We start from the raw sequence: 57671 nt of genomic DNA on the forward strand, positions 1-57671 counted from the left end.
CGACGTTGCGCTGTGCCTCGCGCTCAAGCCGTCGACTGGATTGAATTCGGTTCAGGTAGCCGTAGATGTAGATCTTAAGCATCACATCCGGGTGATACGCAGGTCGTCCGGTAAGCGCTGGTTCGACGCCCTCAAATCCAAGCTGATGAAGATCCAGCTCATCGACAAAGACGTCGACTACGCGGACCGGATTGGTATCCGCTACATAGTCGTCGAGCGATTCAGGAAGAAGGATTGTTTGAGTACGATTGTCGCCTTGAACGAACCGCTTCATCTCGCTCGCCTTCGCTATCGGACGAGATATTTTAGCAATTCAAAAAGGTGTTTTGACACACTCTGGGCCACAAACAGCCGTTCGACCCCGTGACCTGGATCGTCAACAATCGCTTCCTGCCGGTCGTGAACGTGCGCATCACGACAGCCGCAGTCGCCTCACGTCTTGCTGCGGAGGCGCGCCGAACAGACGGCTGTACTCGCGACTGAACTGCGAGGCGCTCTCGTAGCCGACCTGGATCGCGGCACTACCCGCGTCGATGCCAAGGTTGAGCATCAACTGCCGCGCTTCCTGCAGGCGCAACTGTTTCTGGTATTGCAGAGGACTTGTTCCGGTGATGTTGCGGAAATGCTGACGGAACGTCGAAGGACTCATGTGCGCGTGCGCGGCCAGGTCATCCACGTGGAGTCCCTTCGAGAAATTCTGCTTGAGCCATGTCACGGCCCTGGCGATTTGTTGGCTCGGCGATCCGTTGGCTGCAAGGTGCTGTAACTGCGGACTGTGGGGGCCAGCGAGAAGCCGCACAATAATTTCCTGCTGATAGAGCGGCGCTAATTGCGGAGCCAATGCCTGTTGGTCCAGCAATTCGATCAGCCGAATCAGCACGCCGATCAGGGCATCGTCAAGAGTTTCGATCGTGATGGGCGTGAAAGCTGGCGTTCGAGGCGGAGCCGGCAGCTGCATCTCCGCAGATGTCCTCACGATGTCACGGCTGTCCAGTGTCAGCATCAGGCCCAGCATCGGTTCCTCAATACTCGCGCGCGTGACGTGCGAGATCACAGGCAGGTCGATGCTTGCCAGCATCGACTGGCCGGGGCCGTAGTTCACCACCTGTTTTCCTACCAACGCCTGCTTATGGCCCTGCGCAACGACGCCCAGCCCGAGGCTAAAGATGCAGTGCAACGGCTCGGTTGGCCCCTTCCGGCGGTGAAGGGAAAGGGCTGGTATGGCTGTGGTGTAGTCGCCGTCAGACTGGGCAAAGCGGGCGATGGCTCGCGCGAGGCCGTGCGTGCGTGCGGTAGTCGTACTCATTGGCTCGGAAACCCGGTATTTCATGCGCAATCTCTAACGCCAAGACGATGGAAACACTTTACTCCGGTAGAAGACCATTCGCGTGGCTTTAAGCGCGCCTCGTCAGTTTAGGCAAGAAGTTCGGCGCTTTCGGCAACCTCCCTGGTGCCAATCGCGCGACACTGAAGCCAGTTAATTCATATCCGATGCTCGAATTTTGGGGCATCAAGAACACAAAGGACCCGCGTATGAATAGCAAGAAAGTGTGGCTGATTACCGGCGCCGGCCGCGGCATGGGCGTGGATATCGCCAAGGCAGCACTGGCGGCCGGCCACGATGTTGTGGCGACTGGGCGCAATCCCGAAAAGGTCAGGAGCGCCATCGGCGATCACGATAATCTTCTAGTCACCCAGCTCGACGTGACCAGCCCCGCCGATGCCGAGGCCGCCGTCGAAACTACCGTCCAGAGGTTTGGTCGCATTGACGTGCTGGTCAACAACGCGGGGAACTTCTATGGGGGCTTCTTCGAGGAGCTTAGCCCCGCCCAGGTGCGTAGCCAGCTCGAAACGCTTCTGTTCGGCCCGATGAATGTTGCCCGGGCCGTATTGCCGGTGATGCGCAAGCAGCACTCTGGCCTGTTAGTCACAATCTCATCGACGGCTGGCATTACTGCTGGCGTCTTTTGCAGTGCATATGCCGCTGCAAAGTTTGGCGTCGAAGGATGGATGGAGTCGCTTGCCCAGGAAATTGCTCCCTTTGGCATTCGCACCATGCTGGTGGAACCAGGTTTTTTTCGAACAGATCTCCTCAGCGCAGACTCAACTACCTACGCCGAACTCTCCATTGATGACTATGCGTCGCGCACTCAGGAGACCGTGACTGCGTGGAAGGGCATGAACGGCAAGCAGGGTGGCGATCCGGCCAAACTTGCCGCCGCGCTAGTGGAGTTGACGGCACAGGAAGAGCCGCCCGCTCGCTTCGCCGCCGGCGCGGATGCAGTTGAAGCTTTTGAATCCAAGGCGAACACCTTGCTCGCTCAGGCGAATGCCCACCGCGAGCTGTCTTCATCCCTTTCACACGACACAGAATAAAGACGGGCCTCGCCGGACAAGGGTTCGGCACCCTAGTCTTTGGTGCATCCGACCAGGGGGCGAGCGGCGGGCGCGACTATCTTCCGCTCAGGCAGGAATCGCACCGATTTGCTGCAAGAGGGCCAACAGGTCAGGTTGCGCGCGCTCTTCGACAATTTTTCCGTTGGAAAAGCGATAGAAGTTCACGGCCTGAACCTGAATCTTCTTTCCGCTCGCAGGCACGCCAAAGAAGGTGGCTTGGTGAGTACCGCGCATGATGAAACGTGCGGCAACCGTGTCGTTTTCCGCGATCATTTCTTCGAGCGTCCATTGAATGTCAGGGAAACCAGAACGCATCATGCCGAGGATTTCCATGTATCCGTGCGGCCCGATGAAAGGATCAGGGCTGACGGGGGCATGGAAGATTGCATTGGCATCAACAAGCTCTTCGGCAAGCACTTCGTTAGCTGTATTGATGAATTCAACAAAGCGGGACATCAACAGTTTGTTCGATTCGGCGGACATGATTTGAACCTTGTGAGTGAGTGTGGTCGCCCGCAACGGCGTCGTCTGCGTGCGCCGCCAAACGAGAGGCGGAGCAGGTTGCGGTAGGTCGCGTACGTGCCGGGTTCAGCCCGCTTACGACAACTGCAACAAGTCTAGACTGCAAATCCATTGAGATAAATGCGTGATATCTTTGGACATTCACAACAGGACGTTTCGAATGGATCGCCTCACGGGTATGAGCGTTTTCACGAAAGCAGTCGAGCTGGGTTCGTTCTCGGCGGCTGGGGATGCTCTTCAGATGTCGCCACAACTGGTCGGAAAACACGTCCAGGTGCTGGAACAGAGTCTCGGCGTGCGTCTGCTGAACAGAACGACCCGTAGGCAAAGCCCGACAGATATCGGCCGGGCTTATTACGAACGCGCCAAGATCATCCTCGCGGAGGTCGAGGCGGCCGAAAACCTCGTAGCCGAGACCCGTTCAATGCCGACTGGCCGTCTGAAGGTAAATGCGCCTGTGAGCTTCGGCATACACACCTTGGCGCCAAAATTGCCGGAGTACCTTAAGGCGTTTCCGCAGGTCGCAGTTGACGTGACTCTGTCGAATCGAGCCGTCGATCTGATTGACGAGGGTTATGACGCCGTGTTCAGGATTGGCGAACTGGGGGATAGCGGCCTGATTGCTCAGCCACTGGCTCCATACCAGTTAGTGCTCTGCGCCGCGCCGTCGTATCTTGCTGCAAACCCGCGCATAACAGTTCCCGCTGATCTCGAGCACCATGAGTGTCTTGGCTTTACGCATACGGAACTACGATCGGAGTGGACGTTTGATGGCCCTGAAGGCCGCGTCGCTGCGCAGGTCTCGGGGCGGTTCATGGGAGACCATGGTGAGGTGCTGCTGGCGGCCGCCGTGGCGGGCGTCGGGGTCATGCTTCAACCCGTGGAACTGGTGAAGGGCGAACTCGATCGGGGCAGTCTGGTTGTGGTGCTTCCGGACTATCAGGCGCCTTCGCGGCCATTACATGTTCTATATGCGCGTGATCGCCGCGTGACGCCCAAGTTGAGGAGCTTTCTGGATTTTGCGCGGGAGCACTTCGGAGCTTAGCGAAGTGATAGTTCCTCAGCGTTGTCCAAATGCCATCGGCGCCACACCCTGTCGAGCGGGCGCTGGTGGCAATGACCGCTTCCGGGAAAACTGAAGGTCTCGGATGGGTCGGCTACGGAAGTTCGGCACCAGGGGAAATCCAACACCATCCCGACGGCGCTGAACTTCCGGGTTCGTGGGCGAGCGAACCCAATGAGCGCCGGGCACTTTGTGACATCAATACATCAAGCGCCGGGGAGCGGTGCACGGAGGACTATTCGTCCCACATGGGATAGCCATATCGCCGCGATTGCCGCCGCCGGTAGTTCGGAGAATCCTAAATCCGATATTGCACGCGGCCTTCGCGAGACGCAACGGGTTGGGGCGCTCAGTTACGATGTGAAGCAGTAGTGGATGATGGAAAGTTACCCTTGGCGGCAAGTACTCGATTTCGCCCCATGCTCTTTGCCTCATACAAAGCCTTGTCGGCAGCCAGTATCAGCTCCGTAGGCTCGCCCGCGCCTCGAATCGGGATCCGGGCGTCAACACCTGCGCTTATCGTGACGAAGCCAGTTGGGTTGCCCGAATGTTCAATTTCCAGACTACGGATAGCGCTACGAATATTGTCCGCGATTGCTACAGCACGAGCTACATCGGTGTTCGGAAGAAGCACTGCAATCTCCTCTCCACCATAGCGGGCGGCAAGGTCTCCCGGACGTCCGGCTGTCAGGTCCCTGATGAGACCGCTAATCGTTCGCAGGCATTCGTCGCCCGCTGCATGCCCGTAAATGTCGTTGTATTGCTTGAAGCAATCGACATCCAGCATGATCAGTGCGAGAGCACTCGCGTGACGCGTGGCACGACTGAATTCGTTATGCAATGCGACATCGAATTGGCGGCGATTTGCGAGCCCCGTCAGGCCGTCCTGCATTGCAAGTCGTTCAAGGGTCTGATTGAGCTTTTCAAGGGAGGCGTGCGTCTTTGTCAGTTCCGCCTCGGCAGTCGTTCGCAATTCGATCTGCCGGATCAGATGCCAGCCGAACAGGCCCACCACAACGACAAGGCAAAGCACGCCAGCGGAATGCCAGATCGTGTCGCGCCACCACTCATGCAAAATCTCATCCTTGGACAACGCAGCTGCTACAAAGACCGGATAGTTCGGGAGGCTACGATAACTGTTCAGCCGCGTGACGCCGTCCTGCGCCGACTTGATGATCGCCGTTCCGGCCGGACCCTGCGTTGTGTAATAGCGGTACAGCTCGGTTCCCCGCATGTTTTTGCCGATCACTTTTTCATCGAACGGTCGACGAATCAGCATCACACCGCTATTCAGGACGAGCGCAACGGCTCCCGCGTTGCCAATCTGAAGGCTATTGTAGAAGGCTTTGAAAAAATCAATATCGACGGTTGCCAACACAACGCCGCCGAAACTGCCGTCCGGTTTATTGATTCTCCTTGAAACGGGAATAACCCACTTTCCACTCGATCGGCTTACTACTGGGACGCCAATGTGCGGACCAGGATCAGCGTTGTCTCGATGGAAGACGAAATATTCGCGATCCGAGTTATTGAATCGATTGAGTGGCGTCGATGTGGAATTGACGATCCAGATTCCGTTTTTGTCAAATACAAATAGACCGTCAAGCTGGGGAAGCCCCTGTCGGCGCATCACCAGGACGTCGTGCAGTCGTTTAAGAGCGGCCGGGCCGAGCCCGTCGTGCTGCACGCGCTCAACGATGCCCAGCAACGCCGTGTCTGCTTCCTTAAACGTGTCATCGGCCTCCTGAGCCATTGCCCGCGAGAGATTCGAGGTGGCGACGTCCATTTCGCCCAGCTCGACTGCCCGTGCATTCCAGCTTCGCCAGCCATCAAGCACAACGAGAGACAGGCAGACGATCACCACGAAGGTTATCGCGCGCCAGATGATGGACGGTCTATTCAAAATCAAACTATTCTCCGTGGACAGCCTGGATGCACTTGGCGGCGAGGCGTTTTCCGCTGGGAAAGTCGCCATAATCGCAAACGCATAGCGAGTATATCGGCATCCAGGCGCACATCTTGACGTTCGCCCGCTTGCGGGAGGTCTTGTGCCCCGCGCCGCGAGTTCGCCACCAGACACAGGTGAGCACGCGGTATACGCACCAGCTGCTTCGAAGATCAGGGGCAGCGTAATGCGCGGACGCTGATGGGCCTTCTGGGCGACGCAGCCGTCGTGCCGGCGCGCTAGCCCGCGCAATCCATTTGCTCGTTGACGGCCAGACCCTCGCACGCAGTCGGCCAAGCGAGCTGCCACCTAACCGGTTGCCCAGCGCAGGGCATCGTCAACTATCTTTCGCCGATCTGACGCAGCCTCAATGCCCCGCCGACATTGTGCAATCAGGACGATAAGGCATCCTTTTTGCTCACCCAGAAGTACTGTCGAGAGAACGATATGCAGGCTGGCGATACGTCCGCCACATAGGGCAACCGCCCGTTCAATCTGTGGGGAGGCGCTATGCAGGGAAGCAATGACACGGTACGTGCTGTAATTCTTGCCACGGTGATGTCGCTATTGACAGCATGCGGCGGGGGCGGGGGTGGAGGCTCGAGCAACGGCAGTAGCGCGGCCACGCCACCGGGCGGCGTTAATCTGCAAGTTGTGTCATTCGGCGACAGCCTGTCGGACGTCGGGACCTATACGCCGCTCGCGAGCGCGGTGGGTGGCGGGCGTTTCACGACCAATCCGGGCCAGGTGTGGACTCAGAACGTCGCGCAATACTACGGCGGCTCGCTAAGCGCCGCGTTCACGATCGACATCACGCACAAGTTGAACGCGCAAAACGGTCTCGGCTATGCCGAGGGCGGCTCCACGGTGGCGACGCCGGCAAACCAGAACGACTTTCTTACCGACGTGATCGGCAATGTCGAAATGCCGGTCAATCAGCAGGTTTCGAGCTATCTGGCCACGCACGGGAGTTTCAATTCCGGTCAACTGGTCCTGATGTGGGCCGGCGCGAACGACGTGCTTCGCGCCGGTTCGCTGCCGGCCGCGGCGCCGACGGTGCAAACGGCGGCAACCACCCTCGCTCAGCTTGTCGGGCAGATCGTTCAGAACGGCGCCACGCATGTGGTGGTGGTCAATGTTCCAAATGTCGGCCTGTCGCCCAAAGGCCTCGCCGCGGCCGACGGCGGGGCCAATCTGACCCAGCTATCGCAACTCTTCAACCAGGACCTGAACGCTGCCCTGCAGGCCGATGGCCTGCAGGGCAAGGTCATCCAGATCGATTCCTATACATGGGTAGACCAGATCATCGCGAACTTTCAGGCTAATGGCTTCGTCGTGGCAAACACGGCCCAAGCCTGCGACCCCAAGAAAACGCCGGATGACACAGCATTGCTGTGCTCGTCGGCAACCTATGTGACGGCCAATGCCGATCAGACGTACATGTTCGCCGACGACCTTCATCCGACAACGCATCTGCACGCGCTGTTCGCCCAGTTCGTCGAGCAGCAGATCGCCAGCAGCGGTCTTGGCCACTGAGCCTTCAGGACGATGACGACTCGCCGACAGAATCGTCAGGTTCGCTGAAACGGGGCGCGAGGGCGACGCCGCACCGATGTCAGGCTTTCTCGCTGAATTCCGGCGACTTGCGCTTCGTCTGGCGTGTGATACGTTAGTGTTAGGGACGTTCGTGTGCGGCACGAACGTCCCCTGGTATGATGCCAATCGCACGCCGGTCGGCGTTCGATTCATCGCCACGTTTCGCCGCAGCGTTTTGTAATTGCATTTCCAGCCGCGTTTTGCGCGGCAGGTCTTCCAGCCACGAGAACCATCATGCCCGCCCAACACGACGAAGTCCCCACTACCAGCACCACGCCGGGCAAGGCTAAGCGCAAGGATCTGTCCATTGTGGCGCGCAATCTTCTGATGGTTGCCGTCGGCGTCATCGTCTTCGCGATCGTTGCGACCGTCGTGCTCTACGGTCCGATCACTTACGGCGACGAGATTCCCAACTTCGGCATCATCCTCATGCTGACCGTGCCGGTCATCGCGGGCGTGGCCTTCCGGGTGGGACTGGATGCGTGGCTGGACCGGGAATGAGCGGCAACACCACCCACACTTCCAGCCCGCCGCCCTCGCGCGCGTGAAACTGCAGGCTGCCGCCGTGCAGCCGCGCGATCCGCTCGACTATCGCCAGCCCCAGCCCGGTGCCGCCGCTATGCGCGCGAGCATTGCGGCCACGCTGAAACGGCGCTTTCAGTTGCTCCAGCTCCTCTGCCGACAGACCTTTGCCGCGATCGCCCACCGCGACATACACGGCTTCACCTGTAGCCCAACTCCGCACAGCGAGTCCGCTGCCGCCATAGACGATCGCGTTCTGCATCAGGTTCATCAGGAGCCGCATCATGCTGATCGGCCGGTAGAGAATCGCGGGCAGAACCGCGAGCGTGAGCTCGAACTCATGGCCCAGCCCGGCGAAATCGCCGGCAAGCCGCTCGACCAACGCATTGAGGTCGCCGGGCTCCGCCGCTTCACGCTCGCCGCTGCCGGCGTAATCCATGAACTGCTGCAAGATCGTCTCGATCTGGTCCAGGTATGACTCGGCGGCGACCACGAAGCTGCTGTCGCTGCCGTCGGGCATCGCCATGGCCATCGAGAGCCGCAGTTTGGTGAGCGGCGTGCGGATGTCGTGCGAGATGCCCGCCAGCATCAGCGCGCGCGTCGCCTCGGCCTGCTGCAACGCATGCGTCATCTGATTGAACGCGCTGCTCACCGTGGCGATCTCGACAGGACCGTCGGTCGACAACGGCGCGGGCGTTTCGCCGGCACTCACGCGGCGTGCCGCCTGCGTCAACGCCTGGAGCGGCTGGTTGAGGTGGCGCTGGATCACGTAGCCGGTCAGCGCCGCCAGTGCACCCAAACCGAGCGACAACAGAATCGCGGCGTCGAGTCCGTTGCCTTGCGCGTCCTCGGGAATCGGCAGCGCGATCCAGTACGGCGTGTGCGGCGCATCGGCCGGCGCATGCATGCGAATCCACAAGCGTTGACCGCCTTCGGACTGCCAGAGCGCGGGCATGTCGGCGGGCAGATGCTCGCGCAAGCTGTCGAGAAACACATTGCGCTGATACGTGCGGTAAGCGCGCATCAGACTGGGCGGCGGTTCAAGGGCAGCATCGGCGGGTAGTTGCGTGCGAGCGTCGAGACGTGCCGTCAATTGGGCGCGCGCGCCCGGCGGCGTGGCTTGAAGCAGGCTATCGAGCGTTGTCACGTAAGTGGCGAACACCGTGGCCGCCCGTTCAACGCGGGGCCGCTGCACATAGTGCAGCAACACCGCAAGCGCGCAGAGCTGGCTCAGCATCACCAGCACGATCAGCAAGAGGATATTGCGCGCCAGCAGCGTTTTCGGCAGCGCTCTCTGCAGCCACGAGCGCGTCATGAGTCGACGTCCGCGACCAGCATGTAGCCGACGCCCCACACGGTCTTGATGAAGCGCGGCTTCGACGGATCGTCCTCGATAATCTGCCTGAGCCGCAGCACCTGCACGTCGATGCTGCGATCGAGCGCATCGTGATCACGCCCACGGGCGCGCGCCAGCAGATTGTCACGGCTCACGGGCCGGTTCGGCGACGAGGCCAACGCGACCAGCAGCAGCATCTGCGCCGAATGAATCTCCAGCAGTTCGCCGGTACGCGACAACTGCTGCTTACCGACATCGAGACTGAAATCGCCGAAATGCACGCTCTGCGAGGTCACGGTGACATCGCCCGAGGCGATCTTCTGGCGGCGCAGCAGCGCATTGATCCGCGCGACCAGTTCACGCGGCAGGAAGGGTTTGGCGAGGTAGTCGTCGGCGCCGGTTTCGAGGCCGAGCACCCTGTCGAGCGGATCGCCCTTCGCGGTCAGCATCAGGATCGGCAGCGTCTGCCCTTGCTCGCGCAAACGGGCGCAGATGGCGAGGCCATCCTCTTCGCCGATCATCAGATCGAGCACCAGCAGATCGAACGGCTCACGTTCCAGATAGCGGTCGAGCCGTTTGCCGTCCTCCGCGATCCGGACGTCGAAGCCATGCCCGCGCAGAAAACGCTGCAGCATATTGCGCAGTTCGGCTTCGTCGTCGAGCACGATGATTTTTGCGGGGCGATCCATACGAAAGCTCCTCGGTTTAAGCGTCGGGCGGTGCATGCCGCGCCGCGTGCCGTTCGGCCTGGCGCTGCAACAGCACGTAGAACGACGGAATGAACAGCACGGCAATGCACGTTGAAGCGAGCATCCCCGAAAATACCGCAATCCCAAGCGAACGGCGCGCGCTCGCACTCGCGCCGGTGGCGATCACGAGCGGCACCACGCCGAGAATAAACGCGAACGAGGTCATCATGATCGGCCGGAACCGCAAGCGCGCCGCTTCCACCGCGGCCTCGGCGATGCTCACGCCCTGCGCGCGCAGATGCCGTGCGAACTCGACGATCAGAATCGCGTTCTTCGCCGACAGCGCGATCAGCAATACGAGGCCGATCTGCGTGTAGAGGTTGTTGGCAGCCCCCAGGATGGCAAGCGTGCCGGCTGTACCGAGCAACGCCAGCGGCACGGCGAGCACCACCGCCACCGGCAGCAACCAGCTTTCGTATTGCGCGGCCAGCACGCAGAACACCAGCAACACACCCACGGCAAACACCCAATAGGCCGAATTGCCGACCAGTTTCTCCTGATACGACATCGCAGTCCATTCGTAACCGATACCCGCGGGCAGTATGCGCGCGGCCTCCTGCTCGAACGCGGCGATCGCCTGGCCGGTGCTATAGCCGTTCGCCGGATTGCCGTTGATGGCCGCTGCAGGCGCGAGGTTATACAGCGTCGCCACGGCCGGGCCGACGCTCGTATGCGCATCGATGAAGGTGCCAAGCTCCACCATATGACCACTGTTGCTGCGAATCTGAAAACGGCGGATGTCGTCGGTTTCGCGGCGAAACGCGCCGTCGGCCTGCACGAACACGGGGAACGTATGGTTGAACGTCGTGAACTGGTTCACATAGCTCGAGCCGACGTAATCCTGCAGCAGGTCGAACACATTGCCGACCGGCACCTGCAGCGACTCGGCCTTGGCGCGATCGAGCGTAAGTTCGACGGTCGGCACCGACGCGCGAAACGGGCTGAACACGCGCTGCAGTTCGGGCCGCTTCGAAACGCTGGCGATCAGCGCGTCGGTGGCATCCTGCAAACGCCGATAGTTCTGCGAACCGTCCGTGAGCATCACCTGCATCTGCACGCCGCCGCTATTGCCGAGGCCCTGGATCGGCGGCGGCACGATCACCACGGAGCGCACGTCGGGCAGTTTCGCAAGTTCGCTATTCATGCGCAAATACAGCGAGCGCAGGTCCTCGCCTTTGCCGCGCTTGCTCCAGTCGTCGAGCGTGACGTAGATCAGCGCGGAATTCGGCAGCGATGCGTTGTTATCGAGCGGCGAGATGCCACCGATCGACACCACATGACTCACGCCAGGAATCGCGCCGATGCGCTTTTCGATCTGCGTGCTCGCCTCGCGGGTGCGGCCGAGCGAAGCGGCATCGGCCAGTTGCGCGGCGATCAGGATATAGCCCTGATCTTCGAGCGGAATGAAGCTGGTGGGCACACGCGTCAGCAAAAACGCAGACGCCGCGCCGAGCACCAGCGCGATGCCGAGCGCGAGGCCACAACGCTGCACGAACCACGAAACAATGCGCACATAGCCCTTTTCGACACGGGCGTACCCCTTGTCGAACACGCGATACACGATGTTCGGCTTGCCGGGCCGCGCATGCCGCAGCCAGCGCACGCTTTGCACCGGTTTGAGCGTTACCGCATTGATCGCGCTGATGATGGTCGTTGCGACGACAACCAGCGCGAACTGCCGGTACATCTGGCCCGTGACGCCGCCGAGAAACGCCGATGGCAGGAACACCGAGATCAGCACCAGCGTGATGCCGACGATCGGCCCGAGCAACTCGTGCATCGCGTCGATGGCAGCCTGCTTCGGCGTCTTGCCCTGCTCGATATGCTGCGTAATCCCTTCCACCACCACGATCGCGTCGTCCACCACGATGCCGATTGCCAGCACGATCGCGAACAGCGTCAGCAGGTTGATCGAAAAGCCGAGCATGTAGATCGCGCCGAACGTGCCGATGATCGTCACCGGAATCGTCGTGGCAGGCACCAGCATCGCGCGCCAGTTCTGCAGGAACAGCAGGATCACTGCGAGCACCAGCAGCGCGGCCTCGAACAGCGTCTTGTACACGTCGATCACCGACTGCCGCACGAAGGTCGTCGTATCGAACGGCAATTGATAGCTGACGCCCTTCGGCATATCTTTGGCCAGCCGCGCCATGGTCGCTTTCACGGCATTGCCGACTTCCAGCGCGTTGGCTTCCGGCAGTTGATAGATGGCAATGCCCGCAGCCGGTTTGCCGTCGAGATTGAAGAACTGTCCATAGCTCGACGAACCGAGTTCAGTGTGACCCACATCGCGAATGCGCACGAAGTGGCCACCGTCGTTGGGATCGGCTTTCACGATGATGTCGTCGAACTCGTGCGGATCGGACAGCGCGCCCTGCATCGCCACCGTGAGCTGGAACGCCTGGCCGCCCGCGTTCGGTTCCGAACCGAGTTGGCCGGCGCTCACGTCCTTGCTTTGGCTCTGGATCGCCTGCATCACATCGGCGGCGGTCAGACCGCGCTCGCTCAGCTTCTGCGGATCGAGCCACACGCGCATGCTGTATTGGCCCGTGCCGAACACGGTGACGTCGCCGACACCCGGCAAACGCGCGAGTGTGTCGCGCAGATAAATTACCGCGTAGTTGCTCAGAAACAGCGAATCGTATTTCGGATCAGGCGACTGCAGCGTGTACAACTGCAGGATCGCCGTGGAGCGTTTACGCACGGTCACGCCCTGCTGCTGCACCGCTTGCGGCAATTGCGCGGTGGCGGCCGACACGCGGTTTTGCACCAGCACCTGCGCTTTATCGACATCCGTGCCGACGGCGAAGGTGACCGTGAGCGTGTAGGTGCCGTCATTGGTGCTGGTCGATTGCATGTACAGCGCGTTTTCCACGCCATTGACCTGCGTTTCGATCGGCAGCGCCACGCGGTCGATCACGGTCGCAGCGCTCGCACCCGGAAAGCGTGCGACAACCTGCACGGTCGGCGGCGTGATCGGCGGATATTGCGCGATAGGCAGGTTGATCAGCGCGACAGCGCCGAGCAGCATCACGATCAACGCGATCACATTGGCGAGGACCGGGCGCTCGACAAAGAAGCGGATCATGACTGGCCCTGCGCCGCCGCGGCAACCACCTGCACCTTGGCGCCGGGCGCGACGGCCAGCGCACCGCCGGTCACGACCTGGTCGTTCGCCGTGAGACCCGAGGTGACCGCCCGCTGCGAACCGTACAAGCCACCAATGACCACCGCGCGTTTTTCGATCACGCCGGCGCCGTTCACGAGCAGCACCGACGCACCCGCCTGATCGCGCAGCAATGCCGTGTCCGGCACCAGCAGCACGTTTTGCGGTGCGCCTGCCGGAATGTGCACTTCAACCGACATGCCGGGAATCAGGTGCGCGTCCCGATTGGCGATATCGGCGCGCAGCTTGACCGCCCCGCTATTCGGATCGACGCGTGTGTCGACAAATTCGAGCGCGGCGTCCTCACCTTGCCCTTGCCCCTGCCCCGCGGCCGCGCCGAGCACATTGACGCGCACCGTGCGGGGTGGCTGCGTGAAAAGCCCGATGCGGTTCGCGTCGCGCTCGTTGAGTGTGAAATTCACGTACACCGGCTGGATGCGGTCCAACGTGGCGAGCTTGGTGGAGTCGGAAGCGCCCACCAGATTGCCGACGTCGAATGCACGTGCACCGATGCGGCCCGCAAACGGTGCGCGTATTTCCGTGTAAGCGAGATTGATGCGCGACATGTCACGTTTGGCGAGCGCCTGGTCGCGTGTGGTCTGGGCTTTTTGCAGCGTCGATTCGGAGGTGGCGTTATCCGACGTGAGTTGCTTTTGCCGGACCAGTTCCTGGTTGGCATTGTCGAGCGCGGACTGGTCGTAGGTCAGTTGCGCGCGATACGTATCCGGCTCGATGCGAAACAGCACCTGCCCTTGCTTGACGTAAGCGCCATCGGCAAAGCCAATTTCCTTCAGCACGCCCTGCACGCGCGCGATTAGCGTGACGGTCGCCGAGGGCGCGACGGTGCCGCTCAGATCAAGTTGTTCGCGCACCTCGCGCGGCACTGGTCGTGTCACGCTGACTTGCGGCAGGGGCACGGCTTGCGCCGATTGTGCCGATTGTGCGGCAGGCGCGCTGCCGTCGTGGCACGCGGCGAGCGCCATTGCCGCTGCCAGCACGATGCAAAGCGTCGCTCCCAAGTGCCGGCCTGGTTCGTTCCGGCCTGGTTCGTTCCGGCTTGGCTCATTCCTGTTGGCCACGTTACCGCATACCCCGCTCGTGCTCGTCTCTGCCATGTTGTTATTTCCCATTCTCGAGCTGGCCTCCACTGGCGCGCGCCAGCGCGGAATTCGCCGGCGGGTTCAGCAAGCGGCCCCAGTCCGTGCGCTGCGCCATCTGTTCGGCGATCTGTTCGCTCACCACCTGCTGCCCCTCTGCCACTTCCCAGCCGCCACCCAACGCGCGATACAAAGACACCGCCGCAAGCGCGGCGATCCCCTGGTTCTGCGCGAGCGAATCGCCATCGCGCAACATCGAACGCGATGCGTCCAGCACCGTGTCGTACGTGACCGATCCCGCGCGATACTGGATATTGGCGAGCTTCAAAGCGCGTTGCGACGCATCGGACGCACGCGACGACGCCGCCAGCGCATCGAGTGAGGTCCGCAGTGCGGCAATCGCGTCCTCCACTTCTTTCTGCGCTTGCAGCACCGTGTTCTGATAGTCGAGCACGGCCTCCTGGAAGGCGGCGTCCTGAATCCGTACGGCGTTCTTCAACTGGCCGCGATCGAGGATCGGCAGCGTGATGCCCGCGGAGAAGAGACCGATCGTCTTGCTACCCCACTGCGACAATCCGATGCCATGCTGTTCGCCCGACGAAAGCCCGAACAGTCCCGTCAACGACAGCGACGGATACAGCTTCGCCTTGGCCGCGCCGATCAGCGCCGATTGCGCCGCCGCGTTGAGCGCGGCCTGGCGCACGTCGGGACGGCGGCGCAGCAGATCGGCGGGAATACCGACATCGATCTGCGTCGGCGGCACCGGAATCGCGCTGCTGCCTTTGAGTTGCGCATCGACTGCGTCGGGGGGATCGGCGAGCAGCACGGCGAGCGTGTCGCGGTCTTGTGCGCGTGCCTTGATGAGCGGCGGAATCTGCGCCTCGGTTTCAGCCACCAGCGTAGCGGCCTGTTCGACGTCGAGCTGGCTCGACGCGCCACGTTTGTAGCGCGCCTGGGTCAGCGTGAGACTCTGCTGCACCGCCTTCAGGTCTTGCTGCGCGACCGCGATACGTTGTTCGAGCGCGCGCAGATCGATGTACGCATTGGCGACATCGGCGAACAGCGACACGAGCGCGTTGTCATACGCGGCTTCGGACACGCGCAATTGCGCGCGATCCGATTCGATCTGCCGGCGATACTTGCCCCAGAAATCGATTTCCCAACCCACGTTCACACGCAGATGCTCGGCCCACAGATGCGTTGGCGGAATCGGACCGACGCCGCTTGTGTTGATATGGTCCGCGCCAACGGACACGCTGCCGGATTGTGGCAGCAGATTCTCGGCGCTGACCGCGAGTTGCGCGCGCGCCTTGAAGATATGCAAACCCGCCACCTGCAGCGACAGATTGCGCTCGTACGCACGCTGTTCCAGCGCGCTCAGCACCGGATCGTTGAATGCGGTCCACCAGGCCGCCTGAGCACCGGGCGCAGTCTGCGCCTCGCCGGCCAGGCTCTCGAGCCACTGGTTCTCGAGCGTCACGTCCGGCTGTTTGAAGTCGGGGCCAACCGTCACGCAACCCGTCAGTGCCACACTCATCGATACGATCAGCGCGCAGGCGATGGACAGGCGGCAGGACGTGGCTGATTTCATCGCGCATTGAGGCGTCAAATATCCTACGATCCCGCCGATGCCCGCGCGGCTCAGTGCGCTGCCCCGCGTTCCTGCATGAATGCCGCGATCTGCGGCAAGGTGATGTAGCCCGCCTTCTGCGTGTCGATTTCATCGAAATGCTTGGCGACCATCGGCATGCCCGCGGCAGCCTGTTCCCGGGTGAGCTTGCCGTCGTGCGTGGTGTTGGCATTCGCAAAGCGCGTTTGCAACTGCTGCGCCATACGCTCCATGCGCTGAGGGTTGCCGCCCTGCGGTGCGGCCGTTTGGGCGAACGTGACGGTGGATGCGCAGCACAGCAGCACGACGGCGAGAAACTTTTTCATGACTGACTCCTTGGATCGAGCCATCGTGCGTCGCCTGCTAACCGCCGCGATCCGTTCGATGACAGGCCGAATTCTTGAGGATGTGCCGCCGGAAGGCAATTTGAGAATCATGTCGCCTTATGTCATGGCTTTTCGCGGCGCCGACGCAGCAGATGTTCTCGCTGTCGTCGCAACACAGCATGCGCTTCATACACCTGCATGCTTATCTCATGGCCCACTTTCGCGCGACATTGAATGAAATAAGTTCGCGCTGCCGTTTTCAGGGCGGTTTGCGTATCTTTCGTCTGCCGGCGCTACCAGTGCCGCAAGTGCCTTAAGTGCATCAAGCGCGGCGCCTCAACGGTTTGGCAGGGTTCTCAAGCAATCCGAATCAGTCGCACGGCTTCTTCACCGGAAGACGCTCCGCACCGCTCAACGTCTCAGGAGTATCAAGTGAGTATTCGTCTCGTCTGCGCCTCTACCTTCACCGCCATCGGTCTCGCCTGTTCGTCGACGGCGTTCGCCCGGGTGGTCGTCTATATGCCGGCTGCCGTGGTCTACGCGCCGCCGCCGCGCCCGGTCTATTACTACGCGCCGGTCAAGCCCGTCTATGTGGTAGCGCCTCCGCCGGCTCCAATTCCCGTTGCTGTAGCGGTCGGCACGCCCGTGCCGTTGCCTCCGAAACCCGTCACCTTGTACACGACGGTCGTGGTTCCCGCGCCGACCAACTATGCAATCGTGCCCGCCCCTGCCGTCACCTACGCGCAACCCGTGATGGTGGTGCCGCGCTGAATGTGCCGGATGCGAGTCCCGACACACCATCCCCGCACTGTCAGCGTGAACGTATCCAACGTATTGATTACATAAATCGCCGTTGAACCAGCATAGGACATGCTGTACGCAAGAATGCCTGGTGAATTCCCGTTGTGCTGAAGAATGGCCGGCGCGCCGCGCGAGAACGGGTTGTTCCGCTTGCGCGGCGCGCTGAGTCGCGCACTGATCGCACATTGAACCAGTACGTCGGCGCGCTGGACTCCCGGCGATCGGTCGCTTGTGCTCTCCGACACAATTCTTACCGGCAAAGACGTGAGATGGACTCGCTTTTTGGCTGTCCCGGGACGTATTGGGTGGATTAAAACAGGTGGAAGACCAGTCTTCTCCAGAGGCCCGCCTGACTGGGCGGCGCCGATACATCATATAAATGTATGGCGTTCGAAAGCTCGATGTTAGCTCGACATCGTGGACGCGTGGTACGGCGCTTGCTGCACTCTTCACCACCGTCAGGCGCGCCCATTAGTCGGACCTATCTGTCCAGCTACCGGCGTCTGGCTCGCACGCGCTTGATCGCCCGTCCACTTCCTCTTCTGGAACTTTAGTTAGATGAGCTATCACGACATAGACAAAGAAATCGCCCATCTCGAACTCGTCTTCGGGAAGATTTCCACCACCGATCGCATTCCACTGTCGTATTGGCGCAATCGGCTGGGCATGTTTCCCAAAACGTTGCTGATGACGACACAGCGCGCCCGCCTCGCGCGGCTCGAAGCCGCCCTGCGCTCACTCGAGCAGTCCGCGCAAACGCCGGCAGCCGAGCGGCCCATGCGAGCGACGGGCACCCGGTCATGACGCGTTGCCCTTTATTTACCCTTAACCGATCAGGATCCGCGCGGCGAGCGCTAGCGCGAGGGCGGGCAGCATCACCACCACGCCCACTTTGAAAAACTTCATGAAGCTCACGTCTTCGCCTTCGCGGCGAATTGCGTTGAGCCAGAGGATCGTTGCGAGCGAACCGGTGATCGACAGGTTCGGACCCAGATCGACGCCGATCAGCAGCGCGTCGATCACGCGCTCAGGACTATGCGCCTGCATCACGGTCGAACTGGCGACCAGACCCGCCGGCAGGTTGTTCATCAGATTGCTGCCGATCGCGATGACGCTGCCCGCCCAGCCAGCCGTCGTGGCTTCACTGTGTTGCGTCGCATCTTGCAGCAGATGGACGAATGTCTTGATGACGCCGGTGTGATCGAGCATCTCGACCAGCACGAACAACGCGGCGACCAACGGCAGCACGCTCCACGATATTTCCCGGATCATCGGCAGCGGCGATTTGCGCTCCTGGATCAGCACGACCGCGGCGGTCAGCGCGCCGAGTATCGCGGTGGGCAGGCCGAGCGGGACATCGAAGGCGGACACTGCCAGCAGCACGACGGCCGTCACCGCGATACCCGCAAGCGCAACGCGCCCACTCGACGACAACTCGAGTGGTTCGAGATCGGCCTCGCAGGTGCCGGCGAGCGCGTCGCGCTGAGTCCAGCGCAACAGCACATAGGTCGCGACGATCGACAGCAGCGAAGGCAGCGTGAAGCGGATCAGCCAGGCGCCGAGCGCGGGCGTGTGATTGCCGTACAGTACGATGTTGGCCGGATTCGAGATCGGCAGCACGAAGCTCGCGGCATTCGCAATGAACGCGCAGACGAAGAGCAAGGGCAGCGGAGGCGTCTTCGCTTTTTTGGCGGCGGCAAAAACGGCAGGCGTGAGCACGACCGCGGTGGCGTCATTGGAAAGGAAAGCGGTGATGACCACGCCGACCAGGTAGACCAGCAGAAAGAGCTTTCGCGGCGATCCTTTGGCGTGGTTGACCGCGAAAACGGCGACCCAATCGAACAGACCTTCGCGGCGCCCGACTTCGGATAGCAGCATCATGCCGACCAGGAAGAGGTAGACGTCCGTGCCTTTGCCGACTGCCTCGACGGCCAGATCGACGGGAAGCAGGCCCAGCGATACGAGTAAAAGCGCGCCGGCGACGGCCCACACGGCCTCGGGCCATTTGAACGGGCGGGTGATGACGCCAGCCGTGGCGGCTATGGCAATACCCCAAGACAGGAAGACGGAATTCACCAAGCAGGTCCTTGATTCTGATTGCGCGCAAGCGCGGATTTTGTAGCGATTAAGCCGGAAAATTAACACAGTGCCACGTCTTTTCAGCAAATCAGACCGCCACTCGGCTTTATTTCATCCCCATTAGCGTCACGGCTAGAACAATCTGTTCTCTTCTCCTGGTCTATTCAATTTTCATTGGCATCCCTACTATCCGCATTTACACGCGACACACCGCACGCGGCACGCGGCTCGCACCACGAATAGTGAGCATGAACCCATGAATCCCCGTCCTTCAGACGTCAAGCACTACAGCGGCCCTGCCGTCGCATTGCACTGGCTAATCGCATTGCTGATCATCTGCGGGTTCTATATCGGCTGGATCATGACCGATATCCCTGGCTTCACGCCTACCAAGCTGAAGTACTTCTCGTGGCACAAGTGGATCGGCGTGACGGTCTTCGTGCTGGCCGTGGCGCGCGTGCTGTGGCGCGCCACTCACCGCGCGCCGGACCTCGATAGCGCTACGCCCGCATGGCAGAAGGCTGCGGCCCATCTCGTGCACGGCGTGCTCTACGTTCTGATGCTGGCAATTCCGCTGTCCGGCTACTTCTATAGTTCGGCCGCAGGCATTCAGGTGGTGTACCTCGGCATCGTGCCGCTACCCACCTTCATCGGCCCGGACCAGGCGCTCAAGGCAAGCCTGCGCACGGTCCACGTGCTGCTCAACTACACGTTGCTGGCACTCGTTGGGATGCACGTACTCGCGGCGCTCAAGCATCAATTTGTCGACCGCGACGGATTACTCGCACGGATGATTCCGTTCCTCAAATAACACACGAGCGACGGCCGATTGGCTACAGCCTGTTGGCAATCTAATTCCCAGCGGTGCGCAATCAGCGCGCGTGGGTTCGATAGGATGCGTACCACTATGAAATCAAACTTTTACCACTCCATTCTGGCCGGCGTCGCCGCCTTCTCATTCTTCGGCGCAGGCCTCGCGCACGCCGATGTCGACACGAGCAAAAGCACTGTCGTCGCCACGACGAAGCAGATGAACGTGCCGGTGGACGGCAAATTCAAAAAATTCTCGGCGCAACTGAATTTCGATCCCGCCAAGCCGACCGCCGGCAGCGCCAATGTGTCGATCGACACCGGCAGCTACGACCTCGGTGCCGACGACTACAACAAGCAGGCCCAGGGCAAGGAATGGTTCGATAGCGCGACCTATCCGGCCGCGACGTTCGTCTCGAGCGCGATCGCGCCGGCCGGCGGCAATCAGTACAAGATCACCGGCAAGCTCACCATCAAGGGCAAATCGCAGACTGTCGTGGTGCCGGTCACCATCGCCAGCCAGGGCAACACGCAGACCTTCGACGGCGCATTGCCGATCAAGCGTTCGCAGTTCGACGTCGGGACGGGCGAATGGAAAGACACGTCGGTGGTCGCCGACGAAGTCGTCATCAAATTTCACATCGTTGCTTCGAAGAAGTAACGGAATACACCTAAGCGTCACAGCACTTTCTGAAACCTGGAGAATAACTTGAAGAAACAACTTTTGCTCGCCGCTGGCGCGCTGACCGCAGCCATGTCGTTCAACGCAATGGCCGCCGATACGTATCAGCTTGACCCGATGCACACCTACCCGAGCTTCGAAACCGACCACTTCGGCGGACTGTCGAACTGGCGCGGCAAGTTCAAGAAGAGCAGCGGCACCGTGGTGCTGGATCGCGCGGCGAAAACCGGCACGGTGGACGTGACGATCGATATGAGCTCGGTGGATATCGGTAACGACAAGCTCGACTCGGAACTGGTCACGGACAAGTTCTTCGACGCCGCCAAGTACCCGACCGCGACCTACAAGGGCACGCAGATCCGCTTCGACGGCGACAAGCCCGTGGAAGTGATCGGCACGCTGACCATGCATGGCGTGACCAAGCCGGCCAACCTGAAGATCGAATCGTTCAAGTGCATCATGAACCCGATGCTCAAGCGCGAAGTGTGCGGCACCGAATCGACCCTGACGTTCAATCGCGACGATTTCGGCGTCGACTTCGGCAAGACCTATGGCTTCAAGATGCTGACCACACTGAATATTCAGGCTGAAGGCATCAAGCAGTAAAAGCTGCTCCCCTGTAGCTTGCGGCAGGCGGCGGAATAACTCCCCGCCTGCCCGTTCGACGTCACGACGTGACCATTTACTGTCGCTCAACAGGCGGATAGGCGAACGTGAGCGAAAGATGCGGGGCTCGCGGCACGTAGAGACGCAACGCCAGATAGAACCCTGCAGACGGCGCCGGTAACCAGTTGCTACGCAGCGCGGGGTCCACAGGCTCCTTTGCAGAAATGGCGATACGCAAACCTCCGTCGCTGTCATAGCGCAGTCCCTGCGTACGGTCGCCAATCGAATAGCGCTGAAGCGGATTTTCGACGAGCATTCGCGTCGTCTTGTCGTACATCGTAATTGACCAGAACGCGTCAGTTTGCGGCAGCGCCTCCGGCAGGAAGTGGAGCAGGTATTGCATGCGTCCGTCGAGCGGCGCGTCCGCGGCATCGCGATCGGCGATGATGTACATGGCTTCTTCGACCCCAAGCGCGCCAATATAGTTGAGCGCAACCTGCGCCCGTTCGCGATACCGGGTACCGAACGAATCGCTCACAGCGACAGGCAGTGCCCACCCGCCCCCCAGCGCGGACGGCAACGCCCCGCTCAATTCATCAAGCGCTTCTGTCAGCGCCCTTTCGATCGCATCGTGTTGCTGATGACTCAACGCGTCCGCATCCAGACCCGGGCCGATGCCGCAGATGGCGAAGCACGCGAGATCGTCCTCGGCTCCAGCAGGTGGAGGGCATTCCGCCAGCGCACGATTGACCACGCGCACGAATAGCGTGGTGTCCCCTGGCCTGTCACCCGGTTGCATACCCGCATCGATCAGGCTGGGCACCCTCGCACCGGAACCAGGCAGTGGCCGTAATTTCAGACGATCCTGTAGTGCAACCACTTGCGCGACATCGTCCGCGCCATCCACCAGAATGCGTCCGATCAACCACGTACTGTCCGTCGGGCAGGCAATCGCCTGTACACCGTCCGGCACCGTGCCGTCCCAGTCGGGACCGTGCAGCAGAAATACCCCACCGTCGTTTCCGGTGGTCCGGGTGCCAACATAGGCAAACGGGTTGGTATAGAAATCCAGCAGGCCCAGCACGAAATAGCGCCCCAGCATGGGTGGCACATCCAGCAGCAACGGGCCATGAGCAAGATCGAGCCAGGTGCTCGAGTAAAGGGTGTCGTTATTCGGCGTGACCACTTCCCGATTCCGGGGACCCAGCGGTTCTCGCGTGTGGACCCATTGATTGGCCCATCGCCAGGTTGATTCCGGCGAGCCGCCGGCAAAGTGACCCGCGCTGTCGCGCCGCGCCGAGGTCGCGGATCGCATGCGCGACATTTCGTAAAGCGGCAGGGTGAAGAGCACGGCTGCACGCGCGGCGGCGACGAGGTCCTGGTTTTCCGCCAGCGTGGCTTGAGCGTGGGTATCGAACGTAGACATAGGTTAGTTTCAGTTAGCAGTTGAGATTGCGGACAGCCGGAATCTCGTAGCGGTTTTCAAGGAACGCCGCGCGAGGCTGATAGAGCCGAAGGATCAGATAGAACCGCGCTGAGGGAGCGGGAAGCCAGTTCGCCTCAACGGCTGGCGCGTCGTGCTGGATGAGAATGCGCAGGCCGCCGTCCGCTTCGTAGCGTAGGCCCTCGGTTCGATCGCCAATCGCGTGACGCGCGAGCGGATTCTCGACGAAGAAACGATCCGCGCCGTAAAGCGAGATCGACCACAACGCGCGCACCGGCGGCAGGCCACCCGGCGGGAAATACAACTCGTAGCGATGGCGCCCGTTCAGGTGCTCGCCCGCGCCATCGAAATCGGCTACGGCGTAGACGGCCTCAGTCGCGCTGAGTGCGCCTAGTCCCTTCATGGCCGTGCAGGCGCGCAGCAGATAGTCGCTGCCATAGCGGCCGAGCTTCAGGTTGTAGCCCCAACTGCGCCGCCCACGGCTTTCGGTGTGAGCGGCGATCAGCCGGTGAGCGTCCTCATAAGCGAGTTGCAAACCGCGTCGCACGAAGGGCGAAAGCATCTCAACATCGATCGGTTTGCCGGGGTACAGGTCGGCGCGTGCGAGGAGGCCGAACAAAGCCGTTTCGTCAGCGCGTGGTGGCACATCTTGAAGCGCATTGAACAAGTTCTGGAAAAAATCAAGCGCCGGCTCGGTGCTCGCGCGCCAGTCTCGCACGCAGGCGAATCCCACTGCGTCACGCCCGCTGAGAGCAAATCCTGACGCTGCCTGCTGAGCCTCAGGCAAGTCATCGTCTCCCTTGACAAGCACGCGCCCCAGCATCCACACGAGGGGCGTCGGGCAAGCGATCGGCTCTGCGTTCAGGCTCGCGGGTGCTGCCTCGCTCGCGCGATGCAGCACGTACCGTTTGCCGGAAGAGCCCGCGTTAAGCGGACTCAAATTGACGAAATTGTTGGTGAACGCATCAAGCAACTCGATGACGTAATACCGGTCCACGTCCACCGCGGGAATGTCCAGCACGACCGGACCGTCAGTGAGATCGATCCACGCGTTCAGATAAAGAAAGTCGTTCGCTGGTGTAACGATGTCGCGATCCTGATGTGTCCAGCGGCGCATGCTTGCGTGGATCGAATTGAACGGCGCACGCAGGGGGCTCGTCGAGACGGGAGATGTATGCATTGCACACGTACGTATCACCTCGACAAGCGGATAACCATATATGGCAACCGGCGCCGCGGCCATCCTGACGAACGCCACCCTGGGGTCGTCGTCCTGCGTCGAAATTGCCTCGCGTGTCTCTATCGCATTGCTATTCATGAGTGTTCCGTACAAAAGTGGTCGGGATCGCGCCGATCTGCGCGCAGGTCGACGCCAGACACGCAAAGCGGCGCCGGTCTCCGGCCGGGTCTACCAGGCACGCCGACGCGACGCCCGCGACCACGGCGAACCCGCCGGCCAGTGCGATGCCCAAGCGATAGCCCGTTAAGGCGTCGCCAGCCACGTCGATGATCTGGCCCATGACAGCCGGCGTAATGAGTCCCGCCAGGGTGGTCACGCAGATATTGATGCCGAGCACGCCCCCGCGCTGACGGGCGGGCACCACCTCGCCCGCCAACGCGACACCCGTCGTGAAGGCAAACGACGCGAGCGAGAAACCGACCGTCACGGCGGCGATCAGCGCCGCACCAGGCGGCAATACCGGCATCAGAAGGAGTGCGCTGCCCGACACCACGACGGCCGCCGCACCCAGCGTGCCCCGCGCATGACGGCTGGCGATGCCGCGCTTCATCAAGCGTTGCGACCACCAGCCGAGCAGCGGCGCCATGACCATCTGGCCGAACGCGGGCAATACAACAATCCATCCCACTTGCATCAGCGAATAGCCCGCTACTCTGACCAGATAACTTGGCAGCCAGATCGTCGAGAGCGCGAGCACGACGTACGCCGCAAATCCGGACAGATTGCAGCCAAGGCATGTGCGCGATAGCAGCAATACGCGTAGCGGTATCTTTTCCTCCAGCGATGCGGCCTGCGCGACCAGGGCGCCGGGCGCACGATCGCCGGCCGATTCGAGCGGTCCTTCACGGCCGATAGCGAGCCAGACGATGCTCCAGACGAGACCCACCACCGCGAGGGTCAGGAAGGCCGCGCGCCAGCCAAAATTCAGAATGATTGCGGTAATGACGGGCGCGATGAACCCGGCCCCGAACGCCGCGCCGATCGTCAGCAGCGCGGTCGGCAAGGTCCGCTCCGCGTCCGGAAACCATTTGTAGAGCGAGTGAATCGCGACTGGATAAGCGGGACCTTCGCTCGCGCCGAGCAGTATTCGCGACATCACAAGCGTGGTGGGCACCGCGGCGAGGAGCAGCGGCGCCTGCGACACGGACCAGACGACGGCCATGGCCAGCAACAGCCAGCGGGTTTTCACGCGGTCCGACAACAGCCCGACCAGCAGAGACGAAAGCGAAAACAGCAGGAAAAAGCTGGCGGCGATGCGCCCGAACTGGGTATGCGTCAGGCCGAGTTCGCGCATGATCGGCTCGGCTGCAAGCCCCATCAGCGCCTTATCGGCAAAGTTGATCGCCAGGAAAAAAAACAGGCCGGTCACCACGATCCACCGGTGACGGACGTCGTGCGTCGAGAGTTGCATCATGTCTCCAGTCGCGGCTATCCGGGACGTCGCCCTCAAGCTGAAGGCGGCCTCGTTGCCGCGTCGAAGACATTGAACGATGCCTTGATCAATAAGACAATTGCATAGTTTTCATCGAATTAATGTGTTTTCAACATTTATTCGACTGGGTGCCGCGTTCACGCAGGTTTCACCGCCGCCACACGCTTGATGGCCATGATCGCCTGCTCGGCTGCCGGCGAAAGCGTACGTCCAGCCAGATGGACGATTGCGAACTGCAGCCACAGATGCGACCGGGATGGCACCGACAGCGCGACCAGACCGGCCGAGCGCTCCCGTTCCCAACCCGACTGCTCGGTGAGCAGCAGCAGCGCATCCGTCTTGCGGGCGTACTCACGCAGCACGTTGACGTCGTTGCAGGTCAGGTGAAACTCCATTTCCTGTGTGGGCGGAAAACGCAACCACTTGCGCAGCGACTCGCGCATCGCCTCCGGCAGCGGAACCGATACGACGGGATAACCTGAGAGTTGCTGTACCTCGATCGGATCGTGCTGGGTCAGTGGGTGACCCTCGCGAACAAACCAGGCCGCTCGATGCCTCGGCAATGCAATGACCTCGAGCTTGCTGCTCGACGGCACGCCGCGAATGTCGACGATCAGAAAATCCAGTTGCTCCGCGTGTAACAACTCCAGCAGATTCTTCCAGTTGTCGACGGCGGCGTTGATGCGCAGATTCGGATGGCTTTGGGCGAGTTCGTCCAGTGCAGCGGGCAACAGCATCGCAGCCGGATAAGGCCCGGAGCCAAAGTTCACCGAACCGAGATCGTGGCTTTTCAGCAAATCCACGTCGCGCAACAGGCAGCGTGCTTCGAACAGGACCTTCCGCGCGCGCTGCACGACCGTCTGGCCGGCGGGCGTGATGCGTACTTCGCGGGTGCTGCGGTCAAACAGCACCATGTCCAGATGCTCTTCGATGGCCTGAATACTTCTGCTCAGCGCCGGCTGACTCAGATGGACGCGCACGGCGGCTCGCGCAAAGCTGCCCTCTTCTGCGAGCGCAACGACGTGTTCGAGTTGGCGAAGATTCATGGGATCGGGAGGAATAGTTGGATTTCGGCCGCGCTCGTTCAGGTGCGGCGTGACGATGCATCGGAGTCTCACATAGTTCGGCTCGGCGGCAGACCCCGTTCTTCGCAACACGCCCCGTTTTCGAGGCTTAAACCGAGGCTCAAACAGGCTCGCCGCGCACGCGACCTCTTGTTATAATTCTCTCATCAACGCGAACAAAACATAACGCGCCTCCACACTGCGCTCCACACTACGCGACAGGACCTCCATGCTGAAACCCGACCGCCTCCGCGCCCTCGCCGATGCGCTGGCCAGGCAGAACGTGATGCGCCTGCGCGACGCCGCCAGTCTGCTGGACGTATCGGAGATGACTGTCCGGCGCGATATCGCAGGCAGTCCGGAACGATTCACGTATCTCGGCGGCTACATCGTCAGCGCGACCGACGTACCCAATAACGCCGGCTATTCACTCGAAGAAGAGAAGGATCATTTCGCGCAGGCCAAGGCGGAAGCCTCCGCGATTGCGGCGAAACTCGTCGTCGACCACGAAACGATTTTCATCGATTGCGGTACGACGCTCACCACGCTTGCGCGCCTGATTCCGCTCGAACGTCACGTCACTGTGGTCTGCTATTCGCTGAATGTGGCGGAGATTCTGCGGCGCAAGCCGAATGTACGGATGATTCTGCTGGGCGGCGTCTACGTGCCCTCGTCAGATTCGTTTGCGGGCGAAGAGAGTCTGGAGATGCTGCGCCGCATGGGCATCAACAAGGCGTTCATTTCGGCGGGCGGTGTGGACAACGCGCGCGGCGTGACGTGCTGGAACTTTCACGAAGTCGCGCTCAAGCAGGCGGCCATGGCAAGTGCCGTCGAACGGCATCTGGTCGTGGACCAGAGCAAGTTCGGCGTCGTCAAGGCGGTGCGCTTCTCGCAAATCGACGACTTCGATTCCATCATCACCGAGAAAGGCCAGGAGCTTCGCAAGCGCAAATGAATGCGCTAGCCGCACGCCGTCGCGTCACGGTGCCGGTGAGCGGCCGACGTGACTGGCTTTCAGTCTTCAGCTTTTGCGCTGCAATGCGAACAGCGTCCCGGCGATCAGAATGAACGCGCCGATGATCACCTTCTGCCAGGTGCTCGGCACGCCGACCAGAATCAGCACACTGTTGATCAACGTGACCAGCACCACACCGAGCAACGTGCCGGCCACCGTACCCGTTCCCCCCGTAATGCGCGCGCCGCCCAGGATCACCGCGGCGATCACATCGAGCTCCGAGCCGACCAGATCGAACGGATTCGCGAGCCGGTTGTTCGATACATGCAGAATGCCCGCTATGCCGGCGAGCATGCCGGTATAGCCGAACACGAACAGATGGATCGCGCGCAGGTTATAGCCGAGCCGCTCGGCAATCGCGAGGCTGCCGCCCATTGCATAGACACCGCGTCCCATCATGGTCCGGTTCAACAGCCACCACGTGACACCGGCGGCCGCCACCAGCGCCAGCACCGAAACAGGCAGCACCGCGCGCAGGCCTTCGCTGGTGTGATAGAAAAACAGCGGAATCCGGCCGAAGTGATCCATGCTGTGCGGAATGTTCATGAAGAACGTCGTGCCGATGAACGTCAACAGCAGGCCGCGATACAGATACTGCGTGCCGATCGTGACGATCAGTGAAGGCGCTTTCAAGCGATGCACCAGCAGGCCGTTGATGAGACCCAGCAGCACGCCGCCCAGCGCGCCGGTGATCAGGATCAGCGCGAACGGCGCGTCCGGCCACCAGGCAAACACCGCCTTGGTGATGCCGTACATCGTCAGCGCGGCGATCGCCGTGAACGAAACGTCGATGCCGCCGGACGCCAGCACAACAAGCGTGCCCAGCGCGAAAAGCGACATCGTGGTGGCCGAATGCAGCAGATCGAATAGCGTCGCCAGTTGAAAGAAGCGCGGATTGATCGCGCCGACAATCAGGCATGTCGCCGCGATCAACGCGACGGTGAACCATTCGGGGTTGCGCGAGAGCCTGGCCCACAAGGTGGGCGGCTTGACCTCGGGTGCGACTTCGACAACGGTCGGGGTGGTCATGGTCTGGTTCATGCGCGAAGGGATCCGCGAGTTCATGGGTATCGGCGTCCTTTATGCAGCTTCCGAAAGCAGCGCGTGATACAGGTCGGCTTCGCTCAACGTGTCGGCCTGATACTCGTTGGCCACACGCCCCTTCTTCATCATCAGGATGCGATCGCAGTTCTGCAGCAACTCGGGCAGATCGTCGCTGATCAGAATGATGCCGATGCCGCTTTGCGACAGGCGCTGCATGATGCGGTAGATGATGTCTTTCGATCCAACGTCGACACCGACCGTCGGTCCATGCAGAATCAGCACGCGCGGATCGATGGCGAGCCAGCGGCCGATCAGCACGCGCTGCTGGTTGCCGCCCGAGAGCGATTGCACGGGTTTGTCGACACCGGGCGTCGCGATCTGCAAGTCTTTCACCGTCTGTTCCGCGAGCGCCTGCGCGCGCGTGCGATCGATCTGGCCAAAGCGATCCCGCAAGCTGGAGATCATTGCCGTGATCACGTTGTCGCGGATCGACTTGTCGAGAAACAGCCCTTCGTTCAGGCGGTCTTCGGGCACATAGCCAATGCGATGATGTTTCGCGTCCGAGGGCGTGCGCAATGCAATCGCCTTGCCGTCGAGCAACACCTGCCCCGATTGCGCCGCCGCAACACCCGCGAGTGCGCGCGCGAGTTCGTTGCGCCCCGAATCGAGCAAACCAGTGACGCCGAGAATTTCACCTCGATGCAGCGCAAACGACACGTCACTGAACTGGCCCGCACGCGTGAAGCCGCGCACGTCGAGTACGACATCCTGGCCCAACGTGCCTTCACGATAGCGCTCGTTCGTCAGATGGCGTCCTGTCATCAGTTCGCTGATCTGCGCTTTGGTGAATTGCGCGATCGGTCCCTGCGCCATCTTCTGGCCATCGCGCAGCACGATGACTTCGCCGCCGATCGCATAACACTCATCGAGCTTGTGGCTCACGAACAGCACCGTCACGCCCTGCGAGCGCAGGTTCGCGAGCACGGCGATCAGATTGTCGACTTCTTTCTGCGTGAGCGACGTGGTGGGCTCATCCATGATGACGAACTTTGCCTCGCTGGCAATCGCGCGAGCAATGGCAACGAGCTGACGCGTGGCGAGCGGCAATTGCTCGATCAAGGTCGCCTGAAACTCGGCGTCGCCGGGCAGGCCGACCGATTCCAGCGCGCGCGCTGCCGTGCGCGCGAGCGCGCGCCGGTCGAACGTCCGCGCAAGCCGGCCTTCGTGCGTGGCCAGCTCGGCGGTAAGCGCGACGTTTTCCGCCACGTTCATGTTGGGCAGCAGAGAGAGATCCTGATAGACAGTTTCGATTCCTGCGGCCAGCGATTCCAGTGCGGACAGCCGTGCATGCCGAACGCCTTCGATCACGAGTTCGCCTTCGTCGGGCGGCTGCGCGCCGGAGATGATCTTGATCAGCGTGCTCTTGCCGCAGCCGTTCTCGCCGAGCAGGTGATAGATCTGACCACGCTCGAACGACAGGCTCACGCCGCGCAATGCATGCACGCCGGTGAAACGCTTGTGCACGCCGACCACCTGCAGAAACGGCTGCGAGGTGTCGGACTGCGGCTGCGAAGACGATACGTCTTGATTCATGATGGCGAGTCGCAAGTTAAGGCGTGCCCACACGGGCACGCCTTGAAGGAAGCCCCCCGAGGGGGACGCCGTGACACATGAAGCAAAAAAACTCGATCAGAACGGATACTGCTTGTAGTTCGACTTGTCGACGTTCACCCAGCCCTGACCGCGCACGATGATTCCTTTGCCCGGCCCCTTGGCGACGGTGACTTTGGTGTAACCCGGAATGCCGAGATCGGCGCCGTTCTCGACCGTCTTGCCGTCGATCAGCATCTGCGCGACCTTATTCATCGCGATGCCCGCGAGCTTCGGATCCCAGAACGCAATGCCGTTGATCGCGCCGCTCTCGAGGAACTTGCCGGCTTCCGTCGGCAGGCCCGTACCGTAGACACAGATCTTGCCCTGCATGCCGGCTTCTTCCACCGCGCGGCCGATGCCGATCACGTCGAGCGAGGACGAACCCTGGAAGCCCTTCAGATCCGGATGCTTGCGCAGCACTTCTTTCGCAACTTCATAGGCGCGCTCGCCGTCATTATTGGTTTCGAGTTTCGGTTCGACCAGATCCATCTTCGGATACTTGGCCTTGGCGTTGCCGATCCCACCGTCGGCCCATTGCACCTGCGAGCGGCTGCCCAGCGAACCAACCAGTGCCACCCACTTGCCGTCGTCGTGCATGCACGAGGCGAGACGTTCGTTCAAGCCGGCGCCGTAGGCCGTGTTGTCGAATGCTTCGATGTCGACCATCGTGTTCTTCGCGTTGTCGGCCTCGTGGGTCACCACCTTGATGCCGCGATCCATCGCCTTCTTCAGCGCCGGTTCGAGCGTCGGCGGATCGTAGGGCACCACGGCAATCGCGGTGACCTTCTTCGCGATCAGGTCTTCGATGATCTTCAGTTGCTGTGCCGCATCCGCGCGGCCCGGACCGGTCTGATACGCGTTCACGCCTGGGTTGTCCTTTGCGAATTGCTTGACGCCGTCGTCCATCCGGTTGAACCAGTTGATGCCGGTCACCTTGACGACCGTGACGATCGTCTCGTTGATTGCAGCCTGTGCAGCGGCGATCACGCCTACGGTAAGAGCGCCTGCTGCAAGCGCGGCACCCAGTCGAGTCAATTTCATGCGATGTCTCCTGTATCGTTCGATGTAGTTCGATGTCGCCCCACTTCACCATCACGGACAGTCAGGGCTCGTTGTCCGCCGCGTACTGAAACCTGGGTTGTGCCTTTTAAGTCTGTTCGGCACGCTAACGTTTTGGCGCCGTGCCGGAGCTTGCTGCACTAGCACTCCCACCGCCACCACCGCCGCCAAAACCGAAGATCGCCCTCACCCGCTCGCCGCCTGCAAACGCGAGCGACAGCAACAACAGAAATCCCCACGCGCAATCGCCGAAGAACTGCGACACGCCCAGCAGATTGAACAGACTCGAGAGGAACTGCAGCACCGTTGCGGCAAAGAACACGCAGATGATGCGGCCGTGACCGCCGGCGGGATTCACGCCGCCCATCACCGCGATCAGAATGGCGATCAGCAGATAGGAGTTGCCGTAGTCCCATTTCGCGCTGGACGTATGGGTCGCGCTGATCAGACCCGCGAGCGACGCAAGCACGCCGCACATCGCATAGGTCGTGATCAGCATCCGCGCGCGCGGAATGCCCGCATAGAACGCCGCTTTGGGGTTGGTGCCCATCAGATAGAGACGCAGGCCGAACGGGCTGCGTCTGAGCAACCAGCCGAGCACGATCACGGCCGCGATAAAGATGCAGAATGCGATCGGTACCTGAAACACGGTACCGTTGCCGATATTCGACAAGGGGTCGACATAGTCGACATGCACCGAGGCGCCGTTGCTGAGCACCACGGCAAAGCCCGTGAACAGCAACTGCGTGCCGAGCGTGCAGAGAATCGGCGTGAGCCTGAGGCGCGCGATCACCACGCCGTTCAGGAGTCCGCCGAGCAGTCCCATCGCCACCACAATCACGCAAAAGAGCGACGTGTAGAGCACGGGAGAATCGTCGCCGTTGACGAAGCGCGGCACGACGAGCGCGGCAACCATCCCGGACAGGTTCGCGAGCCCGACGCCTGACAGATCGATCCCGCCGTTGCCCGACACCATCGACAACATGATGCCGAGCGCAAGCAGGCCGAGTTCGGGCAACTGGCCGCCCATCGATTGCAAGTTGTCGATGTCGACGAATTGCCCGTGCGAAAGCCACGTCGCGACCAGCACAACGAGTACGTTGACGATCAGCAGAAAATTCAGTTGCCGGTCGCCGAACATTTTTCCAGCGGTGAACGAGGACTTCATGGTGAGCACGATCTCCTTCAGTCTTCGCGAACGGTCAGGACAGCGACGAGGAAGCCTCGGCCGGCTGGCTCAACACGCGGTTCACTTCGCCGAGCGTCGGCATGGAAGGCGCCGTGCCCGGACGCGTGACGGAAATGCCCGCGAGCGCGCAGCCGAAGCGCAGCGCCGAGACGGCATCGTCGCCGCGTGCGAGCGCCGCCGCGAAACCGCCCGTGAAGCCGTCGCCGGCGCCGGCGGTCTCCACCACGCGGCCGCATTGATAGGCCGGCACGAGTATCGATTGAGTTGCCGAGTGCAGCAGCGCACCGCCTTCCCCCAGTGTGACGATCACCGCGCCGACGCCTTTGGCAAGCAGTACGTCGGCGGCACGGCGCGCGTCGTCGGCATTCGCGATCGGCACGCCGGTGAGCGCGGTGGCCTCGGTTTCGTTCGGGGTGATGTAGTCGCACAACGGAAAGATGTCGTCGTCGAGCGGCAAGGCGGGCGCCGGATTGAACACGGTAATGACGCCGTGCCGGCGCGCCACTTCGAGCCCACGGCGCGCAGCCGCGAGCGGCTGTTCGAGCTGCGTGACGAATACGCGCGCGGCGGCGATGTCGGCTTCGATCGCGTCGACGTCGGCTGCCTCCATCGTGCCGGCCGCGCCGGAGGCGACGATGATCGCGTTCATGCCGGTGTTGTCGTCGACGAAGATATGCGCGGCGCCCGTGGACACGCCCTCGACCACCGAGGCGCGTGCCGTGATGCCTTCAGTGGCCCACGTGGCACGCGCAATCTCACCAAACGCGTCGTTGCCGATGCGAGTGCAGAACACCACCTCGGCGCCCGCGCGCGCCGCCGCCACCGCCTGATTCGAGCCTTTGCCGCCCGGCCCCATCGCGAACGCCGTGCCGGCAATCGTCTCGCCGATCAGCGGCATACGCCCGGCGCGAAACGTCAGGTCGGTGACGTAGATGCCGAGAATGACGACACGCCCGTTTCGTTGCAAAGACGTGTTCATTCGCGTTCCCCTTGAGGCGCGTTGATCGTGAAGCGTGCGTGCGGGGCATGCGTTGCGAGCAGCACCGCGGTGTTCAATTGCAGATCCAGATGCTTCAGCACGTTGTCTCCTCCATTTTCTGGTTGGCGTGCATGGTGTTCAGGCGTAAGCGCCGACTTTCAATCAGTCTCCGTACGGTATCCAGATGTTCTTCACCTGCACGGCCTGACGCAGAAACGGCCGGCCTTCGCTCGAACGGTCGAACCAGTCGAACTGGCGACCGTGATCGACGAACGTACGCTTCAGATTACCGACCGACTCGCGCTCGACCAGCGTCGAATCCGCCGCGTTGCCGAAACACCAGACGGCATCGACGTCGTCATGTTTGGCGAGCGCCGGCAGCAACGCGCCACGTTCACCCGTGACGATGTTCAGCACACCCGCCGGCACATCCGACGTTTCGGCTACCTGATAAAAATCGGTCACCGTGAGCGGACACGCCGCGCTCGGCAACACCACCACACGATTGCCCATGGCCAGCGCGGGTGCCGCCAGCGAGACGAAACCGAGCAACGGCGCTTCGTCAGGGCAGGCAATGCCGATCACGCCAAGCGGCTCATGCATCGCCAGCGCTACACCGCGCAACGGCGGCGTATGCACGGCGCCGTCGAACTTGTCGGCCCACGCCGCGTAAGTGAAGAGACGCGCTACCGCCGCCTCGACTTCCGCATGCGCCGCCGCTTCCGTCGCGCCGTTTCTGATCACGAGTTGCCGCGCGAACTCGTCAGCACGAATGGCGAGGTTCTCCGCGAGATAGAACAGGACCTGAGCACGATTATGCGTACTCGCCTGCGACCACTTCTGCGCCGCGCGCGCTGCTTCGACCGCGTTGCGAATGTCCTTGCGGTTGCCCTCGCCCACTTCACCGACCAGCGTCCCATCCGGTGCGTGAACCGGCAGCGAATAGCCGCTGTCCGGTCGCACCTGCTTGCCGCCGATAAAGAGCTTCGCGGTGCGATCGATCAGCGTGATGTTCGACAACGGATCGCGCTCGCCTGTGCCTCCACTCTGTTCAACACGCACAGGCTGGCGGACAGCAAGATTGAGCCACGCACGCGGTTTCAGATATTCGTAGATGCCCTCACGGCCGCCTTCGCGACCATAGCCCGACTCGCGGTATCCACCAAATCCGACCGCCGCATCGAACAGATTGGTCGCATTGATCCATACGACACCGCACGCGAGGCGCGGCGCGATATCAAGTGCGCGGCCAATGGTTTCGCTCCACACGCTCGCGGCGAGTCCGTAGCGCGAATTGTTGGCGAGCGCGATCGCCTCATCCGGCGTGCGAAAACTCATCGCGACCAGCACCGGTCCGAAGATTTCTTCCTGCGCGAGAGTGGAAGCCGGCGCCACGCCGGTGACGAGCGTGGGCGGATAGAAGCAGCCGCCGGCGGGCATCGTCGTGTCGGGCGACTGCCACACCGCACAGCCTTCGCGCCGCCCGGTTTCCACCAGCGACTCGATGCGTTCGAGCTGTACCGGATCGACGATCGCACCGATATCGATACTTTTATCGAGCGACGTGCCGACGCGCAGCGTTTCCATACGGCGCTTCAGCTTCGCGATGAAGCGCGCTTCGATCCCCTCCTGCACGAGCAGTCGCGAGCCCGCACAGCAGACCTGCCCCTGGTTGAACCAGATCGCGTCGACCACACCTTCGACGGCGCCGTCGAGATCCGCATCGTCGAACACGATAAAGGGCGACTTGCCACCAAGTTCGAGCGTCAGCGATTTGCCCGTGCCGGCCGTAGCCGCGCGAATCAGGCGCCCGACTTCCGTCGAACCCGTGAAAGCGATCTTGTCCACCCGCGGATGTTCGACGAGCGCGGCACCGGTGCGACCATCACCTGTGACGACGTTCAGCACGCCTGCCGGCAAGCCCGCTCGATGAGCGAGTTCGGCGAACAGCAACGCCGTGAGCGGCGTGTATTCGGCCGGCTTCAACACGACGCAGTTGCCCGTTGCAATCGCCGGTGCAATCTTCCACGCGAGCATCAGCAGCGGAAAATTCCACGGCACGATCTGCCCGACGACGCCAAGTGGCGCGTAATCGGCGAATTCGCTCTCCTGCAACTGCGCCCAACCCGCGTGATGCAGGAAGTGCCGCGCGACCAGAGGCACGTCGATATCGCGTGTCTCGCGGATCGGCTTGCCGTTGTCGAGCGCTTCGAGCACGGCAAAGAGACGGCTATGACGCTGGACCATGCGCGCGAGCGCATACAGATGCCGCGCCCGTCCGGCGCCGCCAAGCGCGAGCCAGCCCGGCTGCGCGGCACGTGCGGCCGCTACCGCCGCGTCGACGTCGGCCGCATCGCCCTGGGCGACCTCGGCGAGCCGCCCGCCCGTGGCGGGTGCGTGCGAAACGAAGTGTTCGCCGGCGGCGGGCGCATGCCACGCCCCGCCGATGAAATGCCCGAAGCGCGCCTCATGTTGCGCGAGCCAGGCGCGCGCGGGCTGATCGTCCTCGGGTGCGGGACCGTACTCCATCGATGAAAAATACTCGGCTACGCTCATGGGATCGGTCTTCTGTTCAGGCTACGGGGTGACGGTTGAAAGCGGAGTAACGACCGCTCACGTGATGTTCGAGCTGGCGTTCGATATCGGCCAGCAGGCTCGATGCGCCGATACGGAACAGCTCCGGTTCGAGCCACGGGCGACCGAGTTCTTCCTTCATGAGGATCTGATAGGACAGCACCGACTTCGCGCTCGACACGCCACCCGCCGGTTTGAAGCCGATCGGCACGCCGGTGCGCTCCTGGTATTCGCGGATCATGCGCACCATTACCAGCGAGACATCCAGCGTGGCGTTGACGCCTTCCTTGCCGGTCGACGTCTTGATGAAGTCGGCGCCGGCCATCATGCAGACCATCGAGGCGCGCGCCACGTTGGAGAGTGTGCGGATATCGCCGGTCGCCAGAATCGTCTTCAGGTGTGCGGGGCCGCAGGCTGCGCGGAAGTCGCGCACTTCGTCGTACAGCGCCTGCCAGTTGCCGGTCAGCACATATTCACGCGTGACAACGATGTCGATTTCCTGCGCCCCATCCGCGACCGAAGCCTCGATCTCTTTCAGCTTCAATGGATGCGGAATCAGCCCGGCGGGAAATCCTGTCGACACCGCCGCGACCGGAATGCCGCTGCCCTGCAGCGCGTCCACCGCCGTCGCGACGAAACGGTGATAGACGCAGACCGCGCCCGTCGTGATGCCTTGCGGCGCGATGCCGAGCGCTTCGAGCAGATCGGCCCGCACGGGTTGACGCGCCTTCGCACACAAGCGGCGCACGCGGCCCTCGGTGTCGTCGCCGTTGAGCGTGGTGAGGTCGATGCAGGTGACGGCTTTCAGCAGCCAAGCGGCCTGCGCATCTTTCTTGACGGTACGGCGCGTGGCAAGCGTTGCCGTACGCCGTTCGACCGCCGACTGGTTGACGCGCAAGCCGTCCAGCCAGGACGCGTCGAACGGCATGCCCGGGTTGCGCGCCGGGTGAATGAGCGGACCGCCGCGCAGCGCGACGACCGAAGAAGAAAGCACAGGGGCTTCAGGCATAAGACATCCGAAAATTTGATGCGGCGCACAACGGCCGCCGACAATTTGTTCCCACTTATGCTACAACGATTGATAGAATCATAACAAGCTTTCCGATTCAATCATCACATAAGCAGACATCCAAGCCCTGTCAGCGCCGCCAATGTTATTGACGCACCATATTCATGATGCGAAGATCACAACTCGGCTTTGGCCGATAGCACCATACAAAGAAAAGGATGTCGTCGTCTTGACGAAGGAGACATGCCAGATGAGTGAGCCGGTTGCGGTCGCGGCCGCGTCATCGCCTCAGGTTCCATTGATCCGTGTTGCGGGCGTCACCAAGCGATTTGGCGGCGTGCGGGCGCTGCGCGGCGTCAGCCTTGACGTGTTGCCCGGCGAAGTGCACGCCTTGCTCGGCGAAAACGGCGCGGGCAAATCCACGCTAATCAAGATTCTCAGCGGCGTTCACACCTACGACGACGGCGTCATCGAGATCGATGGCCAGAAAGTGGCGTTCGAGTCGCCGGCGCGATCGCGTGAGGCGGGTGTTGCCGTGGTCTACCAGGATCTGAGCCTCGTCGAATCGCTGTCGGTCGGCGCCAATCTGATGCTGGGGCGCGAGCCTCGCACACGTCTCGGCTTTGTGAAAAACCGCCAGCTCATGGCAACGGTCAGCGAATTTCTCCGCTCGCACGGCATCCCGCTCGACCCGCGCACCGCCGTTGGCGCATTGCCGTTCGCGTACCGGCAAATGACTGAGATCTGCAAAGCGCTGATGGGCGACGTGCGGGTTCTGATCCTCGACGAACCCACGTCGGCCCTGACGGGCGGCGAAGAGCAGATTCTGTTCGACGCGATTCGCGCGGTCACGAACCGCGGCGTGGGCGTGATCTACGTGACGCATCGGTTAAATGAGGTGTTTCGGATTTCGCAGCGCGTCACCGTGTTCCGCGATGGCGCCAATGCCGGCACATTCTCGACGGCGGAAACCGATATGAAAGAGCTGGTCGCGGCGATCGTCGGTCCCGGTCATGCCGCGTTGCAGGCGCGGGAGAGGACGGCTGTCGGCGCTACCGGCGATGAATCCGCTGTTGGACCGCAAACATCGGCCACGCCCAATGCCCCCACTGTCCCCGTTCTCAAGTTGTCGAACGTGAGCAATGACAGGCTTCACGACGTCGACCTCACGGTTCGTCCTGGCGAGATCCACGGGCTCGCGGGATTGATCGGCAGCGGGCGCACGGAAATTCTGCAAACCATCTTTGGCATTCGCAGAATCGAGGCGGGCGCCATCGAGATCGGCGGTCAGTCGCGCTCGCGTATCACGCCTGCAGAAGCCATCCAGCTCGGCGTAGCGCTGGTGCCGGAGGATCGTCATCTCGAAGGGCTCGTCCTCGATCATTCGATCGAACGCAACCTGACCTTGCCGCGGCTGCCGCAGTTTTCTCGCTGGGGGTGGCTGCGCAGCCAGGCGGCCGTCAACCAGGCGAAGCGCTCGATGAAAGAGCTGGCCGTCAAGGCCCCCGGCTCCTCGACCGCGGTCAAGTTTTTATCCGGCGGCAACCAGCAGAAAGTGGTCTTTGCCAAGTGGAACCATCCGCGCCCCACGCTTCTTTTACTCGACGAACCGACCGTCGGCGTCGACGTCGGCGCCCGCGAGGAGATCTACGGCGTGGTCCATGACGCCGCGCGAGCGGGCACCGCCGTGCTCGTCGTGTCCTCGGACCTCGATGAACTGCTGCGCCTGTGCGGCCGGATTTCGATCGTCGCGGACGGCGCTATCGTCAAGACCGTCGAGCGCGCCGAACTCGCCAACGCCGAAGCGCTTCATCACCTGATCCAACTGTCCCGTTCTTCCATCGAGTCCCCCGAGGGGACTTCCTTCGAGTCCCCCGAGGGGACTTCCTTCGGGGCGCACACAAAATGAACGACTCTGTCTCGCCGCTGGCGGCTAAACGGCAGGCATCGCCACCGCAGAAGAGCCGTATGCGGCGCCTCGCGCAACTCCTCCTGCAAGGCGACCGGCCCTATGCGCTCTACGGCGCGTTCGCGATCCTGCTGGTGGTGTTCAGCTTCGCCTCGCCGTGGTTTCTCTCCATCGACAACTTCCTGAATATCGGCCGGCAGACCGCGCTGGTGTCGATCGTCGCGATCGGCATGACCTTCGTGATCATTGCGCGGCAGATCGATCTGTCCGTGGGGTCGACATTGGCACTGTCGGGCATGTCCGCGGCGCTCGCCATGGCGCATGTCGGCGATAGCTGGATCATCGGCGCGATTGCCGGCATCGGCACCGGCGCAATCGTCGGCGCGATCAATGGCGTCGTGACCACGCGGCTGAACATTCCCTCGTTCCTCGTGACGCTCGGCACCTTGAGCGCGGCACGCGGACTCGCCCTGATGGTGACGACAACGCGGCCCGAGATCATCACTAACGACTCATTCATCTCGATCTTCGGCGAGGGCGACATTGCCGGTGTGCCGGTGCCGATCATCTGGACGGTGCTGACCGTGATCGCCGGCATCCTGCTGCTGCATTACAGCGTGTTCGGCCGGCAGATTTATGCGGCCGGCGGCAATCCGACTGCGGCGCTCTACTCCGGCATCAACACGCGACGCGTGACCACCCTCGCCTTCATTCTCACCGGCGCGCTGGCCGGGCTCGCCGCGCTCGTGCTCGCCGCGCGCTCGCATGCGGCGCGGCCCGATGTCGTGCAAGGGCTGGAGCTCGATGTGATCGCTTCCGTGACGCTCGGCGGTTGCAGCCTGTTCGGTGGGCGCGGCTTCGTACTTGGCACGCTGCTCGGCAGTCTCATCATCGGCACGCTCAATAACGGGCTGGTGCTGCTCGGCGTCAGTTCATCGCTGCAGTTGGTGATCAAGGGCGCCATCATCGTCGCGGCTGTGGCCTTCACCAGGAAGTGATTCAGGAAGTGACCCAGGAAGTAACCAGGGAAATAAGGAAAGCACGTCGATCACGCGAGATGTCACGTGCCCGCGTTGTTCGTGAATGGCAGGAGACGTAACACAAACATGAAGACCAACGGAGAAGAATCATGAAACATCGTCGTGGCTCAGGAAGTGTTCTACCCACTCTCATGGCGGCGGCGGCCGTCGTGGCGCTGGCGTCGTCGGGCGCCTACGCGCAATGCGTGACCAGCCTGCCGGCCGGTTCGATCGGACCGAAGACGATTGTCGGACAAGGGCCGAACGGCGAAAAAGCGGCCTCGGTGGATGCCGTGAAGCTGAGCGACGCCGACATCGCCAAAATCAAGGCAGGCAAGTTCAAGGTCGGCATTTCGATGCAGACCATGAATCTCGACTGGTCGCAACTGCAGGTGCAAGGCATCACAGACACCCTCAAAAAATACGGCGTGGAAGTGATCGGCACGGCTTCGGCGGAATACCAGGTCGACAAGCAGATCGCGGATATCGAGAACACTATCCAGCGTCACCCGGACGGCATCATCTCCATTCCGGTCGACGGGACGGCCACGGCCGCCACCTACAAGAAAGTGTCCGAGGCCGGGATCAAACTCGTGTTCATGGACAACGTCCCGACCGGGCTGAAGCATCCTGAACAATACGCGTCGATGATTTCCGCCGACAGCGAAGGCAACGGCCAGATCGCGGCGAAAGTGCTCGCTTCGTGCGTCCCGCAGGGTGCCACGATCGGGCTGGTGAATTTCGGCGTGGATTACTTCAGCACGACGGAACGCACCAAGGCCGTCAACGACTGGATCAAGAAGAATCGTCCGGACATCAAGGTCAAACAGGTCGCGTTTACGGACCCGTCGAAAGTGGGCCAGATCGCTGGCGATTTCCTCACCGGGAATCCGGACGTCAAGGGGCTGTTCGCCGTCTGGGATCAACCGGCGCTCGACACGCTGACTTCAATGCGCGCGCAAGGCGTGACCATTCCCGTCACGACGGTCGACCTGGGCCTTCAGTCCGCTATCGAGATCGCCAAGGGCGGACCGCTCAAGGCAACCGGCTCGCAACGCCCGTATGATCAAGGCGTGGCCGAAGCTACGGCGATGATGAAGGCGCTGATCGGCCAGACGCCGCCGGCGTGGATCGGCGTACAGTCTCTGCCGGTGGTTCAGTCGAACGTGCTCGAGTCGTATAAGACGGTGTTCAAGAAAGACCCGCCGCCCCAGCTTGCGGACGCATGCAAGAAAGCCAAGCCGGCTTGCGGGTGATGCTTGCGGGTAACACCAGGCATGGGTGATCCGGGCGCCATTCCAGCGCCCGGATGAGCTTGGCCGCGTGTGAGGGGTTATGAGGCCCTCAGGCGCGACACCAGGCCCGGCGGAGCAAGGTACTATTACGGTTTGAAGTCCGCCGTGCCGCGCGCCGATTGTGCGAATGCGGACACCCGGCGCAGCAAGCCGCCATACGACAGGGCAGCACGGGAAGCGCATCGACTGTTATGCTCGCTGCCCGCACCGTCACCCGTTTCCGCCATCCATGAGTACTGCAAGCCGCCACATCGCGCACCTGGACATGGACGCGTTCTACGCGTCCGTTGAACTCTTGCGCTATCCGCAACTGCGCGGCAAGGCGGTGGTGATCGGCGGCGGCCGCAATGCTGTGCCGCAAACGCTTGAAGACGGCAGCCTTCGCTTTGCGAAGCTGCGCGATTATGCCGGCCGCGGCGTGGTGACCACCTCCACCTATGAAGCCCGCGCGCTCGGTGTGTTCTCCGCGATGGGCATGATGAAAGCCGCCGTGCTCGCGCCGGACGCGATTCTGCTGCCCACCGATTTCGAGTCGTATCGCCACTACTCGCGCCTGTTCAAAGCAGCGGTCGCCGCATTCACGGACCGGATCGAAGACCGCGGCATCGACGAAATCTATATCGACCTCACCGAATTGCCGGGCGAGCCGCGTGAGATCGCCGCGCGCATCAAGCAGGCCGTCAATCAGGCGACCGGCCTCACCTGCTCCATTTGCGTGGCGCCGAACAAGCTGCTGGCGAAGATCGGCTCCGAACTCGACAAACCCGACGGCCTCACGATCCTCACACCTGCGGATGTGCCTTTGCGCGTCTGGCCGTTGCCGGTACGCAAGGTCAATGGAATCGGGCCGAAGGCCGCGGAAAAACTCACCGCGCTCGGCCTCGCCACGGTCGGCGATCTGGCGGCAGCGGACGCGGGCTTGTTGCAGGATCACTTCGGGCGCAGCTATTCGGCGTGGCTCATGCAGGTCGCACAAGGCTACGACGAACGGCCGGTCGTGGTCGAATCGGAACCCAAGTCGATGAGCCGTGAGACGACCTTCGAACGTGATCTGCATCCACGTCATGATCGGCCGGCCCTATCCAGTTCGTTTACCAGCTTGTGCGTGCGGGTCGCGGAAGACCTGGTGAGGAAGGGCTATGTGGGCCGCACCGTGGGCATCAAGCTGCGCTACGACGACTTCCGCACGGTCACACGCGACCTGACGCTCGACGAACCAACCGCCGATGCCACCGAGATCCGGCGCGCCGCAACCGAATGTCTGAGACGGGTGGAATTGAACCGCAAGCTGCGGCTCTTGGGCGTGCGTGTGAGCGCATTGACGCCGGCCAACGCGCAACCGGCGAAGCGGCGCGTACCGGTTCAAGCCGACTTGCCTTTTACCAGTGACGATTAACCCGCGGCTTCGGCCGGGACACCGGCCTTCGTGCGCGCCGCCGGCAGGCTGGCTTCCACACTCGACGCCGCAATCGAAAACGCAAACGTGTTGACGCCGTTCGCGCTTTCCACCGACACCGTGCCGCGATGCATCTCGGCAATCGCCTTCACGATCGCAAGACCCAGGCCGTGGTTTTCGCGGCTATTGGTGCGAGACACTTCCGCGCGAAAGAACCGGTCGAACAGGTGTTCGAGCACGGCCGGCTCGATCGGCTCGCCCGGGTTGGCCACCGCTACGCGCAACTGATCCGCTGCTTCCGAGATCGTCACGGTAATCGCCGCGCCGGGCGCGCAGTGCTGGATCGCGTTCATCAGCAGATTCGTGCAGGCGCGGCCGAACAGCGAGCGGTTCACACGCGCCACCGCATCGCCGCGCAACTGCGCATGCACGCGCGCTTCTTCCAGCGGAATCTCCAGGAATTCCAGCGTATGCGCAACTTCCGCGGCCAGCGACACCTCAACGAGACCCGTCGCGCGTTCGCCCTGGTCGGCGCGAGCGAGAAACAGCATGTCGTTGATAATCGCGCGCATGCGTTCGAACTCTTCGAGATTCGATTGCAGCGTATGGCGCAAATCGTCGACCGAACGGTTACGTGTCAACGCCACTTCGGTCTGGCCGATCAGAATCGTCACCGGTGTACGCAGTTCATGGGCGACGTCCGCGTTGAACGATTCGAGGCGGCCGTATGCGCCGTCCAGACGTTCGAGCGCGCCGTTGAACGAGTTGGCCAGATCGCTCAATTCGAGCGGCAGCGAGGCCGTATTCAGACGCTGTGAGCGGTTATTCGGGCTCACAGCGGATGCGTCTCGCGTCAGACGCGTCAACGGAGCGAGCCCGAGTCGCGTCACCGAGTAACTCAGCAACAGCACAGCGAGACTACCCAACGCGGACAGCGCGGCGAGCGCCGCCCCGAACACGCGCATGGTGCGGGTATTCGGCGAACAACTGGCGGCGACCTGCAATTGCACAGGTGGGCGAGCCCCGTAAGCCGGTATCGTCACCGTGATGGTCAGCATGTCCGCGCCGCCGCCGATCGGCGAAACCCTCGTGTAGCCACCCGGCCAGTTCGACACCACGGGCCCCTCGATGGGCTTGCCATAGTGGAAATACGGATCGGTGCTCGACACCGCATACACGGTGCTGCCGTCGTGCGGCATCATGTCCGTGAGCTTTTCGCGCGCCATGCGCCACTTCTCCGGCGTCACCGCGTGATAGACGATGATGCGCGCGATCTCGGTGCGATCGTCGAGCGATTCGCGCAAATGGTGTTCGAGTTGCGTGCGCAGCACCAGAAACAGCCCGGTGCCGACCAGCGTGAACACCAGTAGCGCCACGAGTGCGAACATCAACGCAAGGCGGCGCGCGATTGAACGGTTCATGATTGCTCTGCCTCTTCACGCACTTCGAGCACGTAGCCCATGCCGCGCACGGTGTGCAGCAGCTTCGAGGGAAACGGGCCGTCGAGCTTGGCGCGCAATCGTTTGATCGCGGTTTCGACCACGTTCGTATGGCTGTCGAAGTTGACGTCCCACACGAGTTCAGTAATGGCGGTCTTCGAGAGGATGTCGCCTTGCCGGCGCGCCAGCACGCTCAGCAACTGGAATTCCTTGGCGGTCAGATCAAGCCGTACGCCGTCGCGGGTGGCGCGTCGGCCGATCAGATCGACGAACAGATCGCCGACGGAAATCAGCGTCGACTCCTGCGAACGCGTGCGGCGCGCCAGCGCATGCAGCCGCTCGACCAGCTCGAGAAAGGAAAAGGGCTTGGTGAGGTAGTCGTCGGCGCCTTCGCGCAAACCCCGCACACGGTCGTTCACGTGATCGCGGGCGGTCAGCATGATGACCGGCGTCGACTTGCGCATGCGCAGCGCCTTCAGCACGCTGAAGCCGTCGCGTTTAGGCAGCATGACGTCGAGGACGATCACGTCGTAATCGAATTCGGTGGCCAGATGCATGCCCTCTTCGCCATCGAGCGCGACGTCGACGACCCAGCCCTGCTCTGTCAAACCGGAGCGCAGGTAGTCCACCACCTTATGCTCGTCTTCAACGATCAGCAATTTCATGCGCGTCCCCTTGTATCTGCATTATACGAAACGCCTCGTTTTTCCTTTTTCCTGTCTGGCTGTGTCATTGTCGGGCGGCTCACTTCGCGGGAGCCATCGCCTCCTTCGTGTCCGCTGTGTTTGCTGTGTTCGCTGCGTCTGCCGTGTTCGGTGCATTGCTCGGCGGCTGTGCGCCCGCCAGGTCCGTGCCGGCATCCCAGCCGCCGCCCAGCGCCTTCACCAATGAAACCGAGAGGGTCATCTGCTGGCCGTGGATCTGCACGTCCTGACGCTCGCTGGTGAGCAACGACTGCTGCGCGGTGATGACGTCGAGGTAGGCGACCAGGCCGCCCGAATAACGGTCGTTGGCGAGCGCCAGAAGATGCTGCGCATCGGTCACTGCCTCACGCGACTGCTTCGACGCGCCATCCAGAACGGAGAGGCCCGTGATGCCGTCCTGCACCTGCTGGAATGCGTTGAGCACGGTTTGCCGATAGTTTGCCTCGGTGGCCTTGTAGCCTTCGCTCGCAAATTGCACGTTCGCCGCACGGCGGCCGCCGTCGAACAGCACCTGGCCCACTGTCGCGCCGAGCGTCCACATCAGCGTCGGCGCGCTAAACAGGCTCGCGAACTGCGCGCTTTCCCAGCCGATGCTCGGCGTCAGCGTCAGACTCGGAAAGAACGCTGCTTTGGCGACGCCGATCTGCGCGTTCGCCGCGGCCATCGCGCGCTCCGCCGAGGCGATATCCGGGCGGCGTTGCAAGACGTCGCTCGGCAAACCGAGTGGAATCGCCGGCACCTGCGTGTCGAGCACTTTGGGCTCGATCGCGAATTGCGGCGCGGGCACGCCGACCAAGGCGGCAATCGCATGTTCAAACTGCGCGCGCTGATTCAGCAGGAGTTGCGCCTGCACGCGCGTCGAATCGAGCAGCGACTTCTGCTGCAACACGTCGAGCCCGGACACCGAACCGAGATCGTGCTCGGTCGTGACGTAATCGAGCGCCTTTTGCTGCAGTTTCACCGATTGATTCAGCACGTCGATCTCGGCGTCGAGCTCACGCAGCGAGAAATAGTCGGTGGCGAGATCGGTGGTGAGGACGAGCCGTGCGTTGGCGAGGTCGTCGGCCGATTGCTGCGCGGAGGCCGCGGCGCCTTCCACTTCACGACGTATCCGGCCGAATAGATCGGTGTCGTAGTTGATCGTCGGGCCGAGTTGCAGGTTGTTCTGTACCGTCGACGTGGTCGGCGTGCCGTAATTGGTCAGCGGGCGATCATGCGAAATTCTGAAGCGCGACCCGGACGCCCCCAGATCGACTTCAGGAATCTGCTGCGCACGGGTGTTCGCCAGCGTCGCTTTGGCCTGCGCGTAATGTGCGCTCGCCGCGGCCAGTGTCTGATTCTGCGCGAGCGCCTGCGTTTCCAGCGTACCGAGCGTCTGATCGCCGAAGGCGCTCCACCAGTCCAGCGAAATCGGCGCATGCGAAGGCGCTGCGACGCGCCAGTACGAATCGGTTTGCCAGGTCGGCGGCACCTCGGCTTGCGGCCGCTGATAATCCGGGCCGACTGTGCACGCGGCCAGCAAGGCCGCGCTCGCGGTGGCCGCCAGCGCCATGAGCGACATTCGTGGCGCTCGTGTCGTTCGTACCCGATGAGCGCTCGCCTGCTTCGCGATCACGACGCCCCCTTGCCGTTTTTCTGCGGCTGCGTGATCCGCACGTGGTCGCCGTCCGCGATCGAATCACTTGGGTTGATGATGATCTTGTCGTTCGCCTCGATCCCGCTTTCGATTTCGAGCGACTGCCCCAGGTCCTGCGCGATCACGATCTTGCGTAACGCCACGTTGCCGTTCGCGTCGACCACCGCGAGCCGCGGACCTTCGGCGCGGAACAGCAGCGCATTGCCGGGCACCGTCAGTTGCGCATGGGCTGCCGCCGGCACGGCCACCTGGACATACGCGCCGGGCCGTAGCTTGTTGTCAGGATTCGGCAAGGTCACTTCGACTTGCAATGAACGGGTCGGCACGTCGATCGCGCCAGAGATGTGCGTGATCGTGCCGTGGAACTGCTGCCCCGGCAATTCGGCCTGCGTCACCACCACGTTCTGCCCGACCGACACGTTTTGCGCGTACGCCTGCGGCAGTTGCACATAGACCCGCAACGGATCCGATTGCGCCAGCGCGAACAGCGCGCGGCTCGTGCCGCTGCCCGCGTCGATCAGATCGCCGACATCGACATTGCGCTGCGTGACCACGCCCGAAAACGGCGCGACGATGCGCTTGAACGATTCGAGTTGCTGCAGGCGTTTCACGTTGGCATCGGCGGCGGCGAGGTTGGCCAGGTCCTGCGTGTAGGTGCTTGTCCGTTCGTCGAGTTCCTGCTGCGAAACCGCATCGCGTTGCCGCAGTTGCTGCCAGCGTTCCATCGAGCTTTTGGCGAGGCCGAGACTCGAACTGGTTTGCGCGCGCTGCGCCAACGACTGTGCGAGTTCCTGATCGATCTCAGGCGTGTCCAGATCGGCGAGCAGCTGCCCCTGCTTCACGCGCGTGCCGATATCGGCGTACCAGTGCAGCAGATAACCGGTGGAGCGCGCATAGATCGGCGACTCGACAAAGCCGCGCAACGTGCCCGGCAACAAGGTGTTGCCACCTCCCTCCGTTTGCGTCGGGCTCACCACGTTCACATACTGCGTGGCGTTCTGCTTCGTCGTCTCGGCGACCGAGCGGCTTTGCAGAACGTTCGCGATCACGGTGCGCAACGCGCCCACGGCGAGCAGCGCCAGCACGATCCAGATGGCGATTTTGGCGCGCTTCCATTCGCGATTGCGCGGCGGCAAGGCGTGGCCGCCTTCGGTCTCTCGCGCGGGAATCGCCAGCGATGCATGGGTTTTTTCGGTCATCTCAGTCAGCCATCTCAGTCAGCCGTCATTTACATTGAACGTTACGCGTGCTTGCCTGCGCCGCCGTGGTCCGGCTCGGGGCCGTCGTTGCCGTGGCCGCCCGTGGTATCCGTGTCGTCATCGTCGCGATGGTGCCGCGCGAGGCGGGTATGAATGCCTGCGAACACCAGTGGCACGAAAAACAGCGTGGACACGGTGGCGAACAGCAAACCACCGATCACCGCGCGGCCCAGCGGCGCGTTCTGCTCGGCGCCCTCGCCGAGCCCCAGCGCCATCGGAATCATGCCGATGATCATCGCGAACGCCGTCATCAGCACCGGCCGGATCCGGCTTGCGCCCGCTTCGAGCGCGGCGGTGAGCGGCGGCGCACCGGAGGAGAGCCGCTGGCGTGCAAACGACACCATCAAAATACTGTTGGCGGTAGCGACGCCCATCGTCATGATCGCGCCCGTCAAGGCGGGCACGCTCAAATGTGTGCCGGTCAGGAACAGCATCCATACGATGCCCGCCAGTGCCGCGGGCAACGCGCTGATAATGATCAGCGGATCGACCCACGACTGGAAATTCACCACGATCAGCAGGTACACCAGCATGATGGCCATCGCCACGCCGATCCCGAGACCGAAGAAGGAACTGCGCATGGTCTGCACCTGCCCGCGCAAGGTGATCTGGCTACCGCGTGGCAACGAGGCCCGCACGTTGTTCACCAGCTTGTCGACCTGAGTGGCCACGCTGCCCAGATCGCGCTTTTCGACGCTCACGTACAGGTCGATCACCGGCCTGATGTTGTAGTGCGTGACTTCCGCGAACTGATTCTGCGGCGAGACCCGCACGAGGTTGCCGAGCAGTTGCGTCGGACCGTTGGCCGAACCCGAGACGGGCGTGCGCAACAACTCATCGATCGACGAGATCTGATACTGCGGCGTTTGCACCGCGACGCTGTATTCGACACCGTTCTTGTTGTTGAACCAGAAACCCGGCGAAGTCTGCGAACTGCCCGACAAGGAAATCAGTACATTTTGCGCCACATTGCTCGCGCTCAGATTGAGTTGTTGCAGGCGCGTGCGATCCATCTGAAGATTGATCGCCGGCTCGTCCAGTTTCTGCTGAATGTGGGTGTCGACGGTGCCGGGAATCATCCGCACCTGTTTCAGCAGCTTGCGCGCAACGTCGAAGTTGCCCTGCTGATCCGTGCCGGAAATCTGCACGTCCACAGCGGCGGGCAAGCCGAAGTTGAGAATCTGCGTAACGATGTCGGCCGGCTGAAAGAAGAACTCGACGCCCGGAAAACGCTGCGGCAGGATCGCGCGCAGTTTGTCCATGTAGATTTGCGTCGGGTGGTGGTCTTGATTCAGGGCCACCTGAATTTCGCCGTCGAGCGTGCCGATCGTGCCCGCGTTGCTATACGAAAGATTGATACCGCTATACGGCAAACCGAGGTTGTCGAGGATCGTGCCGAGTTCGTCGGCCGGCACGACCTCACGGATCACCTTCTCGACCTCGTCCGCGAGACGCGCGGTTTCCTCGATGCGCGTACCGGTCGGCGCACGCATGTGGAGACGAATGTCGCCGGCGTCGACGCTCGGAAAGAAGTCTTCACCGAGCACGAAAACCAGACCCATCGACACCACGCAGAAACCGAGGAACAGGCTGCCGAACATGCCGCGCCGCACCAGCACACTGCTGAGTATCACGATGTAGGTGGACCGCATGCGCTCGAAGCCGTGATCGAAACGCAGGTAGATGCGCCGGAACAGACTCGGCCCGGCATCGGCCTTGGGCTTGTGCGCATGGCCCATCAGCAGCATGGCCAGCGTCGGCACCAGCGTACGCGACAGGACGTACGAGGCGAGCATCGCGAACACCACCGCTTCGGCAAGCGGCACGAACAGATAACGCGCGACGCCGGTCAGGAAGAACATCGGCACGAACACGATACAGATACACAGCGTCGAGACGAGCGCCGGGATCGCGATTTCGCCGGCGCCGTCGAGAATCGCGTCGTGCAGATTCGTGCCCATATGCAGGTGCCGTTCGATGTTCTCGATCGTCACCGTCGCATCGTCGACCAGAATCCCGACCGCGAGTGCAAGGCCACCCAGCGTCATGATGTTGATGGTTTGCCCGAGCGCGTGCAGGGCGATCAGCGAGGACAGAATCGATAGCGGAATCGAGATCGCGATGATGCAGGTGCTGCGCCAATTGCCGAGGAACAGCAGGATCATCGCGGCGGTCAATGCCGCGGCGACCAGCGCTTCACGCACCACGCCCTGCACCGCAGCCTTCACAAACACGGACTGATCGAACAAGGCCGTGATGCTCAGGTCCGGCGGCAACGCGGCGCGCGCGGCCGGCAGAATGCCTTGCAGTGTATTGACGATCGAAAGCGTCGACGCGCTGCCGTTCTTCAGCACCGACATCAGCACGCCGCGGTGTCCGTCCTGCCGCACCATATTGGTCTGCGGCGAGAAGCCGTCGCGCACGTGAGCGACTTCACGCAGGTACGTCGTCGCGCCGTTGAGCGTGCGCACCGGAATGTCGTTGAGCCCTTCCACCGTGGCGGGCGAGCCGTTCATATTGATCGTGTATTCCTTCGGCCCGATCTTGGCCGTCCCGGTCGGCAGAATCAGGTTTTGCGCGTTGAACGCGCTGACCACATCCGAAGGCGTCAGGCCCTTTGCGAGCAATGCGCGCGTGTCGAGGTCGACCGAGATCAACCGCGATTTGCCGCCGTACGGGTACGGTACGGCCGCGCCGGGAATCGTCACCAGTTGCGGGCGCAGGAAGTTCAGTGCCGTATCGTTGAGTGCCTGCTCGGAGAGCTTCGGGCTCGACAAGCCGAGCTGGATCACCGGAATGCTGGAGGCCGAGTAGCTGATCACCAGAGGCGGCGTCGCGCCTGGCGGCATCTGCTTGAGCTGCGCCTGTTCAACGGCTACGGTTTGCGCGATCGCGGTCTGGATGTTTGCGTTCGGCTGCAGGAACACCTTGAGAATCGTGATGCCCGCGAGCGACTGCGATTCAATGTGCTCGATGTCGTTGACCGTGGTGGTCAGACTGCGCTCGTTGACGGACGTGATGCGGTTGGCCATGTCTTCGGCCGACAAGCCCGTGTAATTCCAGATGATACTGACCACCGGAATGTTGATTTCCGGCAGCACGTCGACCGGCGTGGTCAACAGCACGAATGGCGTCGCCAGCAAGATCAGAATGGCCATCACGATGAACGTGTATGGCCGCTTAAGCGCAACGTTGACGATCCACATGAAACGCGCCCGAGAGAATGCAGGTAAGGGATGGGTGAATCCGTACCTATGCTAGATCGATAGCACCAACGCCTGCATGGCGCCAAAATGGCTAAATTGTCAGGAAGGCTAATGTAAGGATAGGTAGCGCTTCAAACGCCCGCAACATCATGATGCGCAAACGTTTGATGAGCGGTAGATAAGCTCTTTTAAGGGTATTGCTAAATGCATGTCTCGCCGAACTGCCGTGAGACATGCCTTCAGAATAAATTGCGCAAAGCAAATACGCTACGCTCAGGCGGCGATTCTGGGGTTCATTCCGGCGCGGCGGGTGAATTGCCGAGCTTTGGCGCCAGGCAAAAAAAGGCCGGTCAACACGATTGTTGACCGGCCTTTTCGTTTCGAAGCGCCGGCGTGTGCCGCCGGCGCCCTCACACCTACATCACTTCACTTCGCAAACAACGACGACATATCGGCAAACGCCTTGAACTCCAACGCGTTGCCCGACGGATCGAGGAAGAACATCGTCGCCTGTTCGCCGACCTCGCCCTTGAAGCGCACATGCGGCTCGATGATGAAGTCGATGCCGGCCTTTTGCAGCTTGTCCGCGGCGGCCTGCCATTGCGCCATCGAGAGCACCGCGCCAAAGTGGCGCACCGGCACCGCGTCGCCGTCGACCTTGCTGGTCTGACGGTGGCCGATTTCCTCGGGTGCGAGGTGCGCGACGATCTGATGGCCATAGAAGTTGAAGTCGACCCAATCCGGAGAGCTACGCCCTTCCGGACAGCCGAGCAGCTCGCCATAGAACTCGCGGGCCGCGGCGAGGCTATGCACGGGAAACGCCAGATGGAACGGCGGCAAAACGGTGTCGGCAACGCTCATGGTTGGAAAACTCGCAGAAAGTAAAGGGGGCTCGTGTGTCGGTCAATGAAGCGGCCCGAAAAGGCGCACGCGTGAGGCAAATTTTAACCATGACTAAAAATGGTTAAAAACGATATATATTTGATCTGACCAACACCAAAATCGATCAATCAACGATGCTCAGCGAACTCAGAACATTTATAGCCGTCAGCCAATACGGCACGTTTTCCGCTGCCGGCGCGCGCATCGGCCTGACGCAATCCGCCGTGAGCGCGCAAATGCAGCGGCTCGAACAGGAACTCGGTTTCGCGCTGTTCGACCGCACGGGCCGCTCCGCCACGCTCAACGACGCCGGCCGCGAAACGCTCGCGCTCGCCGAAGAAATGATGACGCTCTATGCACGGCTCTCGGAACGCGGCGCGGGTGCCGCCGAAAGCGGGATGCTGCGGGTCGGCGCGATCGCGTCCGCGCAGGTGTCGTTTCTCGCCGACGCGCTGGCCCGCTTTCGCGACGACCGTCCCGGCTGGCGGATTCGCGTGGTGCCCGGCGTGTCGCTGGGACTGCTCGGGCAGGTGGACTCGGGTGAGCTCGATCTCGCCGTTATCATCAAACCGCCGTTCGCGCTGCCGTCCGAACTCGAATGGCGCACGCTCGTCACCGAACCGTTCGTGCTCCTGGTGCCCAAGGCGCTCGCGCGTGGCACGCCGTCCTGGCGCGAGCTGCTCAGGAGCGAACCGTTCATCCGCTACGACCGCGGATCGTTCGGCGGCAGGCTGGTGGACCGCTTTCTGCGGCGCGCGCGGCTGAACGTGCACGACGTGATTGAGCTCGACGAGTTGCAGGGTATCGCGCAACTCGTCGCGCGCGGCATCGGCGTGGCACTGATTCCGAATACGGCGGGATTGGGCAAGTGGCCCGCCAATGTCACCGCGCTCGAACTCGGCGACGCGACGTTTCACCGTGAAATCGGGCTCGTGCAGCGTCCACGGCATAGCCGGCAGGCGGTGGCGGGGGCTCTGGCGGATTGCATCGAAACGGCGGCGGAGTCGTGAGCTGGCTGAGTTGGCTGCGGCGGCTCACTGCCCGCCGGAGTTGCCCCACAAACACCCGATTGTGCCGCCGCACAGGCCATCAACTGTATCTGTGAGATTCGCGCGCGGGCGAGCAGAATCGTTGTTCGCGCATCGATCCATGCGATTCCCCCGTGCCGCAACGAGCGGCGCAGTTTGCCCGCCGCCGAGGTTCACACGCCCATGACCGCCAGTTCCTTCCTCACCGCCGATGTCCTGATCGCTTACAGCGCCTACTTCGTCGGCACGGCGAGTCCGGGGCCGAGCAATCTCGCGATCATGTCGCTGGCGATGAGCGCCGGCAGAAAATCCGCGCTCACCTTCGCGCTCGGCGTGGTGTCCGGTTCGTTCTTCTGGGCGTTGCTGGCGTCGCTGGGTTTGTCGGCGGTACTCGCCACTTACTCCGAATGTCTGGTGGCGATCAAGATTGCCGGCGGACTCTATCTGCTGTGGCTCGGCTTCAAATCCGCGCGCTCGGCATTCAGCGCGGAAGAGCTGCCGACGAATACCGCACGCGAAGGCGAACCGCTCAAACGGCTCTATCTGCGCGGCCTGCTGCTGCATCTCACCAATCCGAAAGCGATTCTGGTGTGGCTCTCGATCGTTTCGCTGGCTATGTCGCCCGCAGGCGGCACGTCGCACACCGCGCCGGTGGTGCTCGGCTGCATGGTTATCGGCGTATCCGTGTTCAGCAGCTACGCGGTGCTGTTTTCAACCGTGTCCGCACGGCGCATTTACGTCGCGATCCGTCGCTGGCTGGACGGGTCGCTCGCGATCATGTTCAGCATTGCCGGGATCAAGCTGCTGACGTCGAAAAGCTAGCCGCGCCTTCGGGGTGCGCCCGCTCTGCGATACTGTCACCCTGATGACACGAGCGGACACACGAACACGATGAGCGGTGGCAATGACCTGAATCCGGCAGCAAAGCGCTCGTCCTTGCAAAAACGGCTTTATCTGGCGGGCGCCGTCGTGCTGCTCGCCGGTTTGATCGCCGCGGCGATCATCTATGCCATGGCGCCAGCGCCAGACAGCGCCGTCTCGATGTACAGCATCGCAGACCCGCGCTATCAGATCGAATTGCAGCGCATTGGCGGCAACGCGGCGGTGGTGATGGCGCAGCTTCATCAGTGGTTCGACAGTCTTTGGCACGGTACCGCGCTCGCCTACACGGTGGCCGTACTCGGCGCCCTGCTCGCGGGCGCGTGCTTTTTTATCGGCTACTTCTTTGCCGATGAAGAGCCGCAGGTCTGAAGCAATCCACCACGTCTGGCCAAACAGACCAAACAGACCCAAATGACGACTACGACGCGGCTTTGACCTGCGTACCGGGCTGCTCCACGCCTGCCAGGCGCAGCGCGTCATGCAAGGTGCTGAAAATGCAGTTTGCGCCGACGATCGGCGTGATGCCATGCCGGTCCATATCCGAGCGCAGATACTGATTCACGCGCGCAAAAATCACTTCGACGCCGCTACGCTTGAGCATCTCGCACAACTCGCCGACCGAACGCGCCGCCGAGTAGTCGAGGTCGGTGATCGCGCCGGAATCGATCACGAACCAGCGCACCGCGCTCGGCGCATGATCGATCAGGCTGCGGGCATCGTCGACGAAAAAGTGGTCGTTCGCGTAGAACAGATCGGCGCCGAAGCGATAGACGATCAGTCCCGGCCCGGTCTGGATTCCGGGCGCGGCCGGCACCGGCACCCAGATGCCGCCTTCGCCGGGCACGAGGACCATGGTGTGCGGCCGGTAACTATGCCGCACATGCCGCAGCAGCGATAACGCCACCGCCACCAGAATGCCGTGCTCGACACCGATCAGCACCACCGCCGCTGCGGTAAACACGGCCAGCGTGAATTCACCGGGACTTTCGTGGCGGATCGAAAACAACGTCTTCAGATTGATCAGGCCGATGGCGATCGTAAACACAATGCTGGCCAGAATGCAGTGCGGCAGGTACTGCAAATAACCACTGAAAAACAGCAGCACCACGACCACCACCACCGCGAAAACGACCTGCGCGAACTGGCTGCGTGTGCCGGCGCGATCGGCCATGGCGGTTTGCGTCGGACTGCCGTTCACCACGAAGGCGCCGGAAAATGCCGCCGCGGCGTTGGCGGCGGCGATACCCAGCAGGTCGGCATTGGTATCGACCGTCTCGTGATAGCGCTCGGCAAATACGCGGCTCGCGGCGGCGCTTTGCGCGACGATCATCACGAAGCACGAGGCGGAGACCGGCAGCAGTTCGAGTAATTGCTGCCACGTGACCGACGGCATACGGAGCGGCGGCAGTCCCCCTGCGACCGGCCCCAACACAGAAATGCCGTGGGCAGCGAAACCGTAAATATCGCTTGCGGCAATACCCGCCACCACCGCGATCAACGGCACCGGCAGGCGTGGCGAAAAACGCTTGAAAACCAGAATGGAGATCACCACCAGCGCAGAAATAGCGAGCGTCGGCAGATTGATCTGCGCCGACTCGCGCACCACGAGCGCGAGTTGATCGATGCTGCGTGCGGCATGTCCGGGGACGCCGAACATGTCGCCCAGCATGGCGATGCCGACCTGCACGCCGACACCGGCGAGGAAGCCGACCAGCACCGTGCGCGAGAGAAAGTCAGCGAGAAAACCGAGCTTGAAGATCCGCGCGATAAGCAGAAGCGCGGCAGTGAGCAAGGCGACCATCCCGGCGAGCGCCGCATATTCCGCGCTCGACGCCGGCGCCATGGTCGAGAGGCGGCTCGCAAAAATGGTTGCGGTGGCGGAGTCGGCTGCCACGACGAGGTGCCGCGAGGCGCCGAAGAACGCAAACGCGATAAGCGGCAGAAAGACAGTGTAAAGACCGGTAACGGCCGGCATGCCGGCAATGCGCGCATAGCCGAGCACTTGCGGAATATCCATCGACGCAAGCTGCACGCCGGCCAGCGCATCGCGCGCCGCCGCGGCACGGCTCAAAGGAAGCACGCCCTTCAAAACGCCAAGGCGCGTCGTGATGTTTGTCAGAAAATCTCGCATACGCGATAGTGCCCCAAACTTAGGTTATCGCGCATCGTGCCGTGACTCGGCATGCCAAGGCAAGGGTTGAGGCTTTGATCGGCGAAAGAGAATGGTTAAAACCAGCAATGCCTTGAACACCCCTGCCGAAACTGCCCCATTTTGGGTCTAACGCCTGAACTGCCCTGTCAGCGGATCCACGTGCCGCGCGAAACCGAACAGCGCGGCGATGCAGATCGGACAGGCGATGATGAACACGGCCAACATCTCGCACCCCGTAACAAATTGTTACTGCCAAGTTTAAGCGATTGCCGTGCGAAATGAATGAGGGAAAACGCAAAACACTGTTGCGGACTATTACAACACCGTTACTGCCGGGCGGTAGGTGGCGCGTGAAAAAACCCCTGAAAACGCGGCAAATAATGTGAAAAAATACGCGCTTGATACCGTGCGCTATGATGCGCAAACGTTCGCCCACCTACAAACCGATTACGCCATGTACACGTCAACTTTCATCTTCGCGACGAGACAATTAGACGAACGCTTCTACCGGCTCGACGAGACCATTGCCACCGCCGCCAAGGCCATTCCCGGTTATCTCGGCGAAGAGGCGTGGGAAAACGCGTCGACTGGACTGACGTCGAACGTGTACTACTGGGCCTCGCTCGACGCATTGCAGGCGTTGATGCAGCACCCCGCACATCTGGAAGCGAAAGCGGCGCAGGCGAACTGGCTCGATGGGTATCAGGTGATCATCTCCGAGGTGCTGCGCACTTACGGCGATGCAGGGTTTGCGCATCCTGCAGCGGCCCATCAGGTCCAAGATGGACCGCTTGCCCAAGCCACATCGCCCGCACCATGAAAGTGCAGCCCTATTTCGCTTCCTTGAACAGCACCACGCCGGCGAAACTCACCAGTCCGCACGCCAGTACGTACCATGCCGGCGCGTAAAAACTACCGGACATGCGCCACAACGCGCTGACGATCAACTGTGCGAAGCCGCCGAAAATCGTCACGCCCAACGCGTAGATGATGCCGAGCGAGGTCGCCCGCACGTCCGGTTTGAATGCTTCGAGAATCAGCACGAAACCCGCTGGACTCGAAAGCGTCATCAAACCGATCAGCACGAACACGACCAGTACCACCGTGTAGATCGACGGCCAGGTTTTGATCGCGTAAAACGCCGGCAGCAGCACCATCAGCGACACCGCCGACACCGCGTACAGCAAAGTCTTGCGACGCGGCATGCGGTCGGCGAGACGGCCGGCGAACGGCGAGCCGATCAGCAACACGAGGCCCGCCGTGCAACCGGCCAGTAGCGAAACAGCGGCCGGCATGCCGGTCGTCATCGTCAGGAACGACGGCAGGAAAAACACGATCACGTACATCGACGAAGTGCCGCCGATCACCAGCATCGTACCTGCCACGATCTGCCGCCATTCGATGCGAGCCTTCGGCCGGGCCGCGTCAGGCCGGGCCGTTTTCGCTGATTGCGCGGCAGGCAAGGTCTCGTCCAGATGTTTGCGCAGATAGAAACCGACCGGACCGATCAAAAGCCCGATCAGAAACGGCACACGCCATCCCCAGGCAAGCAATGCCTCGTGCGAGAGGCTGCGCGAGAGCGTCGCCGCCACCAGCGCGCCGGCAAGCGCCGCGCCGCCCTGCGAGGCCATCTGCCAGCTCACCAGCGAACCTCGCTGCCCCGCGCTGCCCGACTCCATCAGCAAGGTGGTCGCCGCGCCCACTTCTCCGCCCGCCGAAAAGCCTTGCAGCAAACGGCCCAGCACGATGATCGCCGGCGCCGCCAGACCGATCGTCGCGTAAGTCGGCGCAAGGCCGATCATGCCCGTGCCGAGCGCCATCAGCGAAACGGTGAGCACGAGGGCCTGCTTGCGGCC

The 57671-nt window shown here is 62.1% G+C and carries 49 protein-coding genes (1 of these 49 running past the window's edge); 19 read left to right on the forward strand and 30 right to left on the reverse strand.

Going from position 1 to position 57671, the window contains the following annotated elements; all coding sequences use genetic code 11:
• A partial coding sequence (locus M0D67_RS35195; protein ID WP_266241642.1) for a transposase occupies positions 1 to 274 on the reverse strand: 274 nt, incomplete at its 3' end.
• Positions 275 to 412: 138 nt separating this feature from the next.
• The gene (locus M0D67_RS35200) at positions 413 to 1330 is read right to left on the reverse strand and encodes an AraC family transcriptional regulator (RefSeq protein WP_154559983.1); all 918 of its coding nucleotides are present in this window, start codon (positions 1328 to 1330) and stop codon (positions 413 to 415) included.
• Between the two features lie 203 nt (positions 1331 to 1533).
• Between M0D67_RS35200 and M0D67_RS35205 the strand changes: the two genes are divergently transcribed.
• On the forward strand, positions 1534 to 2376 hold the full coding sequence (locus M0D67_RS35205) for an SDR family oxidoreductase (protein ID WP_171927496.1): 843 nt from the start codon (positions 1534 to 1536) through the stop codon (positions 2374 to 2376).
• Between the two features lie 87 nt (positions 2377 to 2463).
• Here M0D67_RS35205 and M0D67_RS35210 read toward each other — a convergent pair whose 3' ends face one another.
• Complete coding sequence (locus tag M0D67_RS35210) at positions 2464 to 2880, reverse strand: ester cyclase (RefSeq protein ID WP_154559985.1); 417 nt, start codon at positions 2878 to 2880, stop codon at positions 2464 to 2466.
• 199 nt (positions 2881 to 3079) lie between these two features.
• On the opposite strand from M0D67_RS35210, the gene M0D67_RS35215 reads away from it, so the two are divergent.
• A complete protein-coding gene (locus M0D67_RS35215) occupies positions 3080 to 3964 on the forward strand; it encodes a LysR family transcriptional regulator (protein WP_266241645.1) in 885 nt (294 codons plus the stop codon).
• A 367-nt stretch (positions 3965 to 4331) separates the two neighbouring features.
• Here the strand turns inward: M0D67_RS35215 and M0D67_RS35220 are convergent, their stop codons facing one another.
• Positions 4332 to 5891, reverse strand: a complete 1560-nt coding sequence (locus M0D67_RS35220; RefSeq protein WP_233468933.1) for a sensor domain-containing diguanylate cyclase — start codon at positions 5889 to 5891, stop codon at positions 4332 to 4334.
• 546 nt (positions 5892 to 6437) lie between these two features.
• Here M0D67_RS35220 and M0D67_RS35225 point away from each other — a divergent pair.
• Together M0D67_RS35225 and M0D67_RS35230 are read left to right on the forward strand one after the other, a co-directional pair.
• Positions 6438 to 7463: an SGNH/GDSL hydrolase family protein gene (locus M0D67_RS35225; RefSeq protein ID WP_171927498.1), complete on the forward strand. Its 1026-nt coding sequence runs from the start codon at positions 6438 to 6440 to the stop codon at positions 7461 to 7463.
• Positions 7464 to 7757: 294 nt separating this feature from the next.
• Positions 7758 to 8024, forward strand: coding sequence for a hypothetical protein (locus tag M0D67_RS35230; protein WP_154559989.1), 267 nt, complete (start codon positions 7758 to 7760; stop codon positions 8022 to 8024).
• Here M0D67_RS35230 and M0D67_RS35235 read toward each other — a convergent pair.
• From M0D67_RS35235 to M0D67_RS35260, 6 genes are all read right to left on the reverse strand, one after another.
• Positions 7969 to 9360, reverse strand: a complete 1392-nt coding sequence (locus M0D67_RS35235) for an ATP-binding protein (protein ID WP_171927499.1) — start codon at positions 9358 to 9360, stop codon at positions 7969 to 7971. The genes M0D67_RS35230 and M0D67_RS35235 overlap by 56 nt on opposite strands.
• Complete coding sequence (locus M0D67_RS35240; RefSeq protein ID WP_171927500.1) at positions 9357 to 10070, reverse strand: response regulator; 714 nt, start codon at positions 10068 to 10070, stop codon at positions 9357 to 9359. The genes M0D67_RS35235 and M0D67_RS35240 overlap by 4 nt, the downstream gene beginning before the upstream one ends.
• A gap of 16 nt (positions 10071 to 10086) precedes the next feature.
• Positions 10087 to 13218, reverse strand: a complete 3132-nt coding sequence (locus M0D67_RS35245; RefSeq protein WP_266241649.1) for an efflux RND transporter permease subunit — start codon at positions 13216 to 13218, stop codon at positions 10087 to 10089.
• Positions 13215 to 14315, reverse strand: coding sequence for an efflux RND transporter periplasmic adaptor subunit (locus M0D67_RS35250; protein ID WP_233468934.1), 1101 nt, complete (start codon positions 14313 to 14315; stop codon positions 13215 to 13217). Before M0D67_RS35250 ends, M0D67_RS35245 begins: the two co-directional genes overlap by 4 nt.
• A 100-nt stretch (positions 14316 to 14415) precedes the next feature.
• Positions 14416 to 15984, reverse strand: coding sequence for an efflux transporter outer membrane subunit (locus M0D67_RS35255; RefSeq protein WP_171927503.1), 1569 nt, complete (start codon positions 15982 to 15984; stop codon positions 14416 to 14418).
• Between the two features lie 50 nt (positions 15985 to 16034).
• Complete coding sequence (locus M0D67_RS35260; RefSeq protein WP_097393818.1) at positions 16035 to 16328, reverse strand: hypothetical protein; 294 nt, start codon at positions 16326 to 16328, stop codon at positions 16035 to 16037.
• Here M0D67_RS35260 and M0D67_RS35265 point away from each other — a divergent pair.
• The 3 genes from M0D67_RS35265 (at position 16327) to M0D67_RS35275 (ending at position 17933) form a co-directional block, all read left to right on the forward strand.
• Positions 16327 to 16566 (forward strand): hypothetical protein, encoded by a 240-nt coding sequence (locus M0D67_RS35265; protein WP_171927504.1) that lies wholly within the window; start codon positions 16327 to 16329, stop codon positions 16564 to 16566. The two genes, M0D67_RS35260 and M0D67_RS35265, sit on opposite strands and share 2 nt — an antisense overlap.
• Positions 16567 to 16760: 194 nt before the next feature.
• On the forward strand, positions 16761 to 17099 hold the full coding sequence (locus M0D67_RS35270) for a hypothetical protein (RefSeq protein ID WP_171927505.1): 339 nt from the start codon (positions 16761 to 16763) through the stop codon (positions 17097 to 17099).
• 588 nt (positions 17100 to 17687) lie between these two features.
• Positions 17688 to 17933 carry a hypothetical protein gene (locus M0D67_RS35275; RefSeq protein WP_154559996.1) on the forward strand — a complete coding sequence of 82 codons (246 nt, stop codon included), beginning with the start codon at positions 17688 to 17690 and terminating at the stop codon, positions 17931 to 17933.
• Positions 17934 to 17954: 21 nt separating this feature from the next.
• Here the strand turns inward: M0D67_RS35275 and M0D67_RS35280 are convergent, their stop codons facing one another.
• On the reverse strand, positions 17955 to 19205 hold the full coding sequence (locus tag M0D67_RS35280; RefSeq protein WP_171927506.1) for an arsenic transporter: 1251 nt from the start codon (positions 19203 to 19205) through the stop codon (positions 17955 to 17957).
• Positions 19206 to 19464: 259 nt separating this feature from the next.
• On the opposite strand from M0D67_RS35280, the gene M0D67_RS35285 reads away from it, so the two are divergent.
• The 3 genes from M0D67_RS35285 to M0D67_RS35295 all read left to right on the forward strand — a co-directional run bounded on the left by M0D67_RS35285 (position 19465) and on the right by M0D67_RS35295 (position 21306).
• The gene (locus M0D67_RS35285) at positions 19465 to 20019 is read left to right on the forward strand and encodes a cytochrome b (protein WP_171927507.1); all 555 of its coding nucleotides are present in this window, start codon (positions 19465 to 19467) and stop codon (positions 20017 to 20019) included.
• Between the two features lie 96 nt (positions 20020 to 20115).
• The gene (locus tag M0D67_RS35290; RefSeq protein ID WP_171927508.1) at positions 20116 to 20679 is read left to right on the forward strand and encodes a YceI family protein; all 564 of its coding nucleotides are present in this window, start codon (positions 20116 to 20118) and stop codon (positions 20677 to 20679) included.
• Between the two features lie 48 nt (positions 20680 to 20727).
• Complete coding sequence (locus M0D67_RS35295) at positions 20728 to 21306, forward strand: YceI family protein (RefSeq protein WP_154560000.1); 579 nt, start codon at positions 20728 to 20730, stop codon at positions 21304 to 21306.
• A gap of 76 nt (positions 21307 to 21382) precedes the next feature.
• On the opposite strand, the gene M0D67_RS35300 is transcribed toward M0D67_RS35295, so the two are convergent.
• The 4 genes from M0D67_RS35300 to M0D67_RS35315 form a co-directional block, all read right to left on the reverse strand.
• Positions 21383 to 22732 (reverse strand): DUF1254 domain-containing protein, encoded by a 1350-nt coding sequence (locus M0D67_RS35300; RefSeq protein ID WP_266241654.1) that lies wholly within the window; start codon positions 22730 to 22732, stop codon positions 21383 to 21385.
• A gap of 13 nt (positions 22733 to 22745) precedes the next feature.
• Complete coding sequence (locus M0D67_RS35305) at positions 22746 to 24068, reverse strand: DUF1254 domain-containing protein (protein WP_171927510.1); 1323 nt, start codon at positions 24066 to 24068, stop codon at positions 22746 to 22748.
• A complete protein-coding gene (locus tag M0D67_RS35310) occupies positions 24061 to 25404 on the reverse strand; it encodes an MFS transporter (protein WP_266241655.1) in 1344 nt (447 codons plus the stop codon). The genes M0D67_RS35305 and M0D67_RS35310 overlap by 8 nt, the downstream gene beginning before the upstream one ends.
• Before the next feature lie 155 nt (positions 25405 to 25559).
• Entirely contained in the window at positions 25560 to 26468 is a 909-nt protein-coding gene (locus M0D67_RS35315) for a LysR family transcriptional regulator (RefSeq protein ID WP_171927512.1), read from the reverse strand.
• A gap of 247 nt (positions 26469 to 26715) precedes the next feature.
• Here M0D67_RS35315 and M0D67_RS35320 point away from each other — a divergent pair, with 247 nt between their 5' ends.
• Positions 26716 to 27441 carry a DeoR/GlpR family DNA-binding transcription regulator gene (locus tag M0D67_RS35320; protein ID WP_171927513.1) on the forward strand — a complete coding sequence of 242 codons (726 nt, stop codon included), beginning with the start codon at positions 26716 to 26718 and terminating at the stop codon, positions 27439 to 27441.
• 66 nt (positions 27442 to 27507) lie between these two features.
• On the opposite strand, the gene M0D67_RS35325 is transcribed toward M0D67_RS35320, so the two are convergent.
• From M0D67_RS35325 to deoC, 7 genes are all read right to left on the reverse strand, one after another.
• The gene (locus tag M0D67_RS35325) at positions 27508 to 28566 is read right to left on the reverse strand and encodes an ABC transporter permease (protein WP_154560006.1); all 1059 of its coding nucleotides are present in this window, start codon (positions 28564 to 28566) and stop codon (positions 27508 to 27510) included.
• 15 nt (positions 28567 to 28581) lie between these two features.
• Positions 28582 to 30138 (reverse strand): sugar ABC transporter ATP-binding protein, encoded by a 1557-nt coding sequence (locus M0D67_RS35330; RefSeq protein WP_171927514.1) that lies wholly within the window; start codon positions 30136 to 30138, stop codon positions 28582 to 28584.
• A gap of 96 nt (positions 30139 to 30234) precedes the next feature.
• Positions 30235 to 31239, reverse strand: coding sequence for an autoinducer 2 ABC transporter substrate-binding protein (locus tag M0D67_RS35335; RefSeq protein WP_171927515.1), 1005 nt, complete (start codon positions 31237 to 31239; stop codon positions 30235 to 30237).
• 124 nt (positions 31240 to 31363) lie between these two features.
• Positions 31364 to 32425, reverse strand: coding sequence for an ABC transporter permease (locus tag M0D67_RS35340; protein WP_266241658.1), 1062 nt, complete (start codon positions 32423 to 32425; stop codon positions 31364 to 31366).
• Positions 32426 to 32459: 34 nt separating this feature from the next.
• The gene (gene rbsK / locus M0D67_RS35345; RefSeq protein WP_171927517.1) at positions 32460 to 33425 is read right to left on the reverse strand and encodes a ribokinase; all 966 of its coding nucleotides are present in this window, start codon (positions 33423 to 33425) and stop codon (positions 32460 to 32462) included.
• Positions 33426 to 33587: 162 nt separating this feature from the next.
• Positions 33588 to 35981: an aldehyde dehydrogenase family protein gene (locus tag M0D67_RS35350; protein ID WP_171927518.1), complete on the reverse strand. Its 2394-nt coding sequence runs from the start codon at positions 35979 to 35981 to the stop codon at positions 33588 to 33590.
• 16 nt (positions 35982 to 35997) lie between these two features.
• A complete protein-coding gene (gene deoC, locus M0D67_RS35355; protein WP_171927519.1) occupies positions 35998 to 37008 on the reverse strand; it encodes a deoxyribose-phosphate aldolase in 1011 nt (336 codons plus the stop codon).
• Positions 37009 to 37258: 250 nt separating this feature from the next.
• On the opposite strand from deoC, the gene M0D67_RS35360 reads away from it, so the two are divergent.
• The 4 genes from M0D67_RS35360 to dinB all read left to right on the forward strand — a co-directional run bounded on the left by M0D67_RS35360 (position 37259) and on the right by dinB (position 42627).
• The gene (locus tag M0D67_RS35360; protein WP_171927541.1) at positions 37259 to 38917 is read left to right on the forward strand and encodes a sugar ABC transporter ATP-binding protein; all 1659 of its coding nucleotides are present in this window, start codon (positions 37259 to 37261) and stop codon (positions 38915 to 38917) included.
• The gene (locus M0D67_RS35365; protein WP_171927520.1) at positions 38914 to 39915 is read left to right on the forward strand and encodes an ABC transporter permease; all 1002 of its coding nucleotides are present in this window, start codon (positions 38914 to 38916) and stop codon (positions 39913 to 39915) included. The genes M0D67_RS35360 and M0D67_RS35365 overlap by 4 nt, the downstream gene beginning before the upstream one ends.
• A gap of 131 nt (positions 39916 to 40046) precedes the next feature.
• A complete protein-coding gene (locus M0D67_RS35370; protein WP_154560015.1) occupies positions 40047 to 41192 on the forward strand; it encodes a substrate-binding domain-containing protein in 1146 nt (381 codons plus the stop codon).
• 268 nt (positions 41193 to 41460) lie between these two features.
• On the forward strand, positions 41461 to 42627 hold the full coding sequence (gene dinB / locus M0D67_RS35375; RefSeq protein WP_171927521.1) for a DNA polymerase IV: 1167 nt from the start codon (positions 41461 to 41463) through the stop codon (positions 42625 to 42627).
• On the opposite strand, the gene M0D67_RS35380 is transcribed toward dinB, so the two are convergent.
• The 6 genes from M0D67_RS35380 to M0D67_RS35405 form a co-directional block, all read right to left on the reverse strand.
• On the reverse strand, positions 42624 to 44048 hold the full coding sequence (locus tag M0D67_RS35380) for a heavy metal sensor histidine kinase (RefSeq protein WP_171927522.1): 1425 nt from the start codon (positions 44046 to 44048) through the stop codon (positions 42624 to 42626). The genes dinB and M0D67_RS35380 overlap by 4 nt on opposite strands.
• Positions 44045 to 44731: a heavy metal response regulator transcription factor gene (locus M0D67_RS35385; RefSeq protein WP_007176723.1), complete on the reverse strand. Its 687-nt coding sequence runs from the start codon at positions 44729 to 44731 to the stop codon at positions 44045 to 44047. Before M0D67_RS35385 ends, M0D67_RS35380 begins: the two co-directional genes overlap by 4 nt.
• A 79-nt stretch (positions 44732 to 44810) precedes the next feature.
• Positions 44811 to 46331 (reverse strand): efflux transporter outer membrane subunit, encoded by a 1521-nt coding sequence (locus tag M0D67_RS35390; protein ID WP_171927523.1) that lies wholly within the window; start codon positions 46329 to 46331, stop codon positions 44811 to 44813.
• Between the two features lie 50 nt (positions 46332 to 46381).
• Complete coding sequence (locus tag M0D67_RS35395; protein ID WP_266241677.1) at positions 46382 to 47605, reverse strand: efflux RND transporter periplasmic adaptor subunit; 1224 nt, start codon at positions 47603 to 47605, stop codon at positions 46382 to 46384.
• 41 nt (positions 47606 to 47646) lie between these two features.
• Positions 47647 to 50871 carry an efflux RND transporter permease subunit gene (locus M0D67_RS35400; protein WP_266241679.1) on the reverse strand — a complete coding sequence of 1075 codons (3225 nt, stop codon included), beginning with the start codon at positions 50869 to 50871 and terminating at the stop codon, positions 47647 to 47649.
• Between the two features lie 426 nt (positions 50872 to 51297).
• Positions 51298 to 51732 (reverse strand): VOC family protein, encoded by a 435-nt coding sequence (locus M0D67_RS35405; protein ID WP_054038807.1) that lies wholly within the window; start codon positions 51730 to 51732, stop codon positions 51298 to 51300.
• Between the two features lie 155 nt (positions 51733 to 51887).
• On the opposite strand from M0D67_RS35405, the gene M0D67_RS35410 reads away from it, so the two are divergent.
• The 3 genes from M0D67_RS35410 to M0D67_RS35420 all read left to right on the forward strand — a co-directional run bounded on the left by M0D67_RS35410 (position 51888) and on the right by M0D67_RS35420 (position 54032).
• A complete protein-coding gene (locus M0D67_RS35410; RefSeq protein ID WP_266241682.1) occupies positions 51888 to 52763 on the forward strand; it encodes a LysR family transcriptional regulator in 876 nt (291 codons plus the stop codon).
• Between the two features lie 201 nt (positions 52764 to 52964).
• Positions 52965 to 53603 carry a LysE family translocator gene (locus M0D67_RS35415; RefSeq protein ID WP_266241684.1) on the forward strand — a complete coding sequence of 213 codons (639 nt, stop codon included), beginning with the start codon at positions 52965 to 52967 and terminating at the stop codon, positions 53601 to 53603.
• A gap of 69 nt (positions 53604 to 53672) precedes the next feature.
• Positions 53673 to 54032 carry a hypothetical protein gene (locus tag M0D67_RS35420; protein ID WP_154560023.1) on the forward strand — a complete coding sequence of 120 codons (360 nt, stop codon included), beginning with the start codon at positions 53673 to 53675 and terminating at the stop codon, positions 54030 to 54032.
• A 49-nt stretch (positions 54033 to 54081) separates the two neighbouring features.
• Here M0D67_RS35420 and M0D67_RS35425 read toward each other — a convergent pair whose 3' ends face one another.
• Positions 54082 to 55794, reverse strand: coding sequence for a SulP family inorganic anion transporter (locus M0D67_RS35425; protein WP_266241685.1), 1713 nt, complete (start codon positions 55792 to 55794; stop codon positions 54082 to 54084).
• 475 nt (positions 55795 to 56269) lie between these two features.
• Between M0D67_RS35425 and M0D67_RS35430 the strand changes: the two genes are divergently transcribed.
• A complete protein-coding gene (locus tag M0D67_RS35430) occupies positions 56270 to 56635 on the forward strand; it encodes an antibiotic biosynthesis monooxygenase (protein ID WP_154560066.1) in 366 nt (121 codons plus the stop codon).
• A gap of 10 nt (positions 56636 to 56645) precedes the next feature.
• Here the strand turns inward: M0D67_RS35430 and M0D67_RS35435 are convergent, their stop codons facing one another.
• Positions 56646 to 57671: the 3' portion of an MFS transporter gene (locus M0D67_RS35435; protein ID WP_266241687.1), read on the reverse strand. The gene runs 282 nt beyond the window's last position; only the last 1026 of its 1308 coding nucleotides appear in the window; the start codon falls outside the window, past its right edge — the gene reads right to left on this strand; the stop codon is at positions 56646 to 56648.

Source organism: Paraburkholderia sp. SECH4, assembly GCF_030511745.1.
Lineage (GTDB): Bacteria > Pseudomonadota > Gammaproteobacteria > Burkholderiales > Burkholderiaceae > Paraburkholderia > Paraburkholderia madseniana.

What these genes read in the sequence shown, in the direction of transcription:
- M0D67_RS35200 (WP_154559983.1), bottom strand. Translation starts at nt 1,330, where the DNA reads ATGAAATACCGGGTTTCCGAGCCAATGAGTACGACTACCGCACGCACG.
- M0D67_RS35205 (WP_171927496.1), top strand. Translation starts at nt 1,534, where the DNA reads ATGAATAGCAAGAAAGTGTGGCTGATTACCGGCGCCGGCCGCGGCATG.
- M0D67_RS35210 (WP_154559985.1), bottom strand. Translation starts at nt 2,880, where the DNA reads ATGTCCGCCGAATCGAACAAACTGTTGATGTCCCGCTTTGTTGAATTC.
- M0D67_RS35215 (WP_266241645.1), top strand. Translation starts at nt 3,080, where the DNA reads ATGGATCGCCTCACGGGTATGAGCGTTTTCACGAAAGCAGTCGAGCTG.
- M0D67_RS35225 (WP_171927498.1), top strand. Translation starts at nt 6,438, where the DNA reads ATGCAGGGAAGCAATGACACGGTACGTGCTGTAATTCTTGCCACGGTG.
- M0D67_RS35230 (WP_154559989.1), top strand. Translation starts at nt 7,758, where the DNA reads ATGCCCGCCCAACACGACGAAGTCCCCACTACCAGCACCACGCCGGGC.
- M0D67_RS35235 (WP_171927499.1), bottom strand. Translation starts at nt 9,360, where the DNA reads ATGACGCGCTCGTGGCTGCAGAGAGCGCTGCCGAAAACGCTGCTGGCG.
- M0D67_RS35240 (WP_171927500.1), bottom strand. Translation starts at nt 10,070, where the DNA reads ATGGATCGCCCCGCAAAAATCATCGTGCTCGACGACGAAGCCGAACTG.
- M0D67_RS35245 (WP_266241649.1), bottom strand. Translation starts at nt 13,218, where the DNA reads ATGATCCGCTTCTTTGTCGAGCGCCCGGTCCTCGCCAATGTGATCGCG.
- M0D67_RS35255 (WP_171927503.1), bottom strand. Translation starts at nt 15,984, where the DNA reads ATGAAATCAGCCACGTCCTGCCGCCTGTCCATCGCCTGCGCGCTGATC.
- M0D67_RS35265 (WP_171927504.1), top strand. Translation starts at nt 16,327, where the DNA reads ATGACTGACTCCTTGGATCGAGCCATCGTGCGTCGCCTGCTAACCGCC.
- M0D67_RS35260 (WP_097393818.1), bottom strand. Translation starts at nt 16,328, where the DNA reads ATGAAAAAGTTTCTCGCCGTCGTGCTGCTGTGCTGCGCATCCACCGTC.
- M0D67_RS35275 (WP_154559996.1), top strand. Translation starts at nt 17,688, where the DNA reads ATGAGCTATCACGACATAGACAAAGAAATCGCCCATCTCGAACTCGTC.
- M0D67_RS35285 (WP_171927507.1), top strand. Translation starts at nt 19,465, where the DNA reads ATGAATCCCCGTCCTTCAGACGTCAAGCACTACAGCGGCCCTGCCGTC.
- M0D67_RS35290 (WP_171927508.1), top strand. Translation starts at nt 20,116, where the DNA reads ATGAAATCAAACTTTTACCACTCCATTCTGGCCGGCGTCGCCGCCTTC.
- M0D67_RS35300 (WP_266241654.1), bottom strand. Translation starts at nt 22,732, where the DNA reads ATGTCTACGTTCGATACCCACGCTCAAGCCACGCTGGCGGAAAACCAG.
- M0D67_RS35305 (WP_171927510.1), bottom strand. Translation starts at nt 24,068, where the DNA reads ATGAATAGCAATGCGATAGAGACACGCGAGGCAATTTCGACGCAGGAC.
- M0D67_RS35310 (WP_266241655.1), bottom strand. Translation starts at nt 25,404, where the DNA reads ATGATGCAACTCTCGACGCACGACGTCCGTCACCGGTGGATCGTGGTG.
- M0D67_RS35315 (WP_171927512.1), bottom strand. Translation starts at nt 26,468, where the DNA reads ATGAATCTTCGCCAACTCGAACACGTCGTTGCGCTCGCAGAAGAGGGC.
- M0D67_RS35320 (WP_171927513.1), top strand. Translation starts at nt 26,716, where the DNA reads ATGCTGAAACCCGACCGCCTCCGCGCCCTCGCCGATGCGCTGGCCAGG.
- M0D67_RS35325 (WP_154560006.1), bottom strand. Translation starts at nt 28,566, where the DNA reads ATGAACTCGCGGATCCCTTCGCGCATGAACCAGACCATGACCACCCCG.
- M0D67_RS35330 (WP_171927514.1), bottom strand. Translation starts at nt 30,138, where the DNA reads ATGAATCAAGACGTATCGTCTTCGCAGCCGCAGTCCGACACCTCGCAG.
- M0D67_RS35335 (WP_171927515.1), bottom strand. Translation starts at nt 31,239, where the DNA reads ATGAAATTGACTCGACTGGGTGCCGCGCTTGCAGCAGGCGCTCTTACC.
- M0D67_RS35340 (WP_266241658.1), bottom strand. Translation starts at nt 32,425, where the DNA reads ATGAAGTCCTCGTTCACCGCTGGAAAAATGTTCGGCGACCGGCAACTG.
- rbsK (WP_171927517.1), bottom strand. Translation starts at nt 33,425, where the DNA reads ATGAACACGTCTTTGCAACGAAACGGGCGTGTCGTCATTCTCGGCATC.
- M0D67_RS35350 (WP_171927518.1), bottom strand. Translation starts at nt 35,981, where the DNA reads ATGAGCGTAGCCGAGTATTTTTCATCGATGGAGTACGGTCCCGCACCC.
- deoC (WP_171927519.1), bottom strand. Translation starts at nt 37,008, where the DNA reads ATGCCTGAAGCCCCTGTGCTTTCTTCTTCGGTCGTCGCGCTGCGCGGC.
- M0D67_RS35360 (WP_171927541.1), top strand. Translation starts at nt 37,259, where the DNA reads ATGAGTGAGCCGGTTGCGGTCGCGGCCGCGTCATCGCCTCAGGTTCCA.
- M0D67_RS35365 (WP_171927520.1), top strand. Translation starts at nt 38,914, where the DNA reads ATGAACGACTCTGTCTCGCCGCTGGCGGCTAAACGGCAGGCATCGCCA.
- M0D67_RS35370 (WP_154560015.1), top strand. Translation starts at nt 40,047, where the DNA reads ATGAAACATCGTCGTGGCTCAGGAAGTGTTCTACCCACTCTCATGGCG.
- dinB (WP_171927521.1), top strand. Translation starts at nt 41,461, where the DNA reads ATGAGTACTGCAAGCCGCCACATCGCGCACCTGGACATGGACGCGTTC.
- M0D67_RS35380 (WP_171927522.1), bottom strand. Translation starts at nt 44,048, where the DNA reads ATGAACCGTTCAATCGCGCGCCGCCTTGCGTTGATGTTCGCACTCGTG.
- M0D67_RS35385 (WP_007176723.1), bottom strand. Translation starts at nt 44,731, where the DNA reads ATGAAATTGCTGATCGTTGAAGACGAGCATAAGGTGGTGGACTACCTG.
- M0D67_RS35390 (WP_171927523.1), bottom strand. Translation starts at nt 46,331, where the DNA reads ATGTCGCTCATGGCGCTGGCGGCCACCGCGAGCGCGGCCTTGCTGGCC.
- M0D67_RS35395 (WP_266241677.1), bottom strand. Translation starts at nt 47,605, where the DNA reads ATGACCGAAAAAACCCATGCATCGCTGGCGATTCCCGCGCGAGAGACC.
- M0D67_RS35400 (WP_266241679.1), bottom strand. Translation starts at nt 50,871, where the DNA reads ATGTGGATCGTCAACGTTGCGCTTAAGCGGCCATACACGTTCATCGTG.
- M0D67_RS35405 (WP_054038807.1), bottom strand. Translation starts at nt 51,732, where the DNA reads ATGAGCGTTGCCGACACCGTTTTGCCGCCGTTCCATCTGGCGTTTCCC.
- M0D67_RS35410 (WP_266241682.1), top strand. Translation starts at nt 51,888, where the DNA reads ATGCTCAGCGAACTCAGAACATTTATAGCCGTCAGCCAATACGGCACG.
- M0D67_RS35415 (WP_266241684.1), top strand. Translation starts at nt 52,965, where the DNA reads ATGACCGCCAGTTCCTTCCTCACCGCCGATGTCCTGATCGCTTACAGC.
- M0D67_RS35420 (WP_154560023.1), top strand. Translation starts at nt 53,673, where the DNA reads ATGAGCGGTGGCAATGACCTGAATCCGGCAGCAAAGCGCTCGTCCTTG.
- M0D67_RS35425 (WP_266241685.1), bottom strand. Translation starts at nt 55,794, where the DNA reads ATGCGAGATTTTCTGACAAACATCACGACGCGCCTTGGCGTTTTGAAG.
- M0D67_RS35430 (WP_154560066.1), top strand. Translation starts at nt 56,270, where the DNA reads ATGTACACGTCAACTTTCATCTTCGCGACGAGACAATTAGACGAACGC.